This window comes from Citrobacter sp. FP75 (assembly GCF_018342065.1).
In the GTDB taxonomy this organism is placed as follows: Bacteria; Pseudomonadota; Gammaproteobacteria; order Enterobacterales; family Enterobacteriaceae; genus Citrobacter.
In genome coordinates this window covers 1-57,671 of the sequence record NZ_JAFDOE010000005.1, presented here as the reverse complement: position 1 = coordinate 57,671, position 57,671 = coordinate 1, and the positions used below count along the sequence as shown (strand labels likewise).

The window sequence follows — 57,671 nt, the reverse complement described above, 5'->3', positions numbered from 1 at the left end:
GGGACGCCGCTGGAGAATACTGGCGCGCTTGAGGCTTATTTACGTCATAATGGTTTATCTCCAGGACGTTATTTAACGTCGATTGTCTGGGCTCAGGATCGCATTGATAAACGAAATTTAAATTATCTCCTTTCAAAAGATAATCGTAAATTGATTCCGCAATTGACTAAAGCGGAATTACGCGAGTTTGGCGTTAAAGTTGATACTGTTTCGGCATTGAGCCATGTTAATGAAAATACACCGCTAGGCGATATCAGTGAATATATCGCGGATGCAAGCTATGACTTCAGCCCGGAAACCCAGGTACTGCAATTACGTATTCCTCAGATCTACCGTAATCGGCAAGTTTCGAGCGGAAGCAATCCCGTTTTTTGGGATGATGGTATTCCAGCGCTGTGGACCAGTTACTACATTTCGGGCTCGCGTCAGCAATCAAGCGACCTTGATAATATTTCTCGCTGGGCAAGTCTAAGTTCAGGTGTGAATATTGGCCCCTGGCGTTTGCGAAACACCAGCAACTGGGGGAATGATAGTGGTTGGCAATCAATTAGCACGACGCTTGAACGCGATGTCAAACAGCTACGTAGTCAACTTCAGGTAGGGCAAACCTATACCAATGGCGAATTGTTCGACAGCGTACAAATGACTGGGATTAAGCTGGAGAGCGATACCAGCATGCAGTCCAGTGGGCTACAGGGGTTTGCGCCGGTTGTTCATGGCATTGCCAGCAGCGATGCTAAAGTGACCATTAGGCAAAATGGTTACACCGTATATCAGACCAACGTCTCACCCGGGCCGTTTGAAATTCGCGATTTAACGCAAGTGACGGCAGGGGCCGATCTGGAAGTCACCGTTACAGAAGCGGATGGAACCGAAAGGAGCTTTATTCAGGCCAGTTCCTCTGTTCCCATTATGCAACGCGAAGGTTCGCTAAAATACAGTCTGGCGGCAGGGAAATACCGGGATGTCGACAGTGGCGAAGAGCCGGGATTCAGTCAGGCGACGCTTATTTACGGTTTGCCTTACGGCATTACATCTTACGGCGGCATGCAGGGCGCGTCGATATATCGCGCCGGACTGGTTGGCATCGGCGCCGACTTACGGGATTTTGGTTCGCTGTCGATGGATCTGACGGCGGCGCGAACGTCATTTGACGACGAACGCGCGGATGCGAATGGTCAGTCATGGCGCGCGCAGTACGCGAAAGATTTTCCGCTGACAGATACCACAGTGACGCTGGCCAGCTATCGCTATTCCACTTCCGGGTTTTATACCTTCCAGGAGGCGTTGGATCAGCGTAATAACACCTATGATGACGACAGTATCTACAGCTATCGCGATAGCTATAACCGTCGCAGCCGACTGCAGCTTAATCTTTCTCAGTCGTTACAGAGCTGGGGATCGGTATACGCCAACGCTTATCAGCAAGATTACTGGGGAATGGATGGCCATGAGCGCAGCGTCAGCCTGGGTTACAGCAGCAGCTGGCAAGGCGTTAACTGGTCGCTGAATTACAGCCTGACGAAAACGCCATCGACCGATAACGATCAGCAATTTTCTGTCTCAATTAACGTTCCACTTTCGCGTTGGCTGGCGAACGCCTGGGGAACATATAACCTGACGAGTTCCAAAAAAGGTAATAGCTCGCATCAGGTTGGCGTCAGTGGGACGCTACTGGAAGATAACAATTTAAATTACAACCTCCAGCAAACCTATACTGACAACAATGTTGGCTACGGTGCGTATCTCTCTTCTCGCTATCGGGCATCGGTTGGCGAATTCAGCACCAATTACAGTTATCAAAAAGACAGTAAGCAGTGGGGTTATAGCGCTCAGGGTTCCGTTGTTGCGCATTCGCAGGGGATCACGCTGGGACAATCCATTCAGGATGCTTTTGCCATTGTGCACATTACCGATGGCGATAATGTAAAAATACAAAACTCCCAGGGGGTTTACACCGATTATTGGGGCAATGCCATTGTGCCGACTTTAACCAATTATCGCCGTAATACTATTACTGTGAATACTCAGGGACGAGACGATATTGATATTCAGGATGCTTCTCTGGATACGACCCCGACAAAAGGGGCCGTCGTGAAGGCTGATTTTACTGCTCGCTCAGGCAAACGTGCATTGCTGACATTAAAACATGGTCAGAACGTGGTTCCTTTTGGCGCTCTGTTAAGTATGGACGGTACGACATCGATCGTGGGTGACGAGGGTGAAGTGTACGTCACGGGTCTAAAAGGAACGCAGCGCTTTGAGGTTCAATGGGGAAACACGGCACTGACGAAATGTATGGGCAGCGTAAGTGTGCCTGAGAATGTGGGCGCGGGAATTTTCACTGCTACGGTTAATTGCCAATAACGGAAGATGGCTTATCAATAGGGAAATTGTCAGATATGAATAAAGGGAATAACAATATTTTCAGGGCTATTTTGATTATGGTGATTTTAGCGGGTGCGGCAGCGCCTGTTTATGCCACCACAACATGTACCGGAAATTCCCCGGAAAATGGCGCAATGACCTTTCAGCTTCCGGCAAGCATCAAAGTAGAGCCTGACACACCGGTTGGTACGATTATTTATGAGGAGAGCATTAATAGCGCCCTGGTTGATATGGAGTGCCAGAGCACCGGCAATAAAAACAAAGGCTATGTGACGTTAACCGCTGCGGATGCCCGTAATGGGGTGCTGGAAGGTGTTTACCAGACCAACGTTCCGGGAATTGGTATCCGCATGGCGGAAGCGCGGGATAAAACGCCCTCCTTTAACTCAACCTATATCGTCACCCCTATGCATTTTTATAGCTATGGCTCCAGTGGGTGGAGCACAATTCATACAACGTATTATGCGACACTCCAGTTGGTCGTGACGGATGATGTTGAAGACGGCTACCTTGATACCTCCAGCCTGACGGCAGCAGATAAATGGGGGAAAGAGGTGGTGGCTCAGCTACTGGTATCGCCCACCAGTATCCATATCCAGACCAATACCTGTAACCTGGCGGAAAAAAATATTTACGTACCGCTGAAAACAATTAACGTCAATAACCTTAATAGCCAATATTCAGAGGTGCTGACTGATGACAGTTTCAAAATTGCAATATCAGATTGTCGGGCAGGTACGCAAATCGATTATCAGTTCAACAGTGCAGGTTCAACAGGTGTTACAGAGGGTAATATTTTGGATATCGCCAGTGGAGACAGCGCTGCCAGCGGTGTGGGTATTCAGATTATGGACAAGAACGATAATGTGCTGAGTTTTGGTCAGACCTACACCGCGGTGAGCAGCACCAGCGCGAATGAAGTGGCGGAAATCCCGCTGAAGGCGCGCTACATCAAAACCGGTAATATCAATGCCGGAAAAGTGGATGCGGTGGCAACCTTTGAAGTCTTTTACCGTTAATTTTTTACGCCCGCTTCGGCGGGTTGGCTGTGTACTAACATTTTAGCCTAATTTATTAACCCATTCTTTTCATCTGGTTATTTCTTAACCCCTTAGTTTTAGTAGGGACGCGTATTGCTTGCTATCTCGCCAGCGTTTCGAATATTATGCTGCCGTTATAATAATAATTCTCGTTTACGTTATCATTCACTTTCATCAGAGAAATACCAATGGCGCGTCTTAAAACTGCTAAGCCAAACTCTTCGCTGCGCAAAATCGCAGTGGTAGTAGCCACAGCGGTTAGCGGCATGTCTGTCTATGCACAGGCGGCGGTTGACCCGAAAGAAGAAACCATCACCGTAACTGCAGCGCCTGCCGCACAAGAAAGCGCATGGGGCCCCGCGGCGACGATTGCTGCTCGTCAGTCAGCGACGGCGACCAAAACCGACACACCGATTCAAAAAGTTCCTCAGTCTATTTCAGTGGTCACCGCCGAAGAGATGGCGTTGCATCAGCCGAAATCAGTTAAAGAGGCGCTCAGCTACACGCCAGGTGTGGCGGTGGGTACCCGTGGAGCATCAAATACGTATGATTACCTGATCATCCGTGGCTTCGCTGCCGATGGCCAAAGTCAGAATAACTATCTGAATGGCCTGAAAATGCAGGGTAATTTCTACAATGATGCAGTGATCGATCCGTATATGCTGGAGCGTGCCGAAGTCATGCGCGGTCCGGTTTCCGTTCTCTACGGAAAAAGTAACCCAGGCGGTTTGTTGAACATGGTCAGCAAGCGCCCAACGACAGAACCACTGAAAGAAATTCAGTTCAAGATGGGCACCGACAGCCTGTTCCAGACCGGTTTTGATTTCAGCGATGCGCTGGATGATGACGGCGTATACTCATACCGCCTAACCGGCCTGGCGCGTTCCGCCAATGCCCAGCAGCAGGGCGCGGAAGAGCAGCGTTATGCTATCGCACCGTCTTTCTCATGGCGTCCGGATGATAAGACGAATTTCACTTTCCTCTCTTACTTCCAGAACGAGCCAGAGACTGGTTATTACGGCTGGCTGCCGAAAGAGGGGACGGTGACTGAGCTGCCGAACGGCAAGCGTCTGCCTACCGATTTCAACGAAGGGGCGAACAACAATACCTATTCTCGTAACGAGAAGATGGTGGGCTACAGCTTCGACCACGAATTTAACGACACCTTTACCGTGCGTCAGAACCTGCGTTACGCGCAAAATAAGGTCTCGCAGAACAGCGTGTATGGCTACGGTATGTGCTCCGATCCGCTCTATACCAAGGATCCGGCTAACAGTCCTTGCGCCAGCGTTCCTCAGTCCGACTGGGATCACACGCTGACCCGTCAGTACGTTATCGATAATGAGAAATTGCAGAATTTCGCTGTTGATACCCAGTTGCAAAGCAAGTTCGCGACTGCTGATGTCGATCACACGCTGTTAACCGGCGTTGATTTTATGCGCATGCGTAACGATATCGACTCCTGGTTTGGTTATGCCGGTTCTGTTGCACCGTCCGACATCTATAATCTTGACCGCAGCGACTTCGATTTTGGTTCACACCCAGGCCCTTCAGGTCCTTACAAAGTGCTGAACAAACAGAAACAGACTGGCTTGTATGCGCAGGATCAGATGCAGTGGGATAAGGTGCTGGTTACTCTGGGCGGTCGTTACGACTGGGCTAAACAGGACTCTCTGAACCGTGTTTCTGGCGTTACGGATTCCCGCGATGATAAGCAATTCACCTGGCGTGGCGGTGTTAACTACCTGTTCGACAACGGTGTGACACCGTATTTCAGCTACAGCGAGTCGTTTGAACCGGCTTCCCAGACCGGGGAAAGCGGTAATATCTTTGCGCCGTCCAAAGGTAAGCAGTACGAAGCTGGCTTGAAGTACGTGCCGAACGATCGTCCAATCGTGATCACCGGTGCTGTCTATCAGTTGACCAAAACCAACAATCTGATGGCCGACCCGAACGGATCGTTCTGGTCAGTGGAAGGCGGTGAAATTCGTTCTCGCGGTGTAGAAATTGAAGCGAAAGCGGCGCTGTCTGCCAGTGTTAACGTTGTCGGCTCTTATACCTATACCGATGCGGAATACACCACCGACACCAACTACAAAGGCAATACGCCTGCGCAGGTGCCAAAACACATGGCATCACTGTGGGGCGATTACACCCTCTATGATGGTGCGCTTTCCGGGCTGACGTTGGGTACTGGCGTTCGTTATACTGGCTCCAGCTATGGCGACCCGGCAAACTCCTTCAAAGTGGGGAGCTATACGCTGGTGGATGCGTTAGTACGTTACGATCTGGCTCGCGTTGGTATGGCGGGCTCCAACGTGGCGCTGCATGTGAACAACCTGTTTGATCGCGAGTACGTCGCCAGCTGCTTCAATACCTATGGCTGCTTCTGGGGCGCAGAACGTCAGGTCGTTGCAACTGCAACCTTCCGTTTCTAATTTATTTTTGGGCACGCTTTGCGTGCCCGTTTTACAAGTTGGCTGCTATGCAGGAAAACAGATCCCATCCCGACACCACTTTTGCGTTGAGTAACGTCTCCTTTCGTGTGCCTGGCCGCACGCTTTTGCATCCCCTCTCGTTAACGTTTCCCGTGGGAAAAGTAACCGGCCTTATCGGTCATAACGGCTCCGGTAAATCGACCTTATTGAAAATGCTGGGACGTCATCAGCCTCCGTCGGAAGGCGATATTTTGCTCGACGAGCAGCCGCTGGAGAACTGGAGCAGCAAAGCGTTTGCCCGTAAGGTCGCCTATTTACCGCAGCAACTGCCGCAGGCGGAAGGGATGACGGTGCGCGAGCTGGTGGCGATTGGTCGTTATCCGTGGCACGGGGCGCTGGGACGTTTTGGAGTGGCTGATAGAGAGAAAGTGGAAGAAGCGATTTCGCTGGTCGGCTTAAAACCGCTGGCGCATCGTCTGGTTGATAGCCTCTCCGGAGGGGAACGCCAGCGCGCGTGGATTGCCATGCTGGTGGCGCAGGACAGCCGCTGTCTGCTGCTTGATGAACCGACCTCCGCGCTGGATATTGCGCATCAGGTTGATGTGCTGGCGTTGGTGCATCGCTTAAGCCAGCAGCGTGGACTGACGGTGATTGCCGTACTGCATGATATCAACATGGCGGCCCGCTACTGCGATTATCTGGTGGCGCTGCGCGGTGGCGAAATGATTGCTCAGGGGGCGCCAGCTGAACTTATGCGCAGCGAAACCCTGGAACTGATTTATGGCATCCCGATGGGCATTTTGCCGCATCCGGCTGGTGCCGCACCCGTGAGTTTTGTCTATTAATGGATGGATTACATCATATCACCCGTCGACGGCTGCTTGCAGCGATGGCGCTGTCACCGCTGCTGTGGCGGATGAATACGGCGCACGCTGCGGCGGTTGATCTGCAGCGCATTGTGGCGCTGGAATGGCTACCGGTAGAACTGTTGCTGGCGCTGGGTATTACGCCGTATGGCATCGCGGATATCCCTAACTACAAGCTGTGGGTCAGTGAGCCCCCGCTGCCGGATTCGGTGATTGACGTTGGGCTACGCACGGAACCCAATCTCGAACTGCTGACCGAAATGAAGCCCTCATTTCTGCTGTGGTCGGCAGGCTATGGTCCTTCTCCCGAAAAGCTGGCGCGGATTGCGCCTGGCCGGGGATTTAACTTCAGTGACGGTAAAAAGCCGCTGGCCGTTGCGCGACAATCGCTGCAGGAAATGGCGCAATTGTTCAATCTGCAAGCCTCTGCTGAACGCCACCTGACCGAGTACGATCGTTTTATCGCCAGCCTGAAACCGCACTTCATTCAACGTGGCGCGCGTCCCGTACTCCTGACATCCCTGCTTGATTCGCGGCATATGCTGGTGTTTGGTCCAAACAGTCTGTTCCAGGAGGTACTGGACGAATACGGGATCCCCAACGCCTGGCAGGGAGAGACAAACTTTTGGGGCAGCACAGCCGTGAGCATTGACCGTCTGGCTGCTTATAAGGATGTCGATGTATTGTGCTTTGACCACGGCAACGATAAAGAGATGGCTGCGCTTATGTCTACGCCGTTGTGGCAGGCGATGCCGTTTGTCCGGAGCGGACGTTTTCAGCGTGTACCTGCCGTCTGGTTTTATGGCGCAACGCTCTCGGCGATGCATTTTGCCCGCATTCTGGATAATGCGCTGGGAGGCAAAGCGTGAGTAAACGAATTGCGCTGTTCCCAACCCTCCTGCTGGCGGTTCTGTTTGTTGCTGCCTGCTGGCTCACCTGGGTTAACTTCTCCGTTGCTCTACCGCGCAGCCAGTGGTCACAGGCTATCTGGTCGCCGAATATCGATATCATCGAGCAGATGATTTTCCATTACAGCTTGCTACCACGACTGGCGATTGCATTACTGGTCGGTGCAGGGCTGGGTCTGGTTGGCGTGTTATTTCAGCAGGTATTGCGTAACCCGCTGGCAGAACCGACCACGCTGGGTGTGGCAACCGGTGCGCAACTGGGCATTACGCTCACTACGCTGTGGGCGATCCCTGGTGCGCTGACCACGCAATTTGCGGCGCTGGCCGGGGCGTGTATCGTCGGAGCGCTGGTGTTCGGCGTTGCCTGGGGCAAGCGTCTGTCACCCGTGACGCTGATCCTCGCCGGTCTGGTGGTGAGTCTGTACTGCGGCGCGATTAACCAGCTGATGGTTCTTTTCCACCACGATCAGCTGCAAAGCATGTTTTTGTGGAGCAGCGGAACGCTCACGCAAACCGACTGGAGCGGCGTACAGCGTCTGTGGCCTCAGTTGCTGGGCGGCGTGATGCTGACGCTGCTGCTACTGCGCCCGATGACGCTGATGGGGCTGGATGACGGCGTGGCGCGCAACCTTGGGTTGGCGCTGTCGCTGGCGCGGCTGGCGGCATTAACGCTGGCGATTGTGCTGAGTGCCTTGCTGGTTAACGCGGTGGGGATTATCGGTTTTATCGGCCTGTTTGCACCGCTGCTGGCGAAAATGCTCGGCGCGCGGCGTTTGTTGGCGCGTCTGATGCTAGCCCCGCTAATTGGTGCACTGATCCTCTGGCTTTCCGATCAAATTATTCTGTGGCTGACCCGCGTGTGGATGGAAGTCTCCACCGGTTCGGTGACTGCGCTGATTGGCGCACCGCTGCTGCTGTGGCTGCTGCCACGCTTGCGCAGCATGAGTGCGCCGGATATGAATGTCAGCAACCATGTTGCCGCTGAACGCCAGAACGTGCTGATGTTTGCGCTGGTGGGCGGCGTGATATTGCTGCTGGCCGTTATTGTGGCGCTCGCGTTTGGTCGTGATGCCCATGGCTGGACCTGGGCCAGCGGCGCGATGCTGGACGAACTGATGCCCTGGCGCTGGCCACGTATTCTGGCGGCGCTGATTGCCGGGGTGATGCTGGCGGTGGCGGGCTGTATTATTCAGCGTCTGACCGGTAACCCGATGGCCAGCCCGGAAGTGTTGGGGATTAGCTCCGGTGCGGCGTTTGGCGTCGTACTGATGCTATTTCTGGTGCCCGGCAACGCCTTTGGCTGGCTGCTGCCGGCCGGGAGCCTTGGAGCGGCGGTCACTCTGCTTATCATTATGATTGCTGCAGGGCGCGGGGGCTTTTCGCCGCACCGCATGCTGCTGGCAGGGATGGCGCTCAGTACCGCTTTCACTATGCTGCTGATGATGCTGCAGGCCAGCGGCGATCCGCGCATGGCAAGCGTGCTGACCTGGATCTCCGGCTCGACCTACAACGCCACTGGTGAGCAGGTTTTACGTACCGGAATCGTGATGGTGATTCTGCTGGCTACCACGCCATTGTGCCGTCGTTGGTTGACGATTTTACCGCTGGGCGGTGATACGGCGCGGGCGGTGGGAATGGCATTGACGCCGTCGCGTGTTGGTTTGCTGATGTTGGCTGCGGGTCTGACCGCGACGGCTACCATGACGATTGGGCCGTTGAGCTTTGTCGGGCTGATGGCACCGCATATTGCACGGATGTTAGGTTTTCGGCGGACTATGCCACATATGGTGATTTCGGCGCTGGCGGGTGGGGTATTGCTGGTGTTTGCCGACTGGTGTGGGCGAATGGTGCTGTTTCCGTATCAGATCCCGGCGGGATTACTGTCGACGTTTATTGGTGCGCCGTACTTTATCTATTTGTTGAGAAAGCAGAGCCGGTAATGTAAACGCCTCGCCTTGACGAGCGAGGCGAATGGATTACAGCTTCGCAAACACCCGGCGCGCGGCGTCGATAGTGTTATTGATATCTTCTACACTGTGCGCCACGGACATAAAGCCCGCTTCAAACGCGGACGGTGCCAGATAAACCCCTTCATCCAGCATCATGTGGAAGAAACGCTTGAAGCGCTCGACGTCGCACGCCATCACGTCCTGATAGCAGGTCACAGTTTTGGCATCAGTGAAGAAAATCCCGAACATCCCGCCCACATGGTTTACCACCAGCGGAATATTGGCTTCCTCGGCTGCTTCCAGCAGACCTTCCGCCAGACGGGTGGTGAGGTCATCTAACGTCTCATGAATCCCCGGTTGAGCGACTTCGTTCAGACAGGCGAATCCTGCTGCCATCGCAATCGGGTTACCGGACAGCGTTCCCGCCTGGTAAACCGGTCCGGTTGGTGCCAGCGCGTCCATCACATCGCGACGACCGCCGAATGCGCCAACGGGCATCCCGCCACCGATGATTTTACCCAGACAGGTCAGGTCCGGTACGACATCGTAGTAATCCTGCGCGCCAGCCAGCGCGACGCGGAAACCGGTCATCACTTCATCGATGATCAACAGCGCACCGAACTCGTCGCACAATGCACGCAGGCCCGGCAGGAATTCCGGCAGCGGCGGGATGCAGTTCATATTACCTGCGACCGGCTCGACGATGATGCAGGCAATCTCCTGCGGATACTGCTCGAATGCCGCACGCACCGAGGACAGATCGTTATAGGTACAGGTGAGGGTATGTTTCGCAAAATCTGCCGGAACGCCCGGGGAGTTCGGCTGGCCCAGCGTCAGCGCGCCGGAACCGGCTTTGACCAGCAGGCAGTCGGCATGGCCGTGATAGCAGCCTTCAAATTTGATGATTTTATCGCGGCCGGTGAAGCCACGCGCCAGACGAATGGCACTCATCGTTGCTTCGGTACCGGAGTTGACCATGCGCACCATATCCATGGTTGGCACGAGTTCGGTGACCAATGCCGCCATTTTCACTTCCATCTCGGTCGGTGCGCCGAAGCTTAAGCCACGCTCTGCGGCTTCAATCACCGCATTACGGATCGCCGGATGGTTATGACCCAGTACCATTGGACCCCAGGAGCCGACGTAATCGATGTAGGCTTTACCATCGACGTCATACAGATACGCGCCGTCGGCTTTTTCGATAAACAGCGGAGTGCCACCCACGCCGGTAAAGGCGCGAACAGGGGAGTTTACGCCGCCGGGGATAAGTTCGCGTGCTGCGCTGTAGAGGTTTTCAGACTTACTCATGGATGGAGTCCTGGTTCGTAGAAAAAGTGAATGCGGGCTATTCTAGTTATTCAGCGAAGGTTATGAAAGTTTTGCGCATTTGAAACAATACGATTTGCAGGGGATTTTCACAAAATGAGCGAGTAGAATGCCGACTCCGTATTTGTATTACCAATTAATGATCATCTGATGAAAACAGACACTCCCTCTTTTGAAGCACAGCAAATTGTGCGTTTGCGGCGCAGGGATCAGATCCGTCGACTTCTTGATCGGGACAAAACGCCGCTTGCGATCCTGTTGATGGCAGCGGTGGTTGGAACCGTGACCGGGTTGGTGGGCGTGGCGTTTGAGAAATCCGTGACCTGGGTACAGAACCTGCGCATCGGTGCACTGGTGCAGGTTGCCGATCATGCCATTCTGCTGTGGCCGCTGGCGTTTATTCTCTCGGCGTTGCTGGCCATGGTTGGCTATTTTCTGGTGCGTAAATTTGCGCCGGAAGCTGGTGGTTCGGGGATCCCTGAGATTGAAGGCGCGCTGGAAGAGCTGCGTCCTGTGCGCTGGTGGCGCGTACTGCCGGTGAAATTTATCGGCGGTATGGGGACGCTGGGGGCCGGTATGGTGCTCGGACGCGAAGGGCCGACGGTGCAAATAGGCGGTAACATCGGGCGCATGGTGCTGGATGTATTCCGTATGCGTAGCGCCGAAGCGCGACATACCCTGCTGGCAACCGGTGCGGCTGCGGGTCTTTCGGCGGCGTTCAATGCGCCGTTGGCGGGCATCCTGTTCATTCTTGAAGAGATGCGTCCGCAGTTTCGCTACAACCTCGTGTCGATCAAAGCCGTGTTTACCGGCGTTATCATGTCGAGCATTGTGTTCCGTATTTTCAACGGCGAAGCCCCCATTATTGAGGTTGGGAAGCTCTCCAATGCGCCGGTGAATACCCTGTGGTTGTACTTGGTCCTGGGGATTATTTTTGGCTGCGTCGGGCCATTGTTCAACACCATGGTGCTGCGTACTCAGGATATGTTCCAGCGTTTCCACGGCGGTGATCTCAAAAAATGGGTGCTGATGGGCGGGGCGATCGGTGGCCTGTGCGGGATTCTTGGTTTAATTACACCTGAAGCGGCTGGTGGCGGGTTTAACCTGATCCCTATTGCCGCGGCAGGGAATTTCAGCGTTGGTTTACTGCTGTTTATCTTTATTGCCCGGGTTATTACCACGCTGCTGTGCTTCTCGTCCGGTGCGCCTGGCGGGATCTTTGCCCCGATGCTGGCGCTAGGGACATTGCTGGGTACTGCGTTCGGCATGGCTGCGGCGGCCTCTTTTCCCCAGTATCATCTGGAGGCCGGGACGTTCGCCATTGCAGGAATGGGGGCATTGTTGGCGGCCTCGGTGCGCGCGCCGTTAACGGGCATTATACTGGTGCTGGAAATGACCGATAACTATCAGCTCATTTTGCCAATGATTATTACCTGTCTTGGCGCAACACTATTAGCCCAATTTATGGGCGGAAAGCCGCTATACTCGACTATCCTTGCCCGTACACTGGCAAAACAGGAAGCGGAGCAGGCGGCGAAAAGCCAGAGTACCGCTGCGGGCGAGAATACTTGAACGAAATACCAGGGTATTAGATAATGGCCTTAACCATTGGGTTATAATTTGCCCAATTGCCAATGTCGTTTGGAGCAAAATATGAGTGATGATGTAGCGCTGCCACTGCAATTTACTGAAGCAGCAGCCAATAAAGTAAAAAGCCTGATCGCTGACGAAGATAACCCGAATCTGAAATTACGCGTGTATATCACCGGCGGTGGTTGCAGCGGTTTCCAGTATGGTTTCACCTTTGATGATCAGGTGAACGATGGCGATATGACCATTGAGAAGCAGGGCGTTGGCCTGGTGGTTGACCCGATGAGCCTGCAGTATCTGGTGGGCGGTGCGGTTGACTATACCGAAGGTCTGGAAGGTTCCCGCTTCGTGGTGACCAACCCGAACGCCAAAAGCACCTGCGGGTGTGGTTCTTCTTTCAGCATTTAATTATGCGAGAATGAAAAAGCCGTGTTAATGACACGGCTTTTTGCTATCTGCTGTTATCATCCAATGCAAACGTCGGTAGCTTTAAGTGCCAGCGAATGGCGGCAAGACGAATAATCAGCGTGACGACCATCCCCATCATACTGGCGTTTTCCAGCGGTATCGCGAAGGTATAAAACGCGGTTGCGTGGACAATACCGCCGATAATGCAGGCCGTGGCATAGATTTCTGTACGTAAAATCATCGGTACTTCACGTGCTAACACGTCGCGAATAATCCCGCCGCCGACGCCGGTAATGACCCCCATACAAATCGCCACCAGCGGACCGGTTCCGGCGAGAAATGCCTTATTGACGCCAATGCCGACGAACACCGCCAGACCAACGGCATCCAGCACAGGAAGGATCCACTTAGGTATTCGTCGTGGCTGACGTACCAGCAGGATCGTCAGCATGCTGGTGATCATCGCCACTACCAGATCGGTGGGATCTTTAACCCAGAATACCGGCCCGTTATCCAGTGCCATATCGCGGATCGTGCCGCCGCCGACAGCAGTAACAACCCCGAGGACCAGCACGCCGAACGGGTCCATACGTAATTTCCCGGCCAGTAATACGCCAGAGATAGCAAATACCGCAGTGCCTACAATATCAAGCCAATAGACGAGCATTGTCGAATCCCCACTGAGAGCCCGACAGGCAGGCTCTATTTCACTTGTGAAAGCGCATTACAGAGTTGTTTTGCGGCGAGGATAATACGCGGGCTCGCGCGTTCAAACCAGTCACTATTGAGGGTAATAACCGGGATTTTTAGCTGTTCTCCCCAGTATTGCTCAATTTTAAGAGTTTCACCCGAACCTCCGGTGGCCACGATTGCCTGGGGGGCTCTTGCCAGTACCTGCTCACGGCTAACCTGTGGCCAGGGAACCCGACTGCCGCCAAAGATGTTTTCTCCGCCGCATACCTCAAGAACCTGGTGTTGAATGGAACCTTTTCCACTGGTAAACAAAGGATTCGCCCCAAACTGGAGAAACACCCGTTTTTTCGGTTTGTTGGCATACTCAGATTTTAGTAAAGCATACTCATCAAGCAACGTTTGCGCAGCCTGGTTTGCCTGCTCCGGCTTGGGGCTCCACGGTGCCAACTGGCGTAGCGCATCGGCAACCTGCTCGATAGTGACGGCATCCACCCAGATGACCTTAATTCCCAGGGCGGTTAGCTGATTCACCTGCCGCTCGGCATTGCCTCCGCGCCAGGCGATGACTAAATCCGGTTTGAGCGCCACAATGCGTTCCAGATTCATGCCTTGCCAGGTGGAGACCTCTTCAATATTTTTGGCCTCGGGCGGATAGTTTGAGTAGCTGCTGACGCCAACGGGCGTAATGCCAGCGGCAAAGGCGAGTTCGGTGTTAGCAGGGGAGAGGGAAACCACGCGCGGTGCGGCGTAAAGCCACGCAGGTAGAGTACAAAGCAGGGCGACCAGCGCCCTGGAGATGAATTTAGCCATGCGCCAGTTTCTGTACCAGCGTTTCAACCATCAGGCTTGACTGTTTCGCGGCAACAACCAGGAACTCGTCAAAGCTCAGGTGGGACTGCTGATCGGCAACGTCAGAGATGGCGCGAACCACCACGAACGGGACGTTAAAGTTGTGGCACACATGGGCAATTGCGGTAGCTTCCATTTCTACGGCAATCGCCTGCGGGAAGTTGTGCTGAATTTTTGCCAGGCCGACAGAGCCATTAATGAAGGCATCGCCGCTGACGATAAGCCCACGAACGGCGTTCAGGTTGAGTTCTGCGATGCAGGATTCTGCCGCGGCGATAAGCGCAGGATCGGCTTTAAAACCTGCCGGGCAGCCAGGGAGTTGACCAAATTCATAGCCAAACGCGGTGACATCGGCATCGTGATAGCGCGCTTCGTCAGAAACTACGATGTCGCCGACCTTCAGCGTAGAGGCCAGGCCGCCCGCAGAACCGGTATTAATGATGGCATCCGGCTTGCAGCGTTCGAGCAGCAGCGTTGCACCCAGCGCCGCAGCCACTTTACCGATGCCCGATTTCAGCAATGCAACCTCAGTACCGTTCAGTTGGCCGGTATAAATTTCACAACCGCCGAGGGTGATTGTCTGACGGTTTTCGATTTTGTCACGCAGCAGCGTAACTTCTTCTTCCATTGCACCAATGATGCCGATTTTCATAGATTTACTCGCGATAAGCCAGATTTGAGGGCATAGTCTATCATGCGCTTAAGGGGTAGCGCATTTCTCAGGCGGGAGAGGGCATGGCACAGATCGATTTTCGAAAAAAAATAAACTGGCATCGTCGTTACCGTTCGCCGCAGGGCGTAAAGTCTGAGCATGAGATCCTGCGAATTTTTGAAAGCGATCGTGGACGTATTATCAATTCTCCGGCAATTCGCCGACTGCAGCAAAAAACCCAGGTCTTTCCGCTGGAACGTAACGCCGCTGTGCGCACGCGTCTTACGCATTCGATGGAAGTTCAGCAGGTTGGGCGCTACATCGCTAAAGAGATCCTCAGCCGACTGAAAGAGCTGAAGCTGCTGGAGCAGTATGGCCTGGATGAATTAACCGGCCCTTTTGAAAGCGTTGTCGAAATGTCCTGCCTGATGCATGACATCGGTAATCCGCCGTTTGGTCACTTTGGTGAAGCGGCGATTAACGACTGGTTTCGCCAGCGACTTTTCCCTGCTGATGCGGAAAGCCAGCCTCTAAGTGACGATCGCTGCCAGGTGGCTGCGCTACGTTTGCGTGAAGGCGAAGAGTCGCTCAATGACGTTCGCCGCAAGGTGCGTCAGGACCTGTGTCATTTTGAAGGTAATGCACAGGGTATTCGCCTGGTGCATACCTTGATGCGCATGAATCTGACCTGGGCGCAGGTCGGCGGTATTTTAAAATATACCCGTCCGGCATGGTGGCGAGGCGATACGCCCGCGACGCATAACTACTTAATGAAGAAGCCGGGCTATTATCTTTCCGAGGAACCGTATATTGAGCGGTTACGTAAAGAATTATTATTAGCACCTTACAGTCGTTTTCCGTTAACCTGGATTATGGAGGCTGCCGATGATATCTCTTATTGCGTGGCCGATCTCGAAGATGCCGTGGAAAAAAGGATCTTCAGCGTCGAGCAACTCTATCATCATCTGTATGAGGCCTGGGGCCAGCATGAAAAAGGTTCCCTGTTTAGTCAGGTTGTAGAGAACGCGTGGGAAAAATCGCGCTCAAATACATTAAGCCGCAGTACGGAAGATCAGTTCTTTATGTATTTGCGGGTCAACACGCTGAATAAACTGGTGCCCTACGCCGCGCAGCGTTTTATTGATAATTTGCCGCAGATTTTTGAAGGTAGCTTTAATCATGCTCTGTTGGAAGACGCCAGCAGCTTCAGCCGATTGCTAGGGGTCTATAAAAATGTGGCGATGAAACATGTGTTTAGTCATCCTGATGTCGAACAGCTGGAATTGCAGGGCTATCGGGTGATCAGTGGTCTGCTGGAGATCTATCAGCCGTTATTAAAGATGACGCTCGCTGATTTTTGTGCGCTGGTGAAAAATGAAAGATTAAAACAGTTCCCCATTGAGTCGCGTTTATTTCAAAAGCTCTCTACCCGCCATCGACTTGCTTATGTCGAAGTGGTCAGTAAAATATCATCGGATTCTGCCGAGTTCCCGGTACTGGAATATTATTATCGCTGCCGCCTGATCCAGGATTATATCAGCGGGATGACTGACTTGTATGCCTGGGATGAATATCGCCGTTTGATGGCTGTAGAGCAATAAACACGCATTTGTAAAGACGGACAATAAAATTTTACTTTTTCCTTAAAGTTTACTCCGGAACTTAGCGCTATAAAACGACTCTGACGTGTACAGCAATTTTGCGTTATCTGTTAATCGAGAACGAAACACATGAAAAAAACCACATTAGCAATGAGTGCACTGGCTCTGAGTTTAGGTTTGGCGTTGTCTCCCCTGTCTGCAACGGCGGCTGAGACAGCGTCTTCAGCAACGACTGCTCAACAGATGCCAAGCCTGGCCCCGATGCTCGAAAAAGTGATGCCATCGGTGGTGAGTATTAACGTCGAGGGGAGCACGACGGTGAATACGCCGCGTATGCCGCGTAATTTCCAGCAGTTCTTTGGAGATAACTCCCCGTTCTGCCAGGACGGTTCTCCGTTCCAGAGTTCCCCATTCTGCCAGGGCGGCGCGCCGGGCGCGGGTAACGGCGGCGGTCAGGGTCAGCAGCAGAAATTTATGGCGCTGGGTTCCGGCGTTATTATTGATGCCGCGAAAGGCTATGTTGTGACTAACAACCACGTGGTGGATAACGCCACGGTGATTAAAGTCCAACTGAGCGATGGGCGTAAATTTGACGCGAAGATGGTCGGCAAAGATCCGCGCTCTGACATCGCACTGATCCAGATTCAGGATCCGAAGAACCTGACGGCAATTAAGCTGGCGGACTCCGATGCGCTGCGCGTGGGGGATTATACCGTGGCGATTGGTAACCCGTTTGGCCTCGGTGAAACGGTGACCTCTGGTATCGTTTCTGCGCTGGGTCGTAGCGGTCTGAATGCGGAAAACTATGAAAACTTTATCCAGACGGATGCGGCGATTAACCGCGGTAACTCCGGTGGTGCACTGGTCAATCTGAACGGTGAACTGATCGGCATTAACACCGCGATCCTCGCGCCGGACGGCGGCAACATCGGTATCGGTTTTGCTATCCCAAGCAACATGGTGAAAAACCTGACCTCGCAGATGGTTGAGTTCGGTCAGGTGAAACGCGGTGAGCTGGGGATTATGGGGACTGAGCTGAGCTCTGAGCTGGCAAAAGCGATGAAAGTGGATGCCCAGCGTGGGGCATTCGTTAGCCAGGTGATGCCGAACTCCTCCGCAGCGAAAGCGGGTATTAAAGCCGGTGATGTGATTACCTCATTGAACGGTAAGCCAATCAGCAGCTTCGCCGCACTGCGTGCGCAGGTTGGTACGATGCCGGTAGGCAGCAAAATCACCCTTGGTCTGTTGCGTGACGGTAAGCCGGTTACGGTGAATCTGGAGCTGCAGCAGAGCAGCCAGACTCAGGTTGATTCCAGCTCCATCTTCAAAGGCATTGAAGGGGCGGATATGAGCAACAAAGGCCAGGACAAAGGGGTCGTGGTCAGCGATGTGAAACCGAATACGCCGGCAGCGATGATTGGCCTGAAGAAAGGGGATGTGATTATCGGTGCTAACCAGCAGCCGGTGAAAAACATTGCCGAACTGCGCAAAATCCTCGACAGCAAACCGGCTGTTCTGGCGCTGAATATTCAGCGTGGTGACAGCTCCATCTATCTGTTGATGCAGTAAGCCTCTCTGGACCCCTTCCCGTCAGCGGGGAGGGGTTTCTTTTTGTGAACCCTCCCACAACTCCATACTTCTCTCCTTCAGTTTGTGCATCTGCACAATGCCGCCGATTATTATCTTCCCTATGCTTGAGCTCTGCTCACAGGAGGGGTTTATGGCTGGCTGGCATCTTGATACCAAAATGGCGCAGGATATCGTGGCGCGCACGATGCGCATCATCGATACCAATATCAACGTAATGGATGCCCGTGGGCGGATCATTGGCAGCGGCGATCGCGAACGTATTGGTGAATTGCACGAAGGTGCGCTACTGGTGCTTTCGCAGGGCCGGGTGGTGGACATTGACGATGCGGTCGCGAGGCATTTGCACGGTGTGCGACAGGGAATAAACCTGCCGTTACGACTCGAAGGTGAAATTGTTGGTGTCATTGGCCTAACCGGCGAGCCAGAGCATCTGCGCAAATACGGTGAGCTGGTGTGCATGACCGCCGAAATGATGCTGGAGCAGTCGCGTCTGATGCATCTGCTGGCACAGGACAGCCGCCTGCGTGAGGAGCTGGTGATGAACCTGATTCAGGCGGAAGAAAATACCCCGGCGCTGATGGAGTGGGCGCAGCGTTTAGGCATTGATTTGAGCCAACCGCGCGTGGTGGCGGTGGTGGAAGTGGATAGCGGGCAGCTGGGTGTTGACAGCGCCATGGCAGAATTACAGCAGTTACAGAATGCGTTGACCACGCCGGAACGCAATAACCTGATTGCGATTGTTTCATTGACCGAGATGGTGGTACTTAAACCCGCGCTCAATCAGTTTGGCCGCTGGGATGCGGAAGATCACCGCAAGCGCGTGGAGCAGCTTATCTCCCGTATGAAAGAGAACGGACAGCTGCGTTTTCGCGTGTCGCTGGGTAACTACTTTACCGGACCGGGAAGTATTGCCCGTTCGTATCGCACGGCGCGCACGACGATGATGGTGGGTAAGCAGCGTATGCCTGAAAACCGCAGCTATTTCTATCAGGATTTAATGCTGCCGGTGTTGCTGGACAGCCTGCGCGGCGGCTGGCAGGCCAACGAGCTGTCGCGTCCGCTGGTACGGCTGAAAGCGATGGATAACAATGGATTGCTGCGCCGAACATTAGCGGCATGGTTTCGTCATAACGTGCAGCCGCTGGCGACGTCAAAAGCGTTGTTTATCCACCGCAATACGCTGGAATATCGTTTGAATCGTGTATCTGAACTTACCGGGTTGGATTTGGGGAATTTTGACGACAGGCTGCTGCTGTATGTGGCGCTGCAGCTGGATGAACAACGGTGAATTTGCCGGGTAAGGCGAAGCCGTTACCCGGCACTAACAATCGTCATGCTATTTACGCGTCAGTTTTTCCAGATCGGATTCAATTTCGCTGATCTTGTTGGTCACGACGCTTTCCAGATGACGTAAGTCATCGAGGATCTTGCGTTTAAGATCGACTTCACTGCGATCGCGTTGGCAGATCTGATCCAGTTCATCGATCACATAGCGTAGGTTTGGGCTGATCTCCTGCACCTCTTTGTAACCCTGGCCGATGCCATCGGCAACCACGGTTTTACGCTGACGGGGATACTTAAACTTAACGCTCTTGGCAAAAAACTCGCCTTTATCCTTCTGGAAATAGATTTTCAGGATATCGTTGTTGGCTTCTTGCCGCAGGCTGTAACGATCGATCTCTTCAGGATTGGTAATGCCCAGACTCTTCAGATTGTCATACATAGCGGTACCCTTAAGCTCACTATAACCATTGAATAATTAACGAAAAGCCTTGTTTATGCCACTCGCAGATGTAAAAAAAGCGGGCTAAGCCCGCTTTTTCAAATTGCCGTTAGTCGATGGTACGCAACAGCTCGTTAATCCCGACTTTGCCACGCGTTTTGGCGTCGACTTTCTTGACGATCACCGCGCAGTACAGGCTGTATTTACCATCTTTTGACGGCAGGTTGCCCGATACCACAACCGAACCTGCTGGAACGCGGCCATAGAAAACTTCGCCGGTTTCGCGGTCATAGATTTTGGTGCTCTGTCCCAGGTATACACCCATGGAGATAACGGAGCCTTCTTCGACGATCACGCCTTCTACCACTTCAGAACGCGCACCGATGAAACAGTTGTCTTCGATGATGGTCGGGTTCGCCTGTAACGGTTCCAGTACGCCGCCGATGCCAACGCCGCCTGACAGGTGAACGTTTTTACCAATTTGCGCGCAGGAGCCGACGGTCGCCCATGTATCGACCATCGAACCCTCGTCAACGTATGCGCCGATATTGACGTAAGACGGCATCAGCACGGTGTTACGTGCAATATAAGCCCCCTGACGTACGGACGCTGGCGGAACCACGCGGAAGCCTTCTTTCTGGAAGCGCGCTTCGTCGTAGTTGGCGAATTTCATCGGCACTTTATCGAAGTAGCGGCTTTCCGCGCCGTCGATAACCTGGTTGTCGTTAATACGAAAAGAGAGCAATACCGCTTTCTTCAGCCACTGGTGCGTGACCCACTGACCCTCAATCTTTTCTGCAACACGCAGCGCACCGGAATCCAGCAGAGAAATAACCTGATTAACCGCTTCACGGGTTACGGTATCTACATTTGCCGGAGTGATATCGGCGCGGCGCTCGAAAGCGGACTCAATAACGTTCTGTAACTGCTGCATTGTTAAACTCTTTCCATAATAAATAAACACATCACCCTTTATCGTTTGGATTGAGGGCCTCTGTCAACCGTTGATGTACTTCCTGCTGCAGCTCATTATTAAGGGCACGCCGGTCGGCTGTCGCGATTATGAATAAATCTTCTACTCGCTCGCCAATGGTTGTAATTCGGGCGCCATGCAGCGAAATTCCCAGATCGGCAAAAATCTGTCCGACCCGCGCCAGCAGGCCGGGCTGGTCAAGAGCGATAACCTCAAGGAATGATTTTCGGTCGGTATGGGTCGGCAGAAAAGTCACCTCGGTATCGACGGTAAAGTGACGTAATTTTGCCGGCTGGCGACGCGGTTGCGGCGGCTGCCAACTGCGTTGGGTGATCGCCTGCTCCAACCCTGAGCGGATCGCTTCGTGGCGGTCTGACGATAGCGGACTGCCGTCCGGCTCCAGCACGATAAACGTATCCATCGCCATCCCGTCGCGGGTGGTAAAAATCTGCGCATCGTGGACGCTAAGATTACGCCGATCCAACTCGGCGCAGACCGCGGCAAACAGATAGGGGCGGTCCGGGCTCCAGATGAAAATCTCCGTTCCGCCGCGCGTGGCCTGCGGGCTGAGTAAAATCAGCGGCTTGTTCATGTCGTGCTGTAACAGATGACGTGCATGCCAGGCCAGCTGGTTTGGGCTATGGCGCACGAAATAGTTGGCGCGACAGCGCGACCAGATATGGTGCAGCGCTTCTTCATCAATGTTGTCCATGCGCAGCAGCGCCAGCGCTTGCAACTGATGATGGCGCACGCGTTCGCGCATATCCGGCGTGTTTTGCATACCACGACGCAGCTGTTTTTCCGTCGCGAAGTACAGCTCACGTAGCAGGCTTTGTTTCCAGCTGTTCCACAGCGTTTCGTTGGTGGCGCAAATATCCGCTACCGTCAGGCATACCAGGAAGCGCAGTCGGTGTTCCGTTTGCACCTCTTCGGCGAATTGTTTGATGACTTCGGGGTCCTGAATATCGCGGCGCTGGGCGGTCACCGACATCAGTAGATGCTGGCGCACCAGCCAGGCGACCAGATTCGTTTCGCGGGAGTTCAGCCCGTGCAGCTCGGCGAACTTGAGCACGTCCTGGGCGCCGAGAACCGAGTGGTCGCCACCGCGACCTTTGGCGATATCGTGGAACAGCGCGGCAATCAGAATTAGCTCCGGCTGGCGCAGGCGTGGCCAGAGATCGACACACAGCGGATGGCGCTGGCGGGTTTCTTCTTTGGCAAAGCTTTCCAGCTTTAGCATCACGCGAATCGTATGTTCATCCACCGTATAGGCATGAAACAGGTCAAACTGCATTTGGCCGACAATGTGCGACCACTGCGGCATATAAGCCCACAATACGCTGTGGCGATGCATCGGCAGCAGGCCGCGGCTCACCGCCCCCGGGTGGCGTAACATGCTGAGAAACAGCGAACGCGCTTCCGGGATGTAGCACAGCGGCTGGGTCAGATGGCGGCGGGCATGGCGCAAATGGCGCAGCGTGGTGGAATATATACCGGTTATCGCGCTGTTACGCACCATGGTGTAAAACATCCGTAGAATCGCTTCCGGTTCGCGGATAAACAGATCGTCGTTACGCAAATCAATTAACGTGCCGCGTAGCTGAAAGTCGTCATCGATCGGGCGCGGTTTTTCATCTGCGGACAGGGCGAGGATCGCCTCATCAAACAACTGCAGCAGCATGTGGTTCAGTTCACTGACCCTTCGCGTGACCCGAAAATAGTCTTTCATCATCCGCTCGATTGGCTCATTGCCTTCACCGCCGTAGTTTAGCCGTTGCGCTACGCTAAGCTGACGGTCAAACAGCAGACGGTTATCGTAACGCGTAACCACCAGATGCAGCGCGAAGCGAATGCGCCAGAGGATGTGCAGACACTCATTCAGTTCGGCGCGTTCCGCCAGCGTCAAGAAGCCGAAGCCGACCATTTCATCCAGCGAAGTGGCGCCAAAATGGCGGCGTGCGACCCATTGCAGAGTATGAATATCGCGCAGGCCACCGGGGCTGCTTTTGATATCCGGCTCCAGATTGTAGCTGGTGCCGTGATAGCGCTGGTGGCGCAGGTTTTGCTCTTCCACTTTGGCGGCGTAAAACTTATCGGAGGGCCAGAAACCTTCGCTAAAAATATGTTTTTGTAACTCAAGAAACAGCGCCACGTCGCCAATTAGCAAACGCGTTTCAATCAGGTTGGTAGCGACGGTTAAATCCGACAGTCCTTCCAGTAGACACTCTTCCAGCGTACGCACGCTGTGACCAACCTCCAGTCTCACGTCCCATAGCAGCGTTAATAGCTCGCCGACTTTTTCGGCCTGCGCGTCAGGCAGTTTTTTACGGCTCAGAATCAGCAGGTCGATATCGGAAAGCGGATGCAGTTCGCCGCGCCCGTAGCCGCCGACGGCAACCAGCGCCAGATCGGCAATCTGACCGAAACCGGCTTCAATCCACAGGCGCTGTAGCAGTTGGTCAATAAACTCGGTGCGGGCTTCAATCAACTGTTCTGCGGAAACACCGCTGTCAAAGGCTTCGCCTAACCAGCTCTGGAACGTATCGATATGCGCTTTTATGCCGATACAGTTGAGATCGTGCTGAGGCCAGGTTCCGGGGTTTTGCGGTTGGCCAGGTAGGGTGGGGAGGGCAGTATTTGTGTGTTGTTCAGGAAGAGTATTCATTATGCGCCACCCATTAAAAAAGCCGGATAACGGCAAAAGCGCCTTATCCGGCCTACGAGATAGTGCAATTTGTAGGCCTGATAAGATGCAAAAGCATCGCCATCAGGCAAAACATTATTCGTCGTGAGTGATGATCGCAGGGATGGTGTCATCCTTGCGTAACGTCAGAATTTCACAGCCGTTTTCCGTCACCACAATAGTATGCTCGTACTGCGCAGACAAGCTACGGTCTTTGGTTTTCACCGTCCAGCCATCTTTCATGGTACGGATGCGGTAATCACCGGAGTTCAGCATGGGTTCAATGGTGAAAGTCATACCCGGTTGCAGCACCACACCGCCATCATCTGCATCGTAATGCAGAACCTGAGGTTCTTCATGGAAGCCGCGACCGATACCGTGACCACAGTATTCACGCACCACCGAGAAGCCTTCACCTTCCGCATATTTCTGAATGGCCGCGCCGATAGTGCGCAGGCGAATGCCTGGTTTCACCATTTTAATGCCCAGGTAGAGGCTTTCCTGCGTTACGCGACACAGGCGCTCACCCAGAATCGTCGGTTTGCCGACGATGAACATTTTGGACGTGTCGCCGTGGAACTCGTCTTTAATCACGGTCACGTCGATGTTGACGATATCACCATCTTTCAGGTGTTTAGCGTCGTCCGGGATCCCGTGGCATACCACTTCATTAATGGAGATACACACGGATTTAGGATAACCGTGGTAGCCCAGGCACGCAGAGATAGCCTGCTGCTCGTTCACGATGTAGTCATTACAGATCCTGTCCAGTTCACCGGTGCTGACGCCCGGTTTGATAAACGGTTCGATCATTTCCAGTACTTCGGCGGCCAGGCGGCCAGCGACGCGCATTTTTTCGATTTCTTCAGGGGTCTTGATTGAGATAGCCATGAATTCTGTCCATCAGTGTCGATGATTTCGACAATAATTGTGTAAGTGGTGCCAATGGTATCAGTCTGGGGTGTACCCTGCCAAATTGAGAATCATTCTGAACTTCGCCTTTCGTGCGACAGGTGCGTTGGCTGTATTTTTTCACTCCAGTCACTTACTACATGTAAGCTCCTGGAGAGTCAAAAATTTGCCGCCTTCCTGTAACACGAAATTCATCGTTCATTCGGCACAGACCGCCAACAATTATTGGTGTCGATGGCGTATTTGTGGTATAAAGCGCGCCGGACTTCCGATCCATTCGAAGACTACACACGATGGGCGGGAGCGACAAATCTCACTTTGTGTAACAACACACACGTATCGGCACATATTCCGGGGTGCCCTTTGGGGTCGGTAATATGGGATGCGTGGAGGCTTAACCCCAACTTTTATATATAGAGGTTTTAATCATGGCAACTGTTTCCATGCGCGACATGCTCAAGGCTGGTGTTCACTTCGGTCACCAGACCCGTTACTGGAACCCGAAAATGAAGCCTTTCATCTTCGGTGCGCGTAACAAAGTTCACATCATCAACCTTGAGAAAACTGTACCGATGTTCAACGAAGCTCTGGCTGAACTGAACAAGATCTCTGCTCGTAAAGGTAAAATCCTTTTCGTTGGTACTAAACGCGCTGCAAGCGAAGCGGTGAAAGAAGCTGCTAACAACTGCGACCAGTTCTTCGTGAACCATCGCTGGTTGGGCGGTATGCTGACTAACTGGAAAACCGTTCGTCAGTCCATCAAACGTCTGAAAGATCTGGAAACTCAGTCTCAGGACGGTACTTTCGAAAAGCTGACCAAGAAAGAAGCGCTGATGCGCACCCGTGAGCTTGAGAAACTGGAAAACAGCCTGGGCGGTATCAAAGACATGGGCGGTCTGCCGGACGCTCTGTTCGTAATCGATGCTGACCATGAGCACATTGCTATCAAAGAAGCAAACAACCTGGGTATCCCGGTATTTGCAATCGTTGATACCAACTCTGATCCGGACGGTGTTGACTTCGTTATCCCGGGTAACGACGACGCAATCCGTGCTGTGACCCTGTACCTGGGCGCTGTAGCTACTACCGTTCGTGAAGGCCGTTCTCAGGATCTGGCTTCCCAGGCGGAAGAAAGCTTCGTAGAAGCTGAATAATAAGGCACGCTCGTAAGAGCGACCCCTTATATATCCTGGATAATTCGAGTTGCTGGAAGGCGTTGACGCAACGAATCCCCCCGGAGCTTACGTCAGTAAGTGACTGGGGTGAGTAAGGAAAACAACGCACCAGCAGCTTGAAGAATGACGGATATAGGCCAGGTAGTATCACGTTTGGTTAGGGGGCCTGTATATGGCCCCCTTTTTCACTTTTAAATCTGTGCGGTTCTGGCCGGGCAGATCAAATCTTCCGAGGATTTTAGAATGGCTGAAATTACCGCATCCCTGGTAAAAGAGCTGCGTGAGCGTACTGGCGCAGGCATGATGGATTGCAAAAAAGCACTGACTGAAGCTAATGGCGACATTGAGCTGGCAATCGAAAACATGCGTAAATCTGGTGCGATCAAAGCGGCGAAAAAAGCAGGCAACGTTGCTGCTGACGGCGTGATCAAAACCAAAATCGACGGCAACTACGGTATCATTCTGGAAGTTAACTGCCAGACTGACTTCGTTGCTAAAGATGGTGGTTTCCAGGCATTTGCAGACAAAGTTCTGGATGCTGCAATCGCGGGCAAAATCACTGACGTTGAAGTTCTGAAAGCACAGTTCGAAGAAGAACGTGTTGCGCTGGTTGCTAAAATCGGTGAGAACATCAACATCCGTCGTGTTGCTTCCATCGAAGGCGACGTACTGGGTTCATACCAGCACGGTGCGCGTATCGGTGTTCTGGTTGCGGCTAAAGGCGCAGACGAAGAGTTGGTTAAACAGCTGGCAATGCACATTGCTGCAAGCAAGCCTGAATTCGTTAAGCCAGAAGACGTGTCTGCTGAAGTGGTAGAGAAAGAATACCAGGTTCAGCTGGATATCGCGATGCAGTCTGGTAAGCCGAAAGAAATCGCAGAGAAAATGGTTGAAGGCCGCATGAAGAAATTCACCGGCGAAGTTTCTCTGACTGGTCAGCCTTTCGTTATGGAGCCGAGCAAATCTGTTGCTCAGCTGCTGAAAGAGCACAATGCAGACGTAACTGGCTTCATCCGCTTTGAAGTGGGTGAAGGTATCGAGAAAGTTGAGACTGACTTTGCAGCAGAAGTTGCTGCGATGTCCAAGCAGTCTTAATTTTCTAAAGGAGCCGCCTGAGGGCGGCTTCTTTTTGTGTCTGACTTGTAAATTCGGTGAATCGCTATAGTGGCGACGCTGAAAAGCGACATACAATGTCGCCGGTATTAACTCATCTCATTCGTTGACAGTCTCAGGAAAGAAACATGGCTACCAATGCAAAACCCGTCTACAAACGTATTCTGCTTAAGTTAAGTGGCGAAGCTCTGCAAGGTTCAGAAGGCTTCGGTATTGATGCAAGCATACTTGACCGTATGGCTCAGGAAATCAAAGAACTGGTTGAACTGGGTATTCAGGTTGGCGTAGTGATTGGTGGCGGTAACCTGTTCCGTGGTGCTGGTCTGGCGAAAGCGGGAATGAACCGCGTTGTGGGCGACCACATGGGCATGTTGGCCACCGTAATGAACGGTTTGGCGATGCGCGATGCGCTTCACCGCGCCTATGTGAACGCTCGCCTGATGTCCGCAATCCCTCTGAACGGCGTGTGCGATAACTACAGCTGGGCGGAAGCTATTAGCCTGCTGCGTAACAACCGTGTTGTTATCCTGGCGGCCGGTACCGGCAACCCGTTCTTCACTACCGATTCCGCAGCCTGCCTGCGCGGTATTGAAATCGAAGCCGATGTGGTACTGAAAGCCACCAAAGTGGACGGCGTGTTTACCGCCGATCCGGCGAAAGATCCTACCGCGACCATGTACGAACAGCTGACCTATACAGAGGTTCTGGATAAAGAGCTGAAAGTGATGGATCTGGCAGCGTTCACGCTGGCTCGTGACCATAAATTGCCGATTCGTGTCTTCAACATGAACAAACCGGGTGCATTGCGTCGCGTTGTGATGGGTGAAAAAGAAGGCACGTTAATCACGGAATAATTCCCGTTGCGGCTAAATGCAGGTAATATTCCGCTTTAATGTCGCGGGATACGTCCCTCAAAATTAATCAAGACTATACTTGTCACATCTCGCGTGGTGGGTATGGTCTGACTGAAACCAGCTTTCAAGGATTCGTAACGTGATCAACGATATCAGAAAAGATGCTGAAGTACGCATGGACAAATGCGTCGAAGCGTTCAAAAACCAAATCAGCAAAATTCGCACAGGTCGTGCTTCTCCCAGCCTGCTGGACGGCATTATCGTGGAATATTACGGCACGCCAACTCCGCTGCGTCAGCTGGCAAGCGTAACGGTTGAAGATTCCCGTACTCTGAAAATCAACGTGTTTGACCGTTCTATGGGCCCGGCCGTTGAGAAAGCGATTATGGCTTCCGACCTCGGCCTGAACCCAAGCTCTGCGGGCTCTGACATTCGCGTTCCGCTGCCGCCGCTGACCGAAGAACGTCGTAAAGATCTGACCAAGATCGTGCGCGGCGAAGCAGAAGGCGCGCGTGTTGCCGTGCGTAACGTTCGCCGTGATGCCAACGACAAAGTGAAAGCGCTGTTGAAAGATAAAGAGATCAGCGAAGATGACGATCGCCGTTCTCAGGACGACGTACAGAAACTGACTGACGCCGCTATCAAGAAAGTGGATGCGGCGCTGGCAGAGAAAGAAGCGGAACTGATGCAGTTCTGATTCGCCTGTACGCTTAAAACGCCGCTCAGAAGGCCTGCAAAGGCTGGAAGGCGGCGTTTTGCTTTTATCCTGCCTACCCCCTAAAGGGTAAAATTCTTCTGGATGTCTGATGAAGCAATTAACCATTCTCGGCTCAACCGGTTCTATTGGTTGCAGTACGCTGGATGTCGTACGCCATAACCCGGAAACGTTTCGCGTTGCTGCGCTGGTTGCGGGTAAAAATGTCGCCCGTATGGTCGAGCAGTGTCTGGAGTTCTCTCCCCGCTATGCGGTTATGGACGATGAAAAAAGCGCGGCGCTGGTGAAAGCTGCTCTGCAGGAGCAGGGAAGTCGTACCGAAGTGATGAGCGGACAACAGGCGGCCTGTGAGATGGCTGCGCTGGATGATGTCGATCAGATTATGGCGGCGATTGTCGGTGCTGCGGGACTGTTGCCAACGCTTGCGGCAATTCGTGCAGGCAAAAGCATTTTACTGGCGAATAAAGAATCGCTGGTAACCTGTGGTCGCTTGTTTATGGATGATGTTAAGCGCCATAAAGCACAGCTTTTGCCGGTAGATAGCGAACATAACGCGATTTTTCAGAGTTTACCCCAACCTATTCAACACAATCTGGGATACGCTGACCTTGAGCAAAATGGCGTCATGTCCATTCTGCTAACCGGGTCTGGTGGCCCTTTCCGTGAAACGCCATTGCACGATCTGGTTTCAATGACCCCCGATCAAGCATGCCGTCATCCGAACTGGTCGATGGGACGAAAAATCTCTGTCGATTCTGCCACCATGATGAATAAAGGTCTGGAATACATTGAAGCGCGCTGGTTGTTTAATGCCAGTGCAAGCCAGATGGAAGTGCTGATTCATCCGCAGTCGGTTATTCATTCGATGGTTCGTTATCAGGATGGTAGCGTTCTGGCGCAGCTGGGTGAGCCTGATATGCGCACACCTATTGCCCATACGATGGCATGGCCGGAACGTGTCACGTCTGGTGTCAAGCCTGTCGACTTTTGCAAACTCAGTGCGTTGACGTTTTCCGCACCGGATTACCAACGCTATCCGTGCCTGAAACTGGCAATGGACGCGTTTGAGCAAGGGCAAGCGGCGACCACCGCGCTGAACGCCGCGAATGAAATTACCGTTGCTGCATTTCTGGCGCAACAAATTCGATTTACTGATATTGCCGAGCTCAATTTATCCGTACTGGAAAAGATGGATTTGCAGGAACCCCGGAGCGTTGATGATGTGCTGAGGGTCGATGCCGCTGCTCGGGACGTCGCCAGAAAACAAGTGATGCGACTCTCAAGCTGATGATTATCCCTCTACAGAGGATCGTGCTATTTGTTAGCGTTGGGCTTCGGTGATATAGTCTGCGCCACCCGATCGCTGGTATTGGCATTTTTTCGGCCGGGTAAGCCGTGGTTTGACACGGCTTTTTTGTGGATGGGCTTCAGTATTCCTGAGTACCGTTAAATCCTTTCAGGGACTAAAAACGCGTTATGTTGTCTGCAACTCAACCATTAAGCGAAAATTTGCCAGCACATGGCTGTCGCCATGTAGCCATTATTATGGATGGCAATGGCCGCTGGGCGAAAAAGCAAGGGAAGATTCGCGCCTTTGGGCACAAGGCCGGAGCAAAATCCGTCCGCCGGGCTGTCTCTTTTGCTGCCAATAACGGTATTGATGCGTTAACGCTGTATGCCTTTAGCAGTGAGAACTGGAACCGACCTGCGCAGGAAGTGAGCGCGTTAATGGAATTATTCGTGTGGGCACTTGATAGTGAAGTGAAAAACCTGCATCGCCATAACGTTCGTCTGCGTATTATCGGGGATATCAGTCGATTTAACTCACGTTTGCAAGAACGGATTCGCAAGTCGGAAGCGCTTACCGCCCAGAATACCGGGTTAACGCTGAATATTGCCGCGAATTACGGCGGACGCTGGGATATTGTCCAGGGAGTCAGGCTACTGGCGCAACAGGTGCAAGACGGTCTGCTGCGTCCTGAGCAAATTGACGAAGAGATGCTTGGTCAGCAAGTTTGTATGCATGAGCTGGCTCCTGTGGATTTAGTGATAAGGACTGGGGGAGAGCATCGCATCAGTAATTTTTTGCTGTGGCAAATTGCCTATGCTGAACTTTACTTTACGGATGTTCTCTGGCCCGATTTCGATGAACAAGACTTTGAAGGTGCGCTGCATGCCTTTGCTAATCGAGAGCGTCGTTTCGGCGGCACCGAACCCGGTGATGAAAAAGCCTGATGGGGGTCGCTTTTGCTGAAGTATCGCCTGATTTCTGCTTTTGTTTTAATACCCGTAGTCATCGCGGTTCTGTTTCTATTACCGCCGGTGGGGTTCGCTATTGTTACGCTGGTCGTATGTATGCTGGCTGCGTGGGAATGGGGACAGTTTAGCGGTTTCACCACTCGCACACAGCGAGTCTGGCTGGCGGTTTTGTGCGGGCTTTTGCTGGCACTGATGCTGTTTTTACTGCCTGAATATCATCACAATATTCATCAGCCGCTGGTAGAAGTGTCGCTTTGGGCGTCATTGGGCTGGTGGGGTGTAGCGCTGTTGCTGGTGCTGTTTTATCCTGGTTCTGCGTCGGTCTGGCGTAATTCCAAAACATTACGCATAATTTTCGGCGTGTTAACCATTGTCCCTTTCTTTTGGGGAATGCTGGCGCTACGCGCCTGGCATTATGATGAGAATCATTATAGTGGCGCGATATGGCTGCTGTATGTCATGATCCTCGTCTGGGGAGCGGATTCCGGTGCATATATGTTTGGTAAGCTGTTTGGCAAACATAAGCTGGCGCCGAAGGTTTCTCCAGGTAAAACCTGGCAAGGTTTTATTGGCGGACTCGCCACTGCGGCCGTGATCTCATGGGGTTATGGTATGTGGGCGAATCTTGATGTCGCGCCTGTCACCTTGCTCATTTGCTCTATCGTTGCGGCCCTGGCCTCGGTGCTGGGTGACTTGACTGAGAGTATGTTTAAGCGTGAAGCAGGTATTAAGGACAGCGGTCACTTAATTCCAGGGCACGGCGGCATTCTGGATCGTATTGATAGCCTGACGGCTGCGGTACCGGTCTTCGCTTGTCTGCTGTTACTGGTATTCAGGACGCTTTAACGGATGGTCTTATGCTGAGTATTCTCTGGAATCTGGCTGCATTCATCGTCGCACTGGGTGTGCTTATCACCGTGCACGAATTTGGTCATTTCTGGGTTGCCCGGCGCTGCGGAGTCCGCGTTGAGCGCTTTTCCATTGGCTTTGGAAAGGCGCTGTGGCGCCGCACCGACAGATTAGGCACCGAATACGTCATCGCCCTGATCCCCCTCGGCGGCTACGTCAAAATGCTGGATGAGCGTGCTGAGCCGGTGATACCGGAACTGCGCCACCACGCGTTCAACAATAAAACGGTTGGACAACGCGCTGCCATTATTGCCGCAGGTCCAATTGCTAACTTCCTTTTTGCTATTTTTGCCTACTGGCTGGTGTTTATCATCGGTGTTCCTGGCGTGCGTCCGGTTGTTGGTGAAATAACACCCAACTCGATTGCCGCACAGGCGCAAATTCAACCTGGCACGGAACTAAAAGCGGTTGATGGTATCGAAACCCCTGATTGGGATACCGTGAGATTGCAGCTGGTCTCCAAAATCGGCGATGAGCAGACTATCCTCAGCGTGGCACCGTTTGGCAGTAACCAGCGACAGGACAAAACGCTGGATTTGCGCCAATGGGCGTTTGAGCCAGACAAACAGGATCCCGTCACAAGTTTGGGGATTCGTCCACGTGGCCCGCAGATTGAACCTGTGCTGTCAGAAGTGCAGGTTAACTCCGCGGCAAGTAAGGCGGGTTTGCAAGCTGGCGACAGGATCGTTAAAGTCAATGGTCAGCCGCTAACGCAATGGATGACGTTCGTGACGCTGGTGCGCGATAATCCGAATAAGCCGTTAGCGCTAGAAATTGAAAGGCAGGGGAGTTCCTTGTCTTTGACGTTAACCCCGGACTCAAAACCGGGTAACGGTCAGGAAGAAGGTTTTGCGGGCGTCGTGCCTAAAATTATTCCTCTGCCTGATGAGTATAAGACTGTACGCCAGTATGGGCCATTCAGCGCCATCCTCGAAGCCTCGGATAAAACGTGGCAGTTGATGAAGCTGACGGTCAGTATGCTGGGAAAATTGATTACCGGTGATGTAAAACTGAACAACCTCAGTGGGCCGATTTCTATCGCCCAGGGGGCTGGGATGTCAGCGGAGTTCGGGGTGATTTATTACCTGATGTTCCTTGCGCTTATCAGCGTGAACTTAGGAATAATTAACCTGTTTCCGTTGCCCGTTCTTGACGGGGGGCATCTGCTGTTCCTGGCGATTGAAAAGCTGAAGGGCGGTCCGGTATCCGAGCGTGTTCAAGACTTTAGTTATCGCATTGGCTCAATTTTGCTGGTGTTGTTAATGGGGCTTGCACTTTTCAATGATTTCTCTCGGTTGTAAGAGAGTGTTAGGAAGAACGCATAATAACGATGGCGATGAAAAAGTTGCTCATAGCGTCGCTGCTGTTTAGCAGCGCCACCGTATACGGTGCTGAAGGGTTCGTCGTGAAGGACATTCATTTCGAAGGCCTACAGCGAGTCGCCGTTGGTGCGGCTCTCCTCAGTATGCCGGTGCGCACAGGCGACACGGTTAATGATGAAGATATCAGTAATACCATTCGTGCTCTGTTCGCCACCGGTAACTTTGAGGATGTCCGCGTCCTGCGCGATGGTGATACCCTTCTGGTTCAGGTAAAAGAACGTCCGACGATTGCCAGCATCACTTTCTCCGGTAACAAATCGGTGAAAGATGACATGCTGAAGCAAAACCTCGAGGCGTCTGGTGTGCGTGTTGGCGAGTCTCTGGATCGCACAACGCTTGCCGATATCGAAAAAGGCCTGGAAGATTTCTACTATAGCGTCGGTAAGTACAGCGCCAGTGTGAAAGCGGTGGTGACGCCGTTGCCGCGTAACCGCGTTGACCTCAAACTGGTGTTCCAGGAAGGTGTTTCGGCGAAGATCCAACAGATCAACATCGTCGGTAACCATGCCTTTACAACCGACGAGCTTATCTCTCACTTCCAGCTGCGCGATGAAGTGCCGTGGTGGAACGTGGTGGGCGATCGTAAATACCAGAAACAAAAACTGGCGGGCGACCTTGAAACCCTGCGCAGCTACTATCTGGATCGCGGTTATGCTCGCTTCAATATTGACTCCACGCAGGTCAGCCTGACGCCGGATAAGAAAGGTATCTATATCACCGTCAACATCACAGAAGGCGAGCAGTACAAGCTTTCTGGGGTTCAGGTGAGCGGTAACTTGGCCGGACACTCTGCCGAAATTGAGACCCTGACGAAAATCGAACCGGGGGAACTCTATAACGGCACCAAAGTGACCAAAATGGAAGATGATATTAAGAAGCTTCTGGGTCGCTATGGTTATGCTTACCCGCGCGTACAGTCGCAGCCTGAAATCAACGATGCCGACAAGACGGTTAAATTACGTGTAAACGTCGATGCGGGTAACCGTTTCTACGTGCGTAAGATCCGCTTTGAAGGTAACGATACCTCTAAAGACTCCGTCCTGCGTCGCGAAATGCGTCAGATGGAAGGCGCATGGCTGGGTAGCGATCTGGTCGATCAAGGTAAAGAGCGTCTGAACCGTCTGGGCTACTTCGAAACCGTAGACACCGATACTCAACGTATTCCGGGCAGCCCGGATCAGGTTGATGTGGTCTACAAGGTGAAAGAACGTAACACCGGTAGCTTTAACTTCGGTGTCGGTTACGGTACCGAGAGCGGCGTGAGCTTCCAGGCGGGCGTTCAGCAGGATAACTGGTTAGGTACCGGGTATTCGGTCGGTATTAACGGCACCAAAAATGATTACCAGACCTATACTGAGTTGTCTGTAACCAACCCGTACTTCACCGTTGATGGTGTGAGCCTTGGCGGCCGCGTCTTCTATAACGACTTTGAAGCGGATGACGCAGACCTGTCTGACTATACCAACAAAAGTTATGGTACAGACGTAACGCTGGGCTTCCCGATCAACGAATACAACACGTTGCGTGCTGGTCTGGGTTATGTGCACAACTCCTTGTCTAACATGGATCCGCAGGTTGCAATGCAACGTTATCTGGTTTCCATGGGCGAGAATCCTGACGCTGATAGCTTCAAATCAGACGATTTCACCTTCAACTACGGTTGGACATATAACAAGCTGGACCGTGGGTATTTCCCAACGGAAGGTACGCGTGTCAACCTGAACGGTAAAGTCACCGTTCCGGGTTCTGATAATGAATACTACAAAGCGACGTTGGATACCGCGACCTATGTACCGATCGATGATGACCACAAGTGGGTTGTTCTGGGTCGTACCAAATGGGGCTACGGTGATGGTATTGGCGGCAAAGAGATGCCGTTCTATGAAAACTTCTATGCCGGTGGTTCCAGTACCGTGCGTGGTTTCCAGTCCAACACCATTGGTCCAAAAGCCGTCTATTTACCAGCGAATCGTTATAATAATGATGACGATTATGACAACGAATGTGACACCACCAATACGTCACCGTGTAAATCAGACGATGCAGTGGGCGGTAACGCCATGGCTGTCGCCAGCCTGGAGTTTATTACCCCAACGCCGTTTATTAGCGACAAGTATGCCAACTCGGTCCGTACCTCCTTCTTCTGGGATATGGGTACCGTCTGGGATACCAACTGGGATTCGGCTAAGTACTCTGGTTATCCAGATTACAGCGATCCGAGCAATATCCGTATGTCTGCTGGTATCGCGTTACAATGGATGTCCCCATTGGGGCCGTTGGTCTTCTCCTACGCCCAGCCGTTCAAAAAGTACGATGGAGACAAAGCAGAGCAGTTCCAGTTTAACATTGGTAAAACCTGGTAACTGTTCTTCGCAAAGGAATGTAGTGGTAGTGTAGCGATGACTTTAGGCGATCCTGCGGGATCGTCTGGCCACGCAAAGAACTGTACCTTCGGGTGCAAATGGGATGGTAAGGAGTTTATTGTGAAAAAGTGGTTATTAGCTGCAGGTCTCGGTTTAGCGATGGCAACGTCCGCACAGGCTGCCGACAAAATTGCAATCGTCAATATGGGTAGCCTGTTCCAACAGGTGGCGCAGAAGACTGGTGTTTCTAGCACGCTGGAAAACGAGTTCAAAGGCCGCGCCAGCGAACTGCAGCGCATGGAATCCGATCTGCAATCTAAAATGCAGCGTCTGCAATCCATGAAAGCAGGTAGCGATCGTACCAAGCTGGAAAAAGACGTTATGGCTCAGCGCCAGACTTTCTCTCAGAAAGCGCAAGCTTTTGAGCAGGATCGTGCACGTCGTTCCAACGAAGAACGTGGCAAACTGGTTACACGTATCCAGACTGCTGTGAAATCTGTCGCTAGCAGCCAGAGCATCGATCTGGTCGTTGACGCAAACACCGTTGCTTACAACAGCAGCGATGTAAAAGACATCACCGCTGACGTACTGAAACAGGTTAAATAAGTAATGCCTTCAATTCGACTGGCTGATTTAGCAGAGCAGTTGGATGCAGAATTACACGGTGATGGCGATATCGTCATCACCGGCGTAGCGTCCATGCAATCTGCGCAAACTGGCAATATCACGTTCATGGTGAATCCTAAGTACCGTGATCACTTAAGCCTGTGCCAGGCTTCTGCCGTTGTGATGACGCAGGACGATCTTCCTTTTGCTAAGAGTGCCGCGCTGGTAGTGAAGAATCCCTACCTGACCTATGCACGAATGGCGCAAATTTTAGATACCACGCCTCAGCCGGCGCAGAACATTGCACCTAGTGCAGTAATTGATGCGACGGCGAAGCTGGGTAAGAATGTCTCTGTTGGCGCAAATGCGGTCATCGAGTCTGGCGTCGAACTGGGCGATAACGTGGTTATCGGTGCAGGAAGCTTCGTCGGAAAAAACACAAAAATCGGTGCAGGTTCGCGCTTGTGGGCGAATGTGACGATTTACCACGACATCCAGATCGGTGAAAATTGCCTGATCCAGTCCAGCACTGTCGTCGGTTCTGACGGCTTTGGCTATGCGAACGATCGTGGTAACTGGGTGAAGATCCCGCAGCTTGGTCGCGTGATTATTGGCGATCGTGTCGAGATCGGCGCTTGCACAACCATCGATCGTGGTGCTCTGGATGATACCGTGATCGGCAATGGTGTTATCATTGATAACCAGTGCCAGATTGCGCATAACGTTGTGATTGGCGACAATACGGCAGTAGCCGGTGGCGTCATTATGGCGGGTAGCCTGAAGATTGGCCGTTACTGCATGATTGGCGGCGCCAGCGTGATTAATGGGCATATGGAAATATGCGACAAAGTCACGGTGACTGGCATGGGTATGGTGATGCGTCCTATCACTGAACCGGGCGTCTACTCCTCAGGCATTCCGCTACAACCCAACAAGGTATGGCGTAAAACAGCTGCACTGGTGATGAATATTGATGATATGAGCAAGCGTCTCAAGGCGATTGAACGCAAGGTTAATCAACAAGACTAAAGCACCTTTTTTGCATATCTGACTTTACGGCCTGTCCCATTCATACGATTGCGGCAGGCCGTGTTATTATTGCCTTTTAGTATATTTTGACAGGAAGAGTATTTTGACTACTAACACTCATACTCTGCAAATTGAAGAGATTTTAGAACTTCTGCCGCACCGTTTTCCGTTTCTGCTGGTTGACCGTGTGCTGGATTTTGAAGAAGGTCGTTTTCTGCGCGCAGTGAAAAATGTATCCGTTAACGAGCCCTTCTTCCAGGGCCACTTTCCGGGTAAACCGATTTTCCCTGGCGTGCTGATTCTGGAAGCAATGGCACAGGCAACGGGTATTCTGGCGTTTAAAAGCGTAGGAAAGCTGGAGCCGGGCGAGCTGTATTATTTTGCAGGTATCGATGAAGCACGCTTCAAGCGTCCTGTCGTGCCGGGCGATCAGATGATCATGGAAGTGACTTTCGAGAAAACGCGCCGCGGCCTGACCCGTTTTAAAGGGGTTGCGCTGGTCGACGGTAAAGTTGTGTGCGAAGCAACGATGATGTGTGCCCGTAGCCGGGAGGCCTGATACGTGATTGATAAATCCGCCTTTATTCACCCGACCGCCATTGTGGAAGAGGGCGCCAGTATTGGTGCTAATGCCCACATTGGTCCTTTTTGTATTGTTGGACCCCACGTTGAAATTGGTGAGGGTACCGTACTGAAGTCTCACGTTGTCGTGAATGGCCATACTAAAATTGGTCGCGATAATGAGATCTATCAGTTTGCCTCCATCGGCGAAGTAAACCAGGATCTGAAGTATGCTGGTGAGCCAACCCGCGTGGAAATTGGCGATCGCAACCGCATCCGCGAAAGCGTCACCATTCATCGTGGCACAGTGCAGGGCGGTGGGTTGACTAAGGTGGGCAGCGATAACTTACTGATGATCAACGCACACGTCGCGCATGATTGTACGATTGGTAATCGCTGCATTCTGGCGAATAACGCCACGCTTGCCGGACATGTAACGCTTGATGATTTTGTTATTATCGGCGGGATGACGGCGGTGCATCAGTTCTGCATCATCGGTGCGCACGTGATGGTCGGCGGTTGTTCTGGCGTCGCTCAGGACGTTCCGCCGTACGTTATTGCCCAGGGCAACCACGCGACGCCATTTGGTGTCAATATCGAAGGTCTGAAGCGTCGTGGGTTCACCCGCGAAGCAATTACCGCGATCCGCAATGCCTACAAAGCGTTGTACCGCAGCGGCAAAACGCTGGAAGAAGCGAAACCGGAAATCGCCGAACTGGCGAAGCAGTACCCGGATGTTCAAGCTTTCAGCGATTTCTTTGAACGCTCAACGCGTGGCCTGATTCGTTAATGACTGCACAGCGTCCTTTAACGATTGCCCTTGTCGCCGGAGAAACCTCCGGCGATATTCTTGGTGCCGGATTAATTCGAGCACTCAAGGCGCGTGTCCCCAATGCCCGCTTTGTTGGCGTAGCGGGTCCGCTGATGCAGGCCGAAGGCTGCGAAGCCTGGTACGAAATGGAAGAGCTGGCGGTGATGGGCATTGTTGAAGTGCTCGGACGCCTGCGCCGTTTACTTCATATTCGTGCCGATCTGACTCGCCGCTTCACCGACCTCAAGCCGGATGTTTTCGTCGGTATTGATGCACCTGATTTCAATATTACCCTTGAAGGGAACCTGAAAAAACAGGGCATTAAAACCATTCATTACGTCAGCCCTTCCGTGTGGGCATGGCGACAGAAACGCGTTTTCAAAATAGGCAGATCCACCAATATGGTGCTGGCCTTTCTACCTTTCGAAAAAGCGTTTTATGACAAATTTAATGTCCCGTGCCGCTTTATCGGCCACACCATGGCAGACGCCATGCCGTTGGATCCGGATAAAAACGCGGCCCGCGACGTGCTGGGTATTCCCCATGATGCACACTGCCTGGCGCTTTTACCCGGAAGCCGTGGTGCAGAAGTGGAGATGCTCAGCGCCGATTTTCTGAAAACGGCGCAGCTGTTACGCCAGCAGTATCCCGATCTTGAAGTGGTCGTGCCGCTGGTGAATGCCAAACGGCGAGAACAGTTTGAGCGCATCAAAGCTGAAGTGGCGCCGGAACTTTCCGTACATCTGCTCAATGGGATGGGACGCGAAGCGATGGTTGCCAGCGATGCCGCGCTGCTGGCTTCGGGTACGGCAGCGCTGGAATGTATGCTGGCGAAGTGCCCGATGGTTGTCGGCTACCGTATGAAACCCTTCACCTTTTGGCTGGCGAAACGTCTGGTGAAAACCGATTATGTTTCGTTGCCGAACCTGCTGGCGGGAAGAGAACTGGTTAAAGAGCTGTTGCAGGAAGAGTGTGAACCGCAGGCGCTGGCGAAAGCGTTACTGCCGTTGCTGGCGAAGGGTAAAACCAGCTATGCAATGCACGACACATTCCGTGAACTGCACCAGCAGATCCGTTGCAATGCCGATGAACAGGCGGCGGATGCGGTCCTGGAGTTAGCACAATGATTGAATTTGTTTATCCGCATACGCATTTAGTCGCGGGCGTGGATGAAGTAGGGCGAGGTCCTTTGGTTGGGGCCGTGGTGACTGCGGCGGTCATTCTTGACCCATCGCGTCCGATTATTGGTCTCAACGACTCCAAAAAATTGTCTGAAAAGCGTCGTCTGTCACTTTACGATGAAATCAAAGAAAAAGCGTTAAGCTGGAGTCTTGGACGTGCGGAACCGCATGAAATTGACGAGTTGAATATTCTGCATGCCACCATGCTGGCGATGCAGCGTGCGGTAGCGGGTTTGCATATTACGCCAGAATACGTGCTGATTGACGGAAATCGTTGCCCGGCCTTACCGATGCCGTCGATGGCGGTGGTAAAAGGGGACAGTCGTGTGGCGGAGATCAGTGCGGCGTCAATCCTGGCGAAAGTCACCCGCGATGCTGAGATGGCGGCACTGGATACTGTTTTTCCGCAGTATGGCTTTGCGCAACACAAAGGCTATCCAACCGCTGTTCATTTGGCTGCGCTGGTTGAACACGGTGCTATCGAGCATCACCGTCGCAGCTTTGCTCCTGTCAAACGCGCACTGGGACTCACGTCCTGATTCTTGTGGCAAGAATAAGTAAACCGGAATCTGAAGATGTCTGAACCACGTTTCGTCCACCTGCGGGTGCACAGCGACTACTCCATGATTGATGGGCTGGCGAAAACCGGGCCGCTGGTGAAAAAGGCGGCCGCGTTGGGCATGCCTGCGCTGGCGATCACCGATTTCACCAACCTTTGTGGTCTGGTGAAGTTTTACGGAGCGGGTCACGGTGCGGGCATTAAGCCAATTGTTGGCGCTGATTTTCATGTTCGTAGTGAACAGTTTGGCGATGAACTCACGCAGCTCACCGTGCTGGCTGCCAATAATACGGGCTATCAGAATCTCACGCTGCTTATCTCAAAAGCCTACCAGCGCGGCTATGGCGCAGAAGGGCCAGTCATCGACAAAGACTGGCTGGTTGAGCTAAAAGAAGGTTTGATTTTGCTGTCCGGCGGTCGCATGGGCGACGTTGGGCGTGGCCTGTTGCGTGGCAATAGCGCCCTGGTTGATGAGTGCGTGGCATTTTATGAAGAACACTTCCCGGATTGCTATTTCTTAGAGCTGATCCGTACCGGCAGGCAGGATGAAGAAAATTATCTGCATGCCGCGGTAGCTCTGGCTGAAACGCGCGGTCTGCCGGTGGTGGCGACCAACGATGTTCGCTTCCTTGAAACCGGGGATTTCGACGCACACGAGATCCGCGTGGCGATCCACGATGGTTTCACACTCGATGATCCGAAACGCCCGCGCAACTATTCGCCGCAGCAGTATATGCGTAGCGAAGAGGAGATGTGCGAGCTATTTTCCGACATCCCGGAAGCGCTGCAAAATACCGTTGAGATAGCCAAACGTTGTAACGTGACGGTGCGCCTGGGCGAGTACTTCTTGCCGCAGTTCCCGACCGGGGATATGACCACCGAGGATTTCCTCGTAGCAAAATCGCGCGAAGGGCTGGAAGAGCGTCTGGCGTTTTTGTTCCCGGACGAAGCCGAGCGCCAGGAGAAACGCCCGCCCTATGATGAGCGCCTGGAGATTGAACTTCAGGTTATCAACCAGATGGGTTTCCCTGGCTACTTCCTGATCGTAATGGAATTTATCCAGTGGTCGAAAGACAACGGCGTGCCGGTCGGGCCGGGGCGTGGTTCCGGTGCGGGATCGCTGGTGGCTTATGCGCTAAAAATTACCGACCTCGACCCGCTGGAATTTGATCTGCTGTTCGAACGTTTCCTTAACCCGGAACGTGTCTCGATGCCCGACTTCGACGTTGACTTCTGTATGGAGAAACGCGACCTGGTCATTGAACACGTGGCGGAGATGTATGGCCGCGATGCGGTATCGCAGATCATTACCTTCGGCACCATGGCGGCAAAAGCGGTTATCCGCGACGTAGGCCGCGTGCTCGGGCATCCGTACGGGTTTGTGGACCGCATTTCGAAACTGGTGCCACCCGATCCGGGGATGACGCTGGCAAAAGCCTTTGAGGCTGAGCCGCAACTACCAGAAATCTACGAGGCGGATGAAGAGGTCAGGGCGCTGATCGACATGGCGCGTAAGCTGGAAGGCGTCACGCGTAACGCTGGTAAGCATGCGGGCGGCGTGGTTATCGCGCCGACTAAAATTACCGATTTTGCTCCGCTCTATTGTGATGAAGAAGGTCTTCATCCGGTAACCCAGTTCGATAAAAATGACGTGGAATACGCCGGGCTGGTGAAGTTTGACTTCCTGGGTCTGCGTACGCTGACTATCATCGACTGGGCACTGAAAATGATCAACCCACGTCGGGCAAAGCAGGGGCTGGAGCCGATTGATATCGCCGCCATCCCGCTCGACGATAAGAAATGTTTTGATATGCTGCAACGCTCGGAGACGACCGCCGTCTTCCAGCTTGAATCCCGCGGCATGAAGGATCTGATCAAACGTCTGCAGCCCGACTGCTTCGAAGATATGATAGCCCTGGTGGCGCTGTTCCGCCCGGGGCCGCTGCAGTCGGGGATGGTAGATAACTTTATCGACCGTAAGCATGGGCGAGAAGAGATATCCTACCCGGATGTACAATGGCAGCATGAGTGCCTGAAACCTGTTCTGGAGCCGACCTACGGCATTATCCTGTATCAGGAACAGGTCATGCAGATTGCCCAGGAACTGTCTGGTTATACTCTTGGCGGCGCGGACATGCTGCGTCGTGCGATGGGTAAGAAAAAGCCGGAAGAGATGGCCAAGCAGCGCGGCACTTTTGAAGAAGGGGCGAGGAAGCGCGGTGTAGATGGCGAACTGGCGATAAAAATCTTTGACCTGGTGGAGAAGTTCGCCGGTTATGGATTTAACAAATCGCACTCCGCAGCCTATGCGCTGGTCTCCTACCAGACGCTATGGCTGAAAGCGCATTACCCCGCCGAGTTTATGGCAGCGGTAATGACCGCTGATATGGATAACACCGAGAAAGTGGTCGGACTGGTGGATGAATGCTGGCGCATGGGGCTGAAAATCCTGCCGCCGGATATCAACTCCGGGCTGTATCACTTCCACGTGAATGATGATGGCGAGATTGTGTATGGCATCGGCGCGATAAAAGGCGTGGGTGAAGGACCTATTGAAGCTATTATTGAGGCGCGTAACAAAGGTGGCTATTTCCGCGAGCTGTTCGATCTCTGTGCCCGTACGGATATCAAAAAGCTAAACCGTCGGGTGCTGGAAAAACTGATCATGTCCGGGGCGTTTGACCGCCTTGGCCCGCATCGCGCCGCGCTGATGAATTCGCTGAACGATGCGCTTAAAGCCGCCGATCAGCACGCAAAAGCCGAAGCTATCGGTCAGGCCGATATGTTTGGTGTACTGGCGGAAGAGCCGGAACAAATTGAACAATCCTATGCCAACTGCACGCCGTGGCCGGAACAGGTGGTATTAGACGGTGAGCGTGAAACGTTAGGGCTTTACCTGACGGGTCACCCCATCAATCAGTATTTGAAAGAAATTGAGCGCTATGTCGGAGGCCACAGGCTGAAAGACATGCATCCGACAGAACGTGGTAAAGTCACCACGGCTGCGGGGCTCGTCATTGCTGCGCGGGTAATGGTCACCAAGCGCGGCAATCGTATCGGCATCTGTACGCTGGATGACCGTTCCGGGCGTCTGGAGGTGATGTTGTTTACCGAGGCCCTGGATAAATACCAGCATTTGCTGGAAAAAGACCGCATACTTATCGTCAGCGGACAGGTCAGCTTTGATGACTTCAGCGGCGGGCTTAAAATGATGGCCCGTGAAGTCATGGATATTGACGAAGCCCGGGAAAAATATGCTCGCGGGCTTGCTATCTCGCTGACGGACAGGCAAATTGATGACCAGCTTTTAAACCGACTCCGTCAGTCTCTGGAACCCCACCGCTCGGGGACAATTCCAGTACATCTCTACTATCAGAGGGCGGATGCACGTGCGCGGTTGCGTTTTGGCGCGACGTGGCGTGTCTCTCCGAGCGATCGTTTGCTAAACGATCTCCGTGGCCTTATTGGTTCGGAGCAGGTGGAACTGGAGTTTGACTAATACAGGAATACTATGAGTCTGAATTTCCTTGATTTTGAACAGCCGATTGCAGAGCTGGAAGCAAAAATCGATTCTCTGACTGCGGTTAGCCGTCAGGATGAGAAACTGGATATTAACATCGATGAAGAAGTGCATCGTCTGCGTGAAAAAAGCGTAGAACTGACGCGCAAAATCTTTGCCGATCTTGGCGCATGGCAGGTAGCCCAACTGGCACGCCATCCGCAGCGTCCGTACACCCTGGATTATGTCCGCCTGGCGTTTGATGAATTTGATGAGCTGGCGGGCGATCGTGCCTATGCGGATGATAAAGCTATCGTCGGCGGTATCGCGCGTCTTGATGGCCGTCCGGTGATGATCATTGGTCATCAGAAAGGCCGTGAGACCAAAGAGAAAATCCGTCGTAACTTCGGTATGCCAGCGCCGGAAGGCTATCGTAAAGCGCTGCGTCTGATGGAAATGGCCGAACGTTTCAAGATGCCGATTATTACCTTCATCGACACTCCGGGGGCTTATCCGGGCGTGGGCGCGGAAGAACGCGGTCAGTCTGAAGCGATAGCGCGCAATCTGCGTGAAATGTCACGTCTGAGCGTGCCGGTTATCTGCACCGTTATCGGTGAAGGTGGCTCCGGTGGTGCGCTGGCGATCGGCGTGGGCGATAAAGTGAATATGTTGCAATACAGCACCTATTCCGTTATCTCCCCGGAAGGCTGTGCGTCTATTCTATGGAAAAGCGCGGATAAAGCCCCGCTGGCGGCTGAAGCCATGGGTATCGTTGCACCGCGTCTGAAAGAGCTGAAGCTTATCGATTCCATCGTCCCGGAACCGCTGGGTGGTGCGCATCGTAATCCAGAGGTCATGGCTGCGTCGCTGAAAGCACAGCTGCTGGCCGACTTGGCCGATCTTGACGTGCTAAGCACGGAAGAACTGAAAAATCGCCGTTACCAGCGTCTGATGAGCTACGGTTACGCATAAACTGCATTTATTCTGAAAAGGGCCACAACGCAGTGGCCCTTTTTTTTACCTGCGGTTTGACCAGGCTATGATTAACTAAGGTTTTTCCAGGAGGAACGCATGAACATCATTGCCATCATGGGACCGCATGGCGTCTTTTATAAAGATGAGCCCATCAAGGAACTTGAACGTGCGCTGCAGCAGCAGGGATTTCAGATTATCTGGCCGCAGAATAGCGTCGATCTGCTGAAATTTATTGAGCACAACCCGCGAATTTGCGGCGTCATTTTTGACTGGGATGAATACAGCCTTGAGCTGTGTAGTGACATCAACCAGCTTAACGAATATCTCCCGCTTTATGCTTTTATCAATACCCATTCGACGATGGATGTTAGCGCACACGACCTGCGCATGGCACTGTGGTTCTTTGAGTATGCGCTGGGTCAGTCAGAAGATATTGCCACCCGCATTCGCCAGTACACCAGCGAGTACCTCGATAACATTACCCCCCCGTTTACCAAAGCGCTGTTTACCTATGTGAAAGAAGGGAAGTATACCTTCTGTACGCCGGGGCATATGGCGGGAACGGCATACCAGAAAAGCCCGGTCGGCTGCCTGTTCTATGACTTTTTTGGCGGCAATACGCTCAAAGCCGACGTCTCCATTTCCGTGACTGAACTCGGGTCGCTGCTGGACCATACCGGTCCGCACCTGGAGGCCGAAGAGTACATTGCCCGCACCTTTGGCGCCGAGCAGAGCTATATGGTGACGAATGGCACTTCGACGTCAAACAAGATTGTCGGCATGTATGCCGCCCCGACGGGAAGTACGCTACTGATTGATCGTAACTGTCATAAATCGCTGGCGCATTTACTGATGATGAGCGACGTGGTACCCATCTGGCTGAAGCCCACGCGAAATGCGCTGGGTATTCTAGGGGGCATACCTCGTCGGGAATTTACCCGTGAGAGTATTGAGCGCAAAGTAGAGGAGACTGCCCAGGCCCAGTGGCCGGTACATGCGGTTATCACGAACTCCACCTACGACGGCCTGTTGTATAACACCAACTGGATCAAGCAAACGCTGGACGTGCCTTCTATCCACTTTGACTCTGCCTGGGTGCCCTACACCCATTTTCACCCGATTTACCAGGGGAAAAGCGGCATGAGCGGCGAACGGGTGCCGGGAAAAGTGTTTTTTGAAACCCAGTCAACCCACAAGATGCTGGCGGCGTTGTCACAGGCTTCTCTGATCCACATTAAGGGCGATTACGACGAAGAGACCTTTAATGAAGCCTTTATGATGCACACCTCGACATCGCCGAGCTACCCGATTGTGGCGTCGATAGAAACGGCGGCGGCAATGCTGCGTGGCAATTCAGGCAAGCGCTTAATCAATCGATCCGTCGAGCGCGCGCTGCATTTCCGTAAGGAAGTACAGCGGTTGCGGGAAGAGTCGGACGGCTGGTTCTTTGATATCTGGCAGCCGGAAAGGGTAGATGAAGCGGAGTGCTGGCCGGTGGCACCTGGTGAAGACTGGCACGGATTTGTCGATGCTGACGCCGACCACATGTTCCTCGACCCGGTGAAGGTCACCATTCTGACGCCGGGAATGGATGAACAAGGAAATATGAGTGAAGAAGGGATCCCGGCCGCGCTGGTGGCGAAATTCCTTGATGAACGCGGCGTCGTGGTGGAGAAAACAGGGCCGTATAATCTGTTGTTCCTGTTTAGTATCGGCATTGATAAAACCCGCGCGATGGGCTTGCTGCGCGGGCTGACGGAATTTAAGCGTTCGTACGATCTGAATTTGCGCGTGAAAAATATGCTGCCGGATCTGTACGCTGAAGATCCTGATTTTTATCGTAATATGCGTATTCAGGATCTGGCTCAGGGGATCCACGACTTGATCCGCCAGCACGATCTCTCCGGGCTGATGTTACGGGCCTTTGACACTTTGCCGGAAATGAAAATGACGCCACATCAGGCCTGGCAACGGCAGATCAAAGGTGAAGTGGAGACCGTGACGCTCGATCAACTAGTGGGGCGCGTTTCCGCAAATATGATCCTGCCTTATCCTCCCGGCGTACCGCTGCTGATGCCGGGGGAAATGATCACCGAAGAAAGCCGGTCGGTGCTGGATTTCCTGCTGATGCTGTGTTCTGTCGGCCATCATTATCCTGGGTTTGAAACGGATATCCATGGCGCCAGACTGGGCGAGGACGGCGTGTATCGTGTGAGAGTCCTAAAAATGGCATAACAACTTGCCTGAACTGACTGCGGACGAGTAACGTGCGAAAAGAAAACTAAAGAGGCAAAGACGCTATGCTGGGATTAAAACAGGTTCACCATATTGCCATTATCGCGACGGACTACGCGGTGAGTAAGGCATTTTACTGTAATGTGCTTGGCTTTACGCTGATGAGCGAGGCCTACCGGGAAGAGCGCGATTCCTGGAAAGGCGATCTGGCGCTGAACGGGCAGTATGTGATTGAGCTTTTTTCTTTTCCATTTCCGCCTTGCCGTCCCAGCCGACCGGAAGCCTGTGGTTTACGTCATCTGGCGTTCAGTGTGGATGATGTGGATAAGGCGATAACCCATCTGGAATGTCATGATGTGAAATGCGAGCCGGTACGTATCGATCCCTTTACCGGCAAACGTTTTACCTTTTTCAATGATCCGGACGGATTACCGCTTGAACTGTACGAGCTATAAGGCTTGTCATTGTAACTGTAGCCCGATAACGTGCCGGGCAATACCCTTGTAAGTAACCATCATGACGACACTCACGCTGAACGCTTCACTTCTGACATCTCCCCACATTCTGGTCGCTTTTAGCGGTGGTCTTGATTCGACCGTGCTTTTGCATCAGCTGGTGCTGTGGCGAAATCAGCACTTCGGCGTCGCTTTGCGCGCGATCCACATCCATCATGGTTTGAGTCCGCACGCAGATGAATGGGTGACGCACTGTGAATCGGTCTGTGCGCAGTGGCAGGTGCCGCTGGTGGTTGAGCGGGTGCATCTTCAGGATGAAGGGCTGGGTATAGAAGCTCAGGCGCGGCGGGCGCGCTATCAGGCATTTGCCCGGACGCTACTGCCGGGTGAGGTGCTGATGACTGCTCAGCATCTGGATGACCAGTGTGAGACCTTTCTGCTGGCGCTCAAACGCGGCAGTGGTCCCGCCGGGCTTTCCGCCATGGGGGAAAGCTCGCCCTTTGCCGGAACCCGACTTATTCGCCCGCTATTGACGCAATCGCGTGACGCGCTTGAACGCTGGGCGCGGGAGCATGGGTTGCGCTGGATTGAAGATGAAAGTAATCAGGATGACGCTTACGATCGCAATTTCCTGCGTCTGCGTATTATCCCGCAATTGCAACAGCGTTGGCCGCACTTCGCCGAGGCGACGGCCCGTAGCGCTGCGCTGTGTGCCGAGCAGGAAAGCTTGCTGAATGAACTGCTGGCTAACGATTTAGCGGCGTGTGTCACCGCTCAGGGCAGCTTGCAGCTGGCTCCGTTAATGACGATGAGCGACGTACGGCGTGCGGCGCTGCTTCGTCGTTGGCTGGCTGGGCGAAATGCGTCAATGCCCTCCCGGGATGCGCTGGAGCGAATCTGGCAGGAAGTGGCGCTGGCGCGAGAAGATGCATCGCCGTGTTTACGTTTGGGCGAGTACGAAGTTCGCCGTTATCAGTCGCAGCTGTGGTGGATTAAATCTGTTACCGGGCAAAGTGACTTAGTGATCCCGTGGTCATGCTGGCAAACACCGCTGACGCTGCCAGCCGGGTTGGGGGAAGTTCAGTTACTCTGTGCCGGTGAATTGCGCGTGCCACGAGTGGATGAACCCGTTAGTATTCGCTTTAAAGCCCCCGGGTTATTGCATATTGTCGGGCGTAACGGTGGGCGTAAGCTCAAAAAAATCTGGCAGGAGCAGGGAATTCCGCCCTGGCGACGAGATACCACACCGTTGCTATTTTACGGTGAAACGCTGATTGCAGCAGCGGGTGTCTTTGTTACGCGGGAAGGACTGGCGGAAGGGGAAAACGGCGTGAGTCTGGTGTGGCATGACTAATGGCGCTGCGCTTATCAGGCCCGCGAATTCAGGCCTGATAAGGTGCGAGAAGTATTATGATTCGCTAACCACCACGGTACCGATTTCCGGATGGCTAAAGCTGGCAATTTTGTCGAGACGAAGTTCACGCGTTTCACCAGAGACGTCTGCAACCAGATATTCCACATTTTTGCGTGAAACCAGGTCATTGGCTTTTGCCTGCAGAACTTCGCCATCCTTCAGCGCCAGCGTGAGTAATAAATGGTGCTGGCAGGCGAGCTCAAGATTGTCGTAATCATCACAGTTAATGGGTTGATACGTTTCATTCATTGACATAATCGCTCACCAGTAAGTTCGCGGCAGCATAGGCCGCTTTTTCTCTGACCGACTCTGGAAGGGCGCTGTCTGCCGCCACTTCATTCAGTACTTTCAATACGCAGCCCAGCGCATCCGGGACATACCCTAAGTCTCCGCTGGCGATTTCCGCGTACCGCTTGCGTATTAACTCACAATATTTTTCCACATGCCCTCCTGTCAGCACTCTGACTTAACCGTGGATGCAAGTCTAAGCCTACGAAGATAAACTCTGTTTAGCAAGGTGACTATACCATACTCATTCAAGCAATATCAGCGCCTTGATAGAAGAGCTGTTAGCAGCCTTTTGGCGCAGTTTTCGCTACAATGTGCGCCTGATTCGAAAGGAGTTCTCTCATGGCGCTTAAAGCGACAATTTATAAAGCCGTTGTCAACGTGGCGGATCTTGACCGCAACCAGTTTCTTGACGCGGCACTGACGCTGGCGCGTCACCCTTCTGAAACCCAGGAACGCATGATGCTGCGCCTGTTAGCATGGATTAAATATGCCAATGAGCGGCTGCAGTTTACGCGGGGCCTGAGTGCGGAAGATGAGCCGGAGGCCTGGCTGCGTAACGATCATCTGGGTATTGATTTATGGATTGAGCTCGGCCTGCCGGATGAACGTCGTATTAAAAAAGCCTGTACCCAGTCAGAGGAAGTTGCCCTGTTTGCCTATAACAGCCGGGCGGCGCAAATCTGGTGGCAGCAAAACCAGAGTAAGTGTGCGCAGTTTAAAAATCTTACCGTCTGGTATCTGGATGACGAACAGCTGGCACAGCTGAGTGACTTTGCTGGCCGCACCATGACGCTGCAGGCGACCATCCAGGATGGCGCCATCTGGTTGTCAGACTCTCAGAACAATCTGGAAATTCATCTGACCGCATGGCAGCAGCGTTGATGATTGTTATCTCCCGAAATGTCTCCATCCCTGATAATGAGCTGGAAATCACGGCTATTCGGGCACAGGGAGCGGGCGGGCAGCACGTTAATAAGACCTCGACGGCTATCCATTTGCGCTTTGACATTCGGGCCTCTGGCCTGCCAGAGTATTACAAGGAACGGCTGCTGGCTGCCAGTCATCATCTGATCACTGCCGAGGGTGTCATCATCATTAAGGCGCAGGAATACCGTAGCCAGGAGCTCAACCGGGAAGCGGCTCTGGCCCGGCTGGTGGCGGTGATTAAAGAATTAACCGCAGTGCAAAAAAGCCGACAGGCAACTCGTCCTACGCGCGCCTCAAAAGAGCGCAGGTTGTCATCGAAGGCGCAAAAATCCACAGTGAAGGCACTGCGCGGGAAAGTTCGTCGCTCGCAGGACTGACGAACAGGAATAATAAAATCATAAGGAATTCATAGTGAAAACAGCAATATTGTCAGTAATCGCTGCATGCACGCTCTTTTCCTTGATCGGCTGTAACAATCGCACTGAAGTCGAAGCATTACAGCCGACGCGGGCGGCAGAATTAAAGCCGATGCAGCAAAGCTGGCGTGGCATCTTACCCTGTGCCGACTGCGAAGGGATTGAAACCTCGCTGTTCCTGGAGAAAGACGGAACATGGGTGATGAACGAACGTTATCAGGGCGTACGGGATGAACCGTCTTCCTTTGCCTCTTATGGAACCTGGGCGCGCACTGCCGACAAGCTGGTGCTGACCGACAGCAAAGGCGAAAAGTCTTACTACCGGGCAAAAGGCGAGGCACTGGAAATGCTCGATCGTGAAGGTAATCCGATCGAATCGCAGTTCAATTATACCCTTGAGCCAGTTTCAGCCAGTTTGCCAGTCACGCCAATGCCGATGCGGGGCATGTATTTCTATATGGCTGATGCGGCAATCTTTATCGACTGCGCAACGGGTAAACGTATGCCGGTGGCGAATAACGCCCAGCTTGAACGTGACTATTTATCAGCACGGACAGAAACGGGACAATCAGTCTTGCTGACCCTTGAAGGACATTTCACGCAGGAGGCGAACCCGGATACGGGTGAGAAGGTAAAAACTCTGATGGCGGATAAAGACGCTAAATTTATACCCGGTAAAGCATGTAATTAATCGATAAAGTGAAAAGGCCCTGATAATCAGGGCCTTTTGCTGGTGTTAGCCTTTAATCGCTTTGACCAGGTAGTCGACGATGTCGCCGGTTTTAATCAGCTGTTTCTCGCCGTTACGACGGTATTTGTATTCGATATCATCGTTGTCGAGGTTACGATCGCCCAGTACGATGGTGTGCGGGATCCCGATCAGTTCCATATCGGCAAACATCACGCCCGGACGCTCTTTACGGTCATCCATCAGCACTTCGATGCCCTGCGCGCGCAGCTCAGCGTACAGCTTCTCTGCCAGCTCCTGCACGCGGTAGGATTTGTGCATGTTCATCGGCAGAATTGCCACCTGGAACGGTGCGATAGCGTCTGGCCATACAATGCCGCGATCGTCAAAGTTCTGTTCAATAGCGGCAGCAACGACGCGAGTCACCCCGATACCGTAGCAACCCATGGTCAGAATTTGGTTACGACCATCTTCACCCTGAACGGCAGCTTTCATTGCTTCAGAGTACTTGGTGCCCAGCTGGAAGATGTGACCCACTTCGATACCGCGTTTAATCAGCAGCGTGCCTTTACCGTCTGGACTTGGATCACCGGCCACGACGTTACGGATATCTGCAACTTCTGGCGTTGCCACATCACGATCCCAGTTAATACCGAAATAGTGTTTACCGTCGATGTTGGCGCCGGCAGCGAAATCGCTCATGACCGCAACGGTACGATCGATAACCACCGGGATCGGCATGTTTACCGGACCGAGCGAACCCGGACCTGCTTTCACCACGGCACGAATTTCTTCTTCGGTAGCGAAGGTCAGCGGGCTGGCAACCTGAGGCAGTTTTTCGGCTTTAACTTCGTTCAGCTCGTGATCGCCACGAACCAGCAGCGCGACAAGCGGATAGCTGCTGCCTTCAACCGCTTTCACCAGCAGGGTTTTAACTGTTTTTTCAATCGGCAGGTTGAACTGTTCAACCAGCTCAGCGATGGTCTTCGCGTTTGGTGTATCAACCAGCGTCATTTCCTGGGTGGCGGCGGCGCGTGGTTCTTTTGGCGCAACGGCTTCAGCAAATTCGATGTTAGCGGCAAAATCTGAGCTGTCAGAGAACACAACGTCATCTTCACCGCTCTGTGCCAGCACCTGGAATTCGTGAGAGGCGCTACCACCGATAGAGCCGGTATCAGCCTGCACTGCACGGAAATCCAGACCCATACGGCTGAAAATTTTGCTGTACGCGGCATACATCGCGTCGTAAGTTTCCTGCAGAGATTCCTGAGAAGTATGGAAAGAGTACGCATCTTTCATCAGGAATTCGCGGGAGCGCATCACGCCGAAACGTGGGCGAACTTCGTCGCGGAATTTGGTCTGGATCTGGTAGAAGTTCAGCGGTAACTGTTTGTAAGAGCTGAGCTCGTTACGGATCAGATCGGTGATGACTTCTTCATGCGTTGGGCCGAGTACGAATGGACGATCGCCGCGGTCAGCAATACGCAGCAGTTCCGGGCCGTACTGCTCCCAACGACCGCTCTCTTCCCACAGTTCAGAAGGCTGAACTACCGGCATTAACACCTCGATAGCACCGGCGTTGTTCATCTCTTCACGCACGATGTTTTCGACTTTTTTCAGGACGCGCACGCCGGTCGGCAGCCAGGTGTATAACCCGGAGGCCAGCTTGCGGATCATCCCGGCGCGCAGCATCAGCTGGTGGCTGATAACCTCGGCGTCGGCAGGTGTCTCCTTCAAAGTGGAGAGCAGATATTGGCTAGTACGCATGTTGTTACGGTTCCAGTTGAACGATCGAACAGGCTGAAAGCCAGCCTGACACAAAAAAAGTGGTTTAGTTTACCAGCGAGAGAGGGATGTCAAAAGAGAAGGGCACGAAATTACCGGGGTTCGAGCGCAAAGACTTCGAAACCTTCTTCCGTCACGCGCCAGCGCACGTTGAAATCGTGTAGCCAGACGGCGTACGTTTTGCCTGTCTCCTCACCCTTACGATACGCAGGACGTGGGTCCTGTGCCAGTACTTCACCAATAAATGTTTTCAGTAGCGGATAACGCTTTTCCTGCATCAGAAGCTGTTGCTCAACCTCAGGGGTGAAACGCACAGTCATCTCCGCAATCGGCGCATCCTGCGCATAGCTGGCGGTGGCATCGGGCAGTGCTTCAGCAAACGGCAGGTAGGGTTTTATGTCAACCACAGGGGTTCCGTCGACCAGATCCAGACTGCCCAGTTGCAGAATGACGTTATCTTTGTGGCAGACAATTCCTTTCAGTTCGACCAGCGACATGCCGACAGGGTTAGGGCGAAAGGTTGAGCGGGTGGCAAATACGCCCATTCTGGCGTTGCCGCCAAGACGGGGAGGGCGCACGGTTGGACGCCATCCGCCTTCCATTGTCTGGTGAAAAACAAAAATCACCCACAAATGGCTGAAGGCTTCCAGGCCGCGAACGGCATCGGCCTGGTTATAGGGTGCGAGCAAATGCAGTTCACCGCTGGCATTTTTCACCAGGCCTGGCTGGCGTGGAACGGCGAACTTTTCTTTATAAGGTGAGCGGATAACGCCTATTTGCTCGAACTGAAAATGGCTCATTTCGCCGAAATATTCAGTGCAGAACCAATGCAAACTGCCTGACGATAGCAACCCGGCGTCCCGCTGGTCACTTCGCAACTGTGCAGCAATACCGCATTTGCTTTCATTTTAGAGGCGTTAATCTGCATGCGTTTGCGAGCGCTTGGAATGCTCGGAGGGGAATCCTGGTTAGATGCCTGGCAGGATTCGCCGCTGACTTCGCCGAGGTCGCGGAACGGTTTGCCCACTAAATCTTCAGCGTTAGTAATGATTCTTACCGGCGTAGCGCGCGGTGCTTTTGGTTTTTCCGGCTCCGCTTTCGGTGGGGTAGCGGTGCTTTGAACGGGTTCAACAGGGGATCTGCTTAACATAGAACAGCCGCTCAGCATGAGTGCTACTAAACAGATCGGTAAAGCACGCATAATATTTCCTCAATGAATAATCTAAACGTCAGATATTGAATCAGGTGCTTGCATAAATGACAAGACGGGCAAGCGCCCGTCCTGATGATATTACAGATTGTGTAAACAGCCTAAAATTACCAGCCCTTAACAGCACCGCCGTTGAAGACTTTGTTTGCTGCTTCGTATACTTCGTCAGACTGATAGGCTTCAACGAATTTCTTCACGTTCTCAGCATCTTTATTGTCTTCACGAGTTACGATCAGGTTTACGTACGGGGAGTCTTTATCTTCAACAAAGATACCGTCTTTAGCCGGCGTCAGGCCGATCTGGCTGGCGTAGGTGGTGTTAATGACTGCCAGAGCGATTTGCGCATCGTCCAGTGAACGTGGCAGCTGCGGTGCTTCCAGCTCAACCAGCTTCAGGTTTTTCGGGTTTTCAACCACGTCCAGCGTGGTCGGCAGCAGGCCAACGCCATCTTTCAGTTTAATCAAGCCCACTTTCTGCAGCAGCAGCAGGGAACGGCCGAGGTTAGTCGGGTCGTTTGGAATCGCTACCTGAGAACCTTCCTGCAGCTCATCCAGTGATTTGATTTTTTTGGAGTAGCCCGCAATCGGGTAAACAAACGTGTTGCCTGCAGCAACCAGTTTGTAACCGCGATCTTTGATCTGCTGATCCAGGTACGGTTTGTGCTGGAAGGCGTTAGCATCGATATCGCCTTTGCTCAGCGCTTCGTTAGGCAGGACGTAATCATTAAACGTAACCAGCTCAACGTCCAGACCGTATTTTTCTTTCGCCACTTTCTGTGCGACTTCGGCAACTTGCTGTTCTGCGCCAACAATAACGCCCACTTTGATGTGGTTTGGATCTTTTTCATCCTGACCGCAACCCACAAGTGCCAGAGAACCGATCAGGGCTCCAACTGCCGCAAAGGTTTTGAATTTGAACGTCATGCTTATTTCCTTTTCTTAATGAGTTTTTTTGTGTTGTGTGCAACGTTACTTGTGCGTGACCGCCCGGACGATGCGATCGCCGGATAACTGAATTAAATAAACCAGAACGACAAGTAATACCAGTACTGTATTCATCACGGTAGCATTGTAGCCAATGTAACCGTATTGATAGCCAATTTGCCCAAGGCCGCCAGCCCCGACGGCACCCCCCATCGCGGAATAACCGACCAGGGTAATCAAGGTGATTGTTGCCGCGTTGACCAGTCCTGGCAGCGCTTCTGGTAGTAACACTTTACGCACGATCTGCAATGGGGTAGCCCCCATCGCACGTGAGGCTTCAATCAACCCGGTCGGAATTTCGAGTAGCGCATTTTCCACCATACGGGCGATAAACGGCGCGGCACCAACGGTCAGCGGGACGATAGCGGCCTGCAATCCGATAGATGTGCCAACAATCATGCGGGTGAACGGAATCATCCACACCAGCAAAATAATGAACGGGATAGAACGGAAAATGTTTACCAGTGCAGAGAGCGTACGGTAAAGCTTCGCATTCTCAATGATTTGCCCCGGACGCGTGACATACAGCAACACGCCGACTGGCAGGCCAATCACAAAACCAAAAAAACCGGACACAAAGGTCATTGCCAGCGTTTCCCATACGCCGCGAACCAGCAGCCACATCATCGGCTCAGACATAACCCAGTACCTCTACTTTTACATGGTGTTCCTGCAGCCAGTCGATGGCCGCTTGTGTATCTTCCTGTGTGCCGTGCATTTCAGTCAGCATGATGCCGAACTTGACGCCACCGGCGTAATCCATCTGCGCGCTGATAATGTTGTTATTCACATTAAAGCGGCGGGCCGTTTCAGAGAGCAGTGGGGCATCGACCGAGTGACCGGTGAATTCCATGCGCAGCATCGGGACGCTGTCGGCTGTCGGCTCTGCTTTTAAACGTGTCAGATAATCTTCCGGAATATCCAGATGTAGCGTGGATTGAATAAATTTCTGCGCCAGTGGGGTTTTCGGGTGTGAAAATACTTCGCTTACCGTGTCCTGTTCGATCAGTTCACCATCGCTGATAACCGCCACACAGTCACAAATGCGTTTTACGACGTCCATCTCATGGGTAATCAGCAGAATGGTTAACCCAAGACGGCGGTTGATGTCTTTCAGTAATTCCAGAATCGAACGGGTAGTAGCCGGGTCGAGCGCGCTGGTGGCCTCATCGCACAGCAGCACTTTGGGATTACTTGCCAGCGCACGGGCAATGGCGACACGTTGTTTCTGGCCACCTGAAAGGTTGGCAGCATAGCTGTCGTGCTTATCGCCAAGGCCAACTAAATCCAGCAGCTCCGTTACGCGACGATTGATCTCTTCTTTTGGTGTGTTGTCCAGCTCCAGCGGAAGCGCGACGTTACCAAATACCGTGCGGGAAGACAGCAGGTTAAAGTGCTGGAAAATCATGCCAATTTGGCGGCGAGCTTTGGTCAGTTCGGATTCAGAAAGCGTGGTTAGCTCCTGACCGCCTACCTGCACGCTGCCCTCCGTTGGGCGTTCAAGTAAGTTAACGCAGCGGATTAGCGTACTTTTACCGGCACCTGAGGCACCAATAACGCCATAAATCTGTCCTGCAGGAACATGCAGGCTGACATTGTTCAGTGCCTGAATGGTGCGCGTCCCCTGCTGGAACACTTTGGTAATATTCGAAAGTTTAATCATTGGTTATTTATTATCGTAATTAAGTTAGCCGTGGCATTTTCGTCTGTCTGGTACGGTCGACGTTGTTAACAAGATGGATGTTAAGGCATCCAGACGTCTAAATCAATCGAGCTTTGCACGATGAGCACTTTATTGCCTGCCGAAACATGCGATACTAGAGCAACATGCCTTATTCAGGAGCTATAAAAGGTGGCAAAGTCTGTACCTGCAATTTTTCTCGACCGTGACGGCACCATTAATGTGGACCACGGCTACGTACACGAGATCGACGAATTCGAGTTCATCGATGGCGTTATTGATGCCATGCGTGAACTTAAACAGATGGGCTATGCGCTTATCGTCGTGACTAACCAGTCTGGTATTGCCCGCGGTAAATTTACTGAAGCGCAGTTCGAAACGCTGACGGAGTGGATGGACTGGTCGCTGGCCGATCGTGATGTTGATCTGGATGGCATCTATTATTGCCCTCACCACCCGCAGGGAACCGTTGAAGAGTACCGCCAGGTTTGCGACTGTCGTAAACCGCATCCAGGAATGCTTCTCTCTGCCCGAGACTTCTTGCACATCGATATGTCGGCTTCTTATATGGTGGGTGACAAAATAGAAGATATGCAGGCAGCAGCAGCAGCTAATGTAGGGACGAAGGTATTGGTACGCACGGGCAAGCCGGTCACGCCAGAAGCAGAAAATGCGGCTGATTTGGTGATAAATAGCCTGGCAGACCTGCCATTGGCGATAAAAAAGCAGCAAAAGTAAACGTTATGGATAAAAGGTGAGCGGTTGAAACAAAAAAGCATTTTTCCGCTTGTCTTCCTGAGTCGACTCCCTATAATGCGCCTCCATCGACACGGCGGATGTGAATCACTTCACACAAACAGCCGGTTCGGTTGAAGAGAAAAACCTGAAAATAAGGGGTTGACTCTGAAAGAGGAAAGCGTAACATACGCCACCTCGCAACGGTGAGCGAAAGCCGCGTTGCACTGCTCTTTAACAATTTATCAGACAATCTGTGTGGGCACTCGAA

51 protein-coding genes and 1 pseudogene (1 of these 52 running past the window's edge) are annotated in these 57,671 nt (G+C 52.8%); 36 read left to right on the top strand and 16 right to left on the bottom strand.

The window, feature by feature from the left end; genetic code table 11:
* From JQ822_RS17125 to fhuB, 6 genes are all read left to right on the top strand, one after another.
* A protein-coding gene (locus JQ822_RS17125; RefSeq protein WP_213134462.1) for a fimbria/pilus outer membrane usher protein crosses the window boundary here: on the top strand, positions 1-2,367 show its 3' portion. The gene continues 117 nt to the left of window position 1, outside the view; the window shows 2,367 of its 2,484 coding nt (coding positions 118-2,484); its start codon lies off the left edge, out of view; the stop codon is at positions 2,365-2,367.
* Between the two features lie 35 nt (positions 2,368-2,402).
* Positions 2,403-3,407 (top strand): fimbrial protein, encoded by a 1,005-nt coding sequence (locus tag JQ822_RS17120; protein WP_244848982.1) that lies wholly within the window; start codon positions 2,403-2,405, stop codon positions 3,405-3,407.
* 209 nt (positions 3,408-3,616) lie between these two features.
* Positions 3,617-5,866, top strand: coding sequence for a ferrichrome porin FhuA (gene fhuA / locus JQ822_RS17115; protein ID WP_213134461.1), 2,250 nt, complete (start codon positions 3,617-3,619; stop codon positions 5,864-5,866).
* Between the two features lie 47 nt (positions 5,867-5,913).
* Positions 5,914-6,711, top strand: a complete 798-nt coding sequence (gene fhuC / locus JQ822_RS17110; protein ID WP_213134460.1) for a Fe3+-hydroxamate ABC transporter ATP-binding protein FhuC — start codon at positions 5,914-5,916, stop codon at positions 6,709-6,711.
* On the top strand, positions 6,711-7,601 hold the full coding sequence (gene fhuD, locus JQ822_RS17105) for a Fe(3+)-hydroxamate ABC transporter substrate-binding protein FhuD (RefSeq protein ID WP_213134459.1): 891 nt from the start codon (positions 6,711-6,713) through the stop codon (positions 7,599-7,601). The genes fhuC and fhuD overlap by 1 nt, the downstream gene beginning before the upstream one ends.
* Positions 7,598-9,580 carry a Fe(3+)-hydroxamate ABC transporter permease FhuB gene (gene fhuB / locus JQ822_RS17100; RefSeq protein WP_213134458.1) on the top strand — a complete coding sequence of 661 codons (1,983 nt, stop codon included), beginning with the start codon at positions 7,598-7,600 and terminating at the stop codon, positions 9,578-9,580. Before fhuD ends, fhuB begins: the two co-directional genes overlap by 4 nt.
* 36 nt (positions 9,581-9,616) lie before the next feature.
* Here the strand turns inward: fhuB and hemL are convergent, their stop codons facing one another.
* A complete protein-coding gene (gene hemL, locus JQ822_RS17095; RefSeq protein WP_213134457.1) occupies positions 9,617-10,897 on the bottom strand; it encodes a glutamate-1-semialdehyde 2,1-aminomutase in 1,281 nt (426 codons plus the stop codon).
* Between the two features lie 168 nt (positions 10,898-11,065).
* On the opposite strand from hemL, the gene clcA reads away from it, so the two are divergent.
* The 3 genes and pseudogenes from clcA to erpA all read left to right on the top strand — a co-directional run bounded on the left by clcA (position 11,066) and on the right by erpA (position 12,913).
* Positions 11,066-12,487: a H(+)/Cl(-) exchange transporter ClcA gene (gene clcA, locus JQ822_RS17090; RefSeq protein ID WP_213134456.1), complete on the top strand. Its 1,422-nt coding sequence runs from the start codon at positions 11,066-11,068 to the stop codon at positions 12,485-12,487.
* A gap of 23 nt (positions 12,488-12,510) precedes the next feature.
* Positions 12,511-12,576 (top strand): annotated as a pseudogene (gene yadW, locus JQ822_RS17085) (small protein YadW).
* A complete protein-coding gene (gene erpA, locus JQ822_RS17080) occupies positions 12,569-12,913 on the top strand; it encodes an iron-sulfur cluster insertion protein ErpA (protein WP_003018581.1) in 345 nt (114 codons plus the stop codon). The pseudogene yadW and the gene erpA overlap by 8 nt, the downstream one beginning before the upstream one ends.
* A gap of 43 nt (positions 12,914-12,956) precedes the next feature.
* Here the strand turns inward: erpA and JQ822_RS17075 are convergent, their stop codons facing one another.
* From JQ822_RS17075 to mtnN, 3 genes are read right to left on the bottom strand one after another with little or no spacing between them, the layout of a single operon-like run.
* Complete coding sequence (locus JQ822_RS17075) at positions 12,957-13,580, bottom strand: TRIC cation channel family protein (RefSeq protein ID WP_213134455.1); 624 nt, start codon at positions 13,578-13,580, stop codon at positions 12,957-12,959.
* Positions 13,581-13,615: 35 nt separating this feature from the next.
* Positions 13,616-14,416, bottom strand: coding sequence for a vitamin B12 ABC transporter substrate-binding protein BtuF (btuF, locus tag JQ822_RS17070; protein ID WP_213134454.1), 801 nt, complete (start codon positions 14,414-14,416; stop codon positions 13,616-13,618).
* Positions 14,409-15,107 (bottom strand): 5'-methylthioadenosine/S-adenosylhomocysteine nucleosidase, encoded by a 699-nt coding sequence (gene mtnN / locus JQ822_RS17065; protein ID WP_135323092.1) that lies wholly within the window; start codon positions 15,105-15,107, stop codon positions 14,409-14,411. The genes btuF and mtnN overlap by 8 nt, the downstream gene beginning before the upstream one ends.
* A gap of 83 nt (positions 15,108-15,190) precedes the next feature.
* Between mtnN and dgt the strand changes: the two genes are divergently transcribed.
* From dgt to cdaR, 3 genes are all read left to right on the top strand, one after another.
* A complete protein-coding gene (gene dgt / locus JQ822_RS17060) occupies positions 15,191-16,708 on the top strand; it encodes a dGTPase (protein WP_213134453.1) in 1,518 nt (505 codons plus the stop codon).
* Between the two features lie 129 nt (positions 16,709-16,837).
* Positions 16,838-18,277: a serine endoprotease DegP gene (gene degP, locus JQ822_RS17055; RefSeq protein WP_213134452.1), complete on the top strand. Its 1,440-nt coding sequence runs from the start codon at positions 16,838-16,840 to the stop codon at positions 18,275-18,277.
* A gap of 151 nt (positions 18,278-18,428) precedes the next feature.
* Positions 18,429-19,586, top strand: a complete 1,158-nt coding sequence (gene cdaR / locus JQ822_RS17050) for a DNA-binding transcriptional regulator CdaR (protein ID WP_213134451.1) — start codon at positions 18,429-18,431, stop codon at positions 19,584-19,586.
* Positions 19,587-19,634: 48 nt separating this feature from the next.
* On the opposite strand, the gene JQ822_RS17045 is transcribed toward cdaR, so the two are convergent.
* The 4 genes from JQ822_RS17045 to map form a co-directional block, all read right to left on the bottom strand.
* Entirely contained in the window at positions 19,635-20,021 is a 387-nt protein-coding gene (locus JQ822_RS17045; RefSeq protein ID WP_096758245.1) for a DUF3461 family protein, read from the bottom strand.
* A 109-nt stretch (positions 20,022-20,130) separates the two neighbouring features.
* Positions 20,131-20,955, bottom strand: a complete 825-nt coding sequence (gene dapD / locus JQ822_RS17040) for a 2,3,4,5-tetrahydropyridine-2,6-dicarboxylate N-succinyltransferase (protein WP_135323088.1) — start codon at positions 20,953-20,955, stop codon at positions 20,131-20,133.
* A 31-nt stretch (positions 20,956-20,986) separates the two neighbouring features.
* Positions 20,987-23,659 carry a bifunctional uridylyltransferase/uridylyl-removing protein GlnD gene (gene glnD / locus JQ822_RS17035; RefSeq protein ID WP_213134450.1) on the bottom strand — a complete coding sequence of 891 codons (2,673 nt, stop codon included), beginning with the start codon at positions 23,657-23,659 and terminating at the stop codon, positions 20,987-20,989.
* 114 nt (positions 23,660-23,773) lie between these two features.
* Positions 23,774-24,568: a type I methionyl aminopeptidase gene (gene map, locus JQ822_RS17030; protein WP_213134449.1), complete on the bottom strand. Its 795-nt coding sequence runs from the start codon at positions 24,566-24,568 to the stop codon at positions 23,774-23,776.
* A 449-nt stretch (positions 24,569-25,017) separates the two neighbouring features.
* On the opposite strand from map, the gene rpsB reads away from it, so the two are divergent.
* The 20 genes from rpsB to tilS all read left to right on the top strand — a co-directional run bounded on the left by rpsB (position 25,018) and on the right by tilS (position 48,624).
* Positions 25,018-25,743 carry a 30S ribosomal protein S2 gene (gene rpsB, locus JQ822_RS17025; protein WP_016151758.1) on the top strand — a complete coding sequence of 242 codons (726 nt, stop codon included), beginning with the start codon at positions 25,018-25,020 and terminating at the stop codon, positions 25,741-25,743.
* Between the two features lie 264 nt (positions 25,744-26,007).
* Positions 26,008-26,859 carry a translation elongation factor Ts gene (gene tsf / locus JQ822_RS17020; RefSeq protein WP_213134448.1) on the top strand — a complete coding sequence of 284 codons (852 nt, stop codon included), beginning with the start codon at positions 26,008-26,010 and terminating at the stop codon, positions 26,857-26,859.
* Positions 26,860-27,005: 146 nt separating this feature from the next.
* The gene (pyrH, locus tag JQ822_RS17015; protein WP_135323084.1) at positions 27,006-27,731 is read left to right on the top strand and encodes a UMP kinase; all 726 of its coding nucleotides are present in this window, start codon (positions 27,006-27,008) and stop codon (positions 27,729-27,731) included.
* A 139-nt stretch (positions 27,732-27,870) separates the two neighbouring features.
* Positions 27,871-28,428: a ribosome recycling factor gene (gene frr / locus JQ822_RS17010; protein WP_005132113.1), complete on the top strand. Its 558-nt coding sequence runs from the start codon at positions 27,871-27,873 to the stop codon at positions 28,426-28,428.
* 109 nt (positions 28,429-28,537) lie between these two features.
* Entirely contained in the window at positions 28,538-29,734 is a 1,197-nt protein-coding gene (gene ispC / locus JQ822_RS17005) for a 1-deoxy-D-xylulose-5-phosphate reductoisomerase (protein WP_213134447.1), read from the top strand.
* A gap of 188 nt (positions 29,735-29,922) precedes the next feature.
* A complete protein-coding gene (gene ispU / locus JQ822_RS17000; protein ID WP_213134446.1) occupies positions 29,923-30,681 on the top strand; it encodes a (2E,6E)-farnesyl-diphosphate-specific ditrans,polycis-undecaprenyl-diphosphate synthase in 759 nt (252 codons plus the stop codon).
* 12 nt (positions 30,682-30,693) lie between these two features.
* A complete protein-coding gene (gene cdsA, locus JQ822_RS16995; protein WP_213134445.1) occupies positions 30,694-31,551 on the top strand; it encodes a phosphatidate cytidylyltransferase in 858 nt (285 codons plus the stop codon).
* Between the two features lie 11 nt (positions 31,552-31,562).
* Positions 31,563-32,915 carry a sigma E protease regulator RseP gene (rseP, locus tag JQ822_RS16990; RefSeq protein WP_135323080.1) on the top strand — a complete coding sequence of 451 codons (1,353 nt, stop codon included), beginning with the start codon at positions 31,563-31,565 and terminating at the stop codon, positions 32,913-32,915.
* 29 nt (positions 32,916-32,944) lie between these two features.
* Positions 32,945-35,359 carry an outer membrane protein assembly factor BamA gene (bamA, locus tag JQ822_RS16985; protein WP_135323079.1) on the top strand — a complete coding sequence of 805 codons (2,415 nt, stop codon included), beginning with the start codon at positions 32,945-32,947 and terminating at the stop codon, positions 35,357-35,359.
* A 120-nt stretch (positions 35,360-35,479) separates the two neighbouring features.
* Positions 35,480-35,965, top strand: a complete 486-nt coding sequence (skp, locus tag JQ822_RS16980) for a molecular chaperone Skp (protein WP_096758233.1) — start codon at positions 35,480-35,482, stop codon at positions 35,963-35,965.
* 3 nt (positions 35,966-35,968) lie between these two features.
* The gene (gene lpxD / locus JQ822_RS16975; protein WP_213134444.1) at positions 35,969-36,994 is read left to right on the top strand and encodes a UDP-3-O-(3-hydroxymyristoyl)glucosamine N-acyltransferase; all 1,026 of its coding nucleotides are present in this window, start codon (positions 35,969-35,971) and stop codon (positions 36,992-36,994) included.
* Positions 36,995-37,097: 103 nt separating this feature from the next.
* Positions 37,098-37,553, top strand: coding sequence for a 3-hydroxyacyl-ACP dehydratase FabZ (gene fabZ / locus JQ822_RS16970; RefSeq protein ID WP_000210739.1), 456 nt, complete (start codon positions 37,098-37,100; stop codon positions 37,551-37,553).
* 3 nt (positions 37,554-37,556) lie between these two features.
* Complete coding sequence (gene lpxA, locus JQ822_RS16965) at positions 37,557-38,345, top strand: acyl-ACP--UDP-N-acetylglucosamine O-acyltransferase (protein ID WP_213134443.1); 789 nt, start codon at positions 37,557-37,559, stop codon at positions 38,343-38,345.
* On the top strand, positions 38,345-39,493 hold the full coding sequence (gene lpxB, locus JQ822_RS16960; protein ID WP_213134442.1) for a lipid-A-disaccharide synthase: 1,149 nt from the start codon (positions 38,345-38,347) through the stop codon (positions 39,491-39,493). Before lpxA ends, lpxB begins: the two co-directional genes overlap by 1 nt.
* Entirely contained in the window at positions 39,490-40,086 is a 597-nt protein-coding gene (gene rnhB / locus JQ822_RS16955) for a ribonuclease HII (RefSeq protein ID WP_213134441.1), read from the top strand. The genes lpxB and rnhB overlap by 4 nt, the downstream gene beginning before the upstream one ends.
* A gap of 36 nt (positions 40,087-40,122) precedes the next feature.
* Positions 40,123-43,605, top strand: a complete 3,483-nt coding sequence (dnaE, locus tag JQ822_RS16950; protein WP_213134440.1) for a DNA polymerase III subunit alpha — start codon at positions 40,123-40,125, stop codon at positions 43,603-43,605.
* Between the two features lie 12 nt (positions 43,606-43,617).
* Entirely contained in the window at positions 43,618-44,577 is a 960-nt protein-coding gene (gene accA / locus JQ822_RS16945) for an acetyl-CoA carboxylase carboxyl transferase subunit alpha (RefSeq protein WP_135323073.1), read from the top strand.
* Between the two features lie 99 nt (positions 44,578-44,676).
* The gene (gene ldcC, locus JQ822_RS16940; RefSeq protein ID WP_213134439.1) at positions 44,677-46,815 is read left to right on the top strand and encodes a lysine decarboxylase LdcC; all 2,139 of its coding nucleotides are present in this window, start codon (positions 44,677-44,679) and stop codon (positions 46,813-46,815) included.
* A 65-nt stretch (positions 46,816-46,880) separates the two neighbouring features.
* Complete coding sequence (locus JQ822_RS16935; RefSeq protein WP_213134438.1) at positions 46,881-47,270, top strand: VOC family protein; 390 nt, start codon at positions 46,881-46,883, stop codon at positions 47,268-47,270.
* A 61-nt stretch (positions 47,271-47,331) separates the two neighbouring features.
* Positions 47,332-48,624, top strand: a complete 1,293-nt coding sequence (gene tilS, locus JQ822_RS16930; protein WP_213134437.1) for a tRNA lysidine(34) synthetase TilS — start codon at positions 47,332-47,334, stop codon at positions 48,622-48,624.
* A 54-nt stretch (positions 48,625-48,678) separates the two neighbouring features.
* On the opposite strand, the gene rof is transcribed toward tilS, so the two are convergent.
* Together rof and JQ822_RS16920 are read right to left on the bottom strand one after the other, a co-directional pair.
* Entirely contained in the window at positions 48,679-48,939 is a 261-nt protein-coding gene (rof, locus tag JQ822_RS16925) for a Rho-binding antiterminator (RefSeq protein WP_135323069.1), read from the bottom strand.
* A complete protein-coding gene (locus tag JQ822_RS16920) occupies positions 48,926-49,126 on the bottom strand; it encodes a YaeP family protein (RefSeq protein WP_213134436.1) in 201 nt (66 codons plus the stop codon). Before JQ822_RS16920 ends, rof begins: the two co-directional genes overlap by 14 nt.
* A 188-nt stretch (positions 49,127-49,314) precedes the next feature.
* Between JQ822_RS16920 and JQ822_RS16915 the strand changes: the two genes are divergently transcribed.
* Genes JQ822_RS16915 through nlpE form a run of 3 tightly spaced genes read left to right on the top strand, consistent with a single transcriptional unit; the run spans position 49,315 to position 51,009 of the window.
* Complete coding sequence (locus JQ822_RS16915) at positions 49,315-49,857, top strand: YaeQ family protein (protein ID WP_213134435.1); 543 nt, start codon at positions 49,315-49,317, stop codon at positions 49,855-49,857.
* Positions 49,857-50,279 (top strand): alternative ribosome rescue aminoacyl-tRNA hydrolase ArfB, encoded by a 423-nt coding sequence (arfB, locus tag JQ822_RS16910; RefSeq protein ID WP_213134672.1) that lies wholly within the window; start codon positions 49,857-49,859, stop codon positions 50,277-50,279. Before JQ822_RS16915 ends, arfB begins: the two co-directional genes overlap by 1 nt.
* Positions 50,280-50,310: 31 nt before the next feature.
* Positions 50,311-51,009: an envelope stress response activation lipoprotein NlpE gene (nlpE, locus tag JQ822_RS16905; protein WP_213134671.1), complete on the top strand. Its 699-nt coding sequence runs from the start codon at positions 50,311-50,313 to the stop codon at positions 51,007-51,009.
* A gap of 45 nt (positions 51,010-51,054) precedes the next feature.
* On the opposite strand, the gene proS is transcribed toward nlpE, so the two are convergent.
* The 6 genes from proS to metN form a co-directional block, all read right to left on the bottom strand.
* A complete protein-coding gene (proS, locus tag JQ822_RS16900) occupies positions 51,055-52,773 on the bottom strand; it encodes a proline--tRNA ligase (protein ID WP_213134434.1) in 1,719 nt (572 codons plus the stop codon).
* Between the two features lie 110 nt (positions 52,774-52,883).
* The gene (gene tsaA, locus JQ822_RS16895; RefSeq protein WP_213134433.1) at positions 52,884-53,591 is read right to left on the bottom strand and encodes a tRNA (N6-threonylcarbamoyladenosine(37)-N6)-methyltransferase TrmO; all 708 of its coding nucleotides are present in this window, start codon (positions 53,589-53,591) and stop codon (positions 52,884-52,886) included.
* Positions 53,588-53,992: an Rcs stress response system protein RcsF gene (rcsF, locus tag JQ822_RS16890; RefSeq protein ID WP_213134432.1), complete on the bottom strand. Its 405-nt coding sequence runs from the start codon at positions 53,990-53,992 to the stop codon at positions 53,588-53,590. Before rcsF ends, tsaA begins: the two co-directional genes overlap by 4 nt.
* A gap of 116 nt (positions 53,993-54,108) precedes the next feature.
* Entirely contained in the window at positions 54,109-54,924 is an 816-nt protein-coding gene (gene metQ / locus JQ822_RS16885; protein WP_213134431.1) for a methionine ABC transporter substrate-binding lipoprotein MetQ, read from the bottom strand.
* A 45-nt stretch (positions 54,925-54,969) separates the two neighbouring features.
* Entirely contained in the window at positions 54,970-55,623 is a 654-nt protein-coding gene (locus JQ822_RS16880) for a methionine ABC transporter permease MetI (RefSeq protein WP_003018471.1), read from the bottom strand.
* Positions 55,616-56,647 carry a methionine ABC transporter ATP-binding protein MetN gene (metN, locus tag JQ822_RS16875; protein WP_213134430.1) on the bottom strand — a complete coding sequence of 344 codons (1,032 nt, stop codon included), beginning with the start codon at positions 56,645-56,647 and terminating at the stop codon, positions 55,616-55,618. The genes JQ822_RS16880 and metN overlap by 8 nt, the downstream gene beginning before the upstream one ends.
* Positions 56,648-56,836: 189 nt before the next feature.
* Between metN and gmhB the strand changes: the two genes are divergently transcribed.
* Positions 56,837-57,403 carry a D-glycero-beta-D-manno-heptose 1,7-bisphosphate 7-phosphatase gene (gene gmhB, locus JQ822_RS16870; protein WP_213134429.1) on the top strand — a complete coding sequence of 189 codons (567 nt, stop codon included), beginning with the start codon at positions 56,837-56,839 and terminating at the stop codon, positions 57,401-57,403.
* Positions 57,404-57,671 lie beyond the last annotated feature (268 nt).

Excerpts from the sequence above, each read along its gene's own strand:
- JQ822_RS17120 (WP_244848982.1), top strand. The coding sequence starts at position 2,403 with ATGAATAAAGGGAATAACAATATTTTCAGGGCTATTTTGATTATGGTG.
- fhuA (WP_213134461.1), top strand. The coding sequence starts at position 3,617 with ATGGCGCGTCTTAAAACTGCTAAGCCAAACTCTTCGCTGCGCAAAATC.
- fhuC (WP_213134460.1), top strand. The coding sequence starts at position 5,914 with ATGCAGGAAAACAGATCCCATCCCGACACCACTTTTGCGTTGAGTAAC.
- fhuD (WP_213134459.1), top strand. The coding sequence starts at position 6,711 with ATGGATGGATTACATCATATCACCCGTCGACGGCTGCTTGCAGCGATG.
- hemL (WP_213134457.1), bottom strand. The coding sequence starts at position 10,897 with ATGAGTAAGTCTGAAAACCTCTACAGCGCAGCACGCGAACTTATCCCC.
- clcA (WP_213134456.1), top strand. The coding sequence starts at position 11,066 with ATGAAAACAGACACTCCCTCTTTTGAAGCACAGCAAATTGTGCGTTTG.
- erpA (WP_003018581.1), top strand. The coding sequence starts at position 12,569 with ATGAGTGATGATGTAGCGCTGCCACTGCAATTTACTGAAGCAGCAGCC.
- JQ822_RS17075 (WP_213134455.1), bottom strand. The coding sequence starts at position 13,580 with ATGCTCGTCTATTGGCTTGATATTGTAGGCACTGCGGTATTTGCTATC.
- btuF (WP_213134454.1), bottom strand. The coding sequence starts at position 14,416 with ATGGCTAAATTCATCTCCAGGGCGCTGGTCGCCCTGCTTTGTACTCTA.
- mtnN (WP_135323092.1), bottom strand. The coding sequence starts at position 15,107 with ATGAAAATCGGCATCATTGGTGCAATGGAAGAAGAAGTTACGCTGCTG.
- dgt (WP_213134453.1), top strand. The coding sequence starts at position 15,191 with ATGGCACAGATCGATTTTCGAAAAAAAATAAACTGGCATCGTCGTTAC.
- degP (WP_213134452.1), top strand. The coding sequence starts at position 16,838 with ATGAAAAAAACCACATTAGCAATGAGTGCACTGGCTCTGAGTTTAGGT.
- cdaR (WP_213134451.1), top strand. The coding sequence starts at position 18,429 with ATGGCTGGCTGGCATCTTGATACCAAAATGGCGCAGGATATCGTGGCG.
- JQ822_RS17045 (WP_096758245.1), bottom strand. The coding sequence starts at position 20,021 with ATGTATGACAATCTGAAGAGTCTGGGCATTACCAATCCTGAAGAGATC.
- dapD (WP_135323088.1), bottom strand. The coding sequence starts at position 20,955 with ATGCAGCAGTTACAGAACGTTATTGAGTCCGCTTTCGAGCGCCGCGCC.
- glnD (WP_213134450.1), bottom strand. The coding sequence starts at position 23,659 with ATGAATACTCTTCCTGAACAACACACAAATACTGCCCTCCCCACCCTA.
- map (WP_213134449.1), bottom strand. The coding sequence starts at position 24,568 with ATGGCTATCTCAATCAAGACCCCTGAAGAAATCGAAAAAATGCGCGTC.
- rpsB (WP_016151758.1), top strand. The coding sequence starts at position 25,018 with ATGGCAACTGTTTCCATGCGCGACATGCTCAAGGCTGGTGTTCACTTC.
- tsf (WP_213134448.1), top strand. The coding sequence starts at position 26,008 with ATGGCTGAAATTACCGCATCCCTGGTAAAAGAGCTGCGTGAGCGTACT.
- pyrH (WP_135323084.1), top strand. The coding sequence starts at position 27,006 with ATGGCTACCAATGCAAAACCCGTCTACAAACGTATTCTGCTTAAGTTA.
- ispC (WP_213134447.1), top strand. The coding sequence starts at position 28,538 with ATGAAGCAATTAACCATTCTCGGCTCAACCGGTTCTATTGGTTGCAGT.
- ispU (WP_213134446.1), top strand. The coding sequence starts at position 29,923 with ATGTTGTCTGCAACTCAACCATTAAGCGAAAATTTGCCAGCACATGGC.
- rseP (WP_135323080.1), top strand. The coding sequence starts at position 31,563 with ATGCTGAGTATTCTCTGGAATCTGGCTGCATTCATCGTCGCACTGGGT.
- bamA (WP_135323079.1), top strand. The coding sequence starts at position 32,945 with ATGGCGATGAAAAAGTTGCTCATAGCGTCGCTGCTGTTTAGCAGCGCC.
- lpxD (WP_213134444.1), top strand. The coding sequence starts at position 35,969 with ATGCCTTCAATTCGACTGGCTGATTTAGCAGAGCAGTTGGATGCAGAA.
- lpxB (WP_213134442.1), top strand. The coding sequence starts at position 38,345 with ATGACTGCACAGCGTCCTTTAACGATTGCCCTTGTCGCCGGAGAAACC.
- rnhB (WP_213134441.1), top strand. The coding sequence starts at position 39,490 with ATGATTGAATTTGTTTATCCGCATACGCATTTAGTCGCGGGCGTGGAT.
- dnaE (WP_213134440.1), top strand. The coding sequence starts at position 40,123 with ATGTCTGAACCACGTTTCGTCCACCTGCGGGTGCACAGCGACTACTCC.
- accA (WP_135323073.1), top strand. The coding sequence starts at position 43,618 with ATGAGTCTGAATTTCCTTGATTTTGAACAGCCGATTGCAGAGCTGGAA.
- ldcC (WP_213134439.1), top strand. The coding sequence starts at position 44,677 with ATGAACATCATTGCCATCATGGGACCGCATGGCGTCTTTTATAAAGAT.
- JQ822_RS16935 (WP_213134438.1), top strand. The coding sequence starts at position 46,881 with ATGCTGGGATTAAAACAGGTTCACCATATTGCCATTATCGCGACGGAC.
- tilS (WP_213134437.1), top strand. The coding sequence starts at position 47,332 with ATGACGACACTCACGCTGAACGCTTCACTTCTGACATCTCCCCACATT.
- rof (WP_135323069.1), bottom strand. The coding sequence starts at position 48,939 with ATGTCAATGAATGAAACGTATCAACCCATTAACTGTGATGATTACGAC.
- JQ822_RS16915 (WP_213134435.1), top strand. The coding sequence starts at position 49,315 with ATGGCGCTTAAAGCGACAATTTATAAAGCCGTTGTCAACGTGGCGGAT.
- arfB (WP_213134672.1), top strand. The coding sequence starts at position 49,857 with ATGATTGTTATCTCCCGAAATGTCTCCATCCCTGATAATGAGCTGGAA.
- proS (WP_213134434.1), bottom strand. The coding sequence starts at position 52,773 with ATGCGTACTAGCCAATATCTGCTCTCCACTTTGAAGGAGACACCTGCC.
- tsaA (WP_213134433.1), bottom strand. The coding sequence starts at position 53,591 with ATGAGCCATTTTCAGTTCGAGCAAATAGGCGTTATCCGCTCACCTTAT.
- rcsF (WP_213134432.1), bottom strand. The coding sequence starts at position 53,992 with ATGCGTGCTTTACCGATCTGTTTAGTAGCACTCATGCTGAGCGGCTGT.
- metQ (WP_213134431.1), bottom strand. The coding sequence starts at position 54,924 with ATGACGTTCAAATTCAAAACCTTTGCGGCAGTTGGAGCCCTGATCGGT.
- JQ822_RS16880 (WP_003018471.1), bottom strand. The coding sequence starts at position 55,623 with ATGTCTGAGCCGATGATGTGGCTGCTGGTTCGCGGCGTATGGGAAACG.
- metN (WP_213134430.1), bottom strand. The coding sequence starts at position 56,647 with ATGATTAAACTTTCGAATATTACCAAAGTGTTCCAGCAGGGGACGCGC.